The sequence below is a fragment of the Pseudarthrobacter sp. MEB009 genome (assembly GCF_030208875.1).
GTDB lineage: Bacteria > Actinomycetota > Actinomycetes > Actinomycetales > Micrococcaceae > Arthrobacter.
The window spans coordinates 229,630-278,752 of record NZ_JARVTC010000015.1 but is presented as its reverse complement, the minus strand read 5'-3'; the positions used below and the strand labels follow the sequence as shown (position 1 = coordinate 278,752).

The following is a 49,123-nucleotide window of genomic DNA, read 5'->3' as shown; positions in this document are numbered from 1 at the left end:
GAGAAGGAACGCGAAGCCGCGGACCAACTCAAAACAGCCGCCGAACCCCTCACCAACCAACTCACCGACGCCGCCAAGGACATGGCCGAGGACCTCAAGCAACCCGCCCAGGACGCCATGGAAAGCCTCAAATCCACGGCCACCGACGCCGCCGAACACGTCAAAGCCGAAGGCCAAGGCGCCGTCGCAGACGTCAAGGACCGCAGCACCGAAGCCAAAGACAACGTCCAAAACGCCTGACGCACACCATGAAGCGCCGCGACAACGCGCCAGCCCCGACGCTGGCGTCGGTGCGCGCCAAAAACACCTCGACCGCCCCGGAAACGGACCTCCGATGGTCCGTTTTCTATCCGAAGTACAACATGGAGAACAACATGATCAGCAGTGAGAACCTTGCTTCCCTCAGCTCAGCTGGCGGCAACGTCATCGGATCCGACGGCGGCAAAATCGGCTCCATCGGTCAGATCTACGCGGACGATGAAACCAACGAACCCACCTGGGTGACCGTTAAAACCGGTTTCTTCGGAAGCAATGAATCCTTCGTCCCGCTGGACTCCGCCTCCCAGGACGGACACGACCTCGTCGTCCCCTACACCAAGGACAAGGTCAAAGACGCCCCGAACGTAGCACCCGACGGACACCTGACCCCCCAGGAAGAAGACGAGCTCTACAGCTATTACGAGCTCCCCTCCGGCGCAGGGTACACCGGCACCAATACCGATGCCCGCACCAACACCGGCAACAGCATTGACGCCGATGCCGGCACTGCCGACCGCGATGTGGTGGGCCATGACACCTCCGGCCCGACCACCGACGATGCCATGACCCGCTCCGAAGAGCAGCTGCACGTTGGCACCCGCACGGAAGAAACCGGCCGGGCACGACTGCGCAAATATGTTGTCACGGAGAATGTGACCACTACAGTTCCCGTGCAGCGCGAAGAGGTTCGCCTCGAACGCGAGCCCATCACCGATGCCAACGTTGGAGATGCCAAGGCCGGCCCGGCCATCAGCGAGGAAGAACACGAAGTCATACTCCACGAAGAGCGCCCCGTCGTGGAAAAGGAAACCGTGCCCGTCGAACGCGTGCGGCTCGAAAAGGACACCGTGACCGAACAGCACAACGTCACCAAGGAAGTACGCAAAGAAGAAATCGAACTCGACGACGACAGCTCCACCGAACGGCGCAACGACCGCTAACTCTGCGCTCCTTGGCCAGCGCCGGTCAGCCCGGCACCACACCGGAGGTCCGTCTCCCCATGGGGAGGCGGACCTCCGTTCGTACTGAACGGCGCGAAAGCCGGGAGGCCGGGGGGTGGGTGTTGCTATGGGGTGAGCCTGACGTCGTCACCCCGGAGAGTTGCGCGGAAGCCGTCGCTCTGGACAACAACGTCTTGGAGCCCGAGCCCATCCGGCAGGCCCTCGATGTTGTGTTCGATTGTGACGAGCCTTCGCACGACGGCAGCCGTAGCGGCGGAGAGAAAGTCCGGCCCGCCAACGTCGATGGAGCGTGGCTCAACAACGATCCTTCCGGCCTTCACCTCGACAGTGCCCGTTGCAACGACCCGCACTTCCCGGCCGAGGACCTCAACGTCGCGGACCACCGTGGCCTGCCCGTCGTCGGCGGCGCGAACCACTGTGCCATCCCCGAGTTCCCCGGCGACGACCTCGAACGGGACGGTCGCGTCGACATCGAGCCGGTCAGCAACCAGCCCATCCGGGCCGGTAACAACGCCCTGCCCCACGGCTTCGACATCCCTGAGCGTCGAACCGGCGGTCACTACGGTCCCCGCGTCAAGCGCAAGATCGGAGAACCACACGTCATCCTCCCGCAGGCCTGCGGGCGCCTCCCTGCCTGGCTGATGTGCCGAGCCCTTGGACGGCGACGTTTCGGGCCCGGACTGGCTCCCGCCGGCCGGGGAACTCACCACCCACCAGAGGATTACGGCTGCGACGCCGAGCATCAAAACCATACACACAGCACCGATGAACCAGTCTTTCGCGCGTTTCCACTCCATGGAAACATTCTGACGGCTGACCACCTCCACATGCGACGGCTTGTGAGGGCACTCGGCGCTGACTCCCCCGAACATGTACTAAGTTTGCTTAGTATGCGAGGTTTCGGCCTAGACTGGCACGATGGATTCGATATCGGCCATTGGCCTCGTGTTCCTTGCAGCCATCGTGTGGACGGGCATCACGGCAGTGCTCTTATGGGGCGGGGATCATCAAAAGCAACGCCTACAGGGGCTCACAGAAGGAGCCAAAGCCGGAATGCGTGCCACCCCGTGATCAGCGCTTAGCCGCCGTCCGCCGGCGTCGATCTGCTCAATCTCGTTGTTCGGTCCTTGCTGCGCCCACGCGAGTGCCGACGATCTGCGCCAGCAGGGATCGGCGATTGTGCGTGCGTGATTTCGCGAAAATGGTTTTGAGGTGGTCTTGCACGGTCAACTCTGAAAGCGTCATCGCCGCGGCAATCGTTTTCGTGTCGCTTCCCGCTACAAGCATTCCCAGGAGCTCCGCCTCGCGTGGGGTCATACCGTAGGCCAGGGCGTAGACCTCAAGCCGCTCGTCGGGAGCGGCAGCCTCCAGAGTCACAGCTATCTGCGAACCCATTCTTGCGGCGCGAACGGTGATCCACGTGCCCTCCATGAGATGCACACGCGCGCTGGCCTCGTGCGAGTCGACATCCTGTTCAACCGCAAGTAACTGCGCTGCAGCATTGTAGACACTCGCGGGCACCGGCGGCAGGGTGCCGGCAGTTGGCAGGAGTGTTCGAAGCCACTCTCCGGCCGCCCCGGTCTGGCTGACCACTTCGAGGTTCTCGCTGAGAATAAGGACTACGGGCCCTCTTCCGAGGCGCAGCGCCGGCGGAATCGTCGAAAATGTACCCGCCTGCCGCATCCGAAGCGCTCGTGTCAGCGACGGCGCGAGATCACTCAGAAACGCGAGTTCATGGCTGCCGAATGCCTTTGGACTCGTTCGCCATAGGTCAAGAAAACCCCAGCAACCATGGCTGTCTGCCATCACGATCGAGGCCACATCCTTGACCCGGTAATTTTGCAGCATTTCCGTCCAGAGAAGGCTTTCCGCTAGCTCTGCACCCGTCGCCTCGAGCAGCGACGCCGCCGCCACCCGGCGGGTGATCAAATCAGTCCATCGATTGACCTTGGTTAGGTACTTAAACTTGATAAGGGACGGCAGCTGACCGAATGCCGGGACATCCGCGTGCGGGTCAGAACCGACTGTGGTCACCGGATCCGTGAGCAGCCAAACGTGGGCATCGAAGTCGAGAGCACGATGCAATTCGCGAAGCGCGTCAGTTCGGAACGTTCTGGCATCTGAAGGCACTGCGCTGATGGACTCTATTCGCTCCCGAACGTTGGCCAGTGTCAGTTGCGTGACCATATCTCGACAGTACGCCCAAAAAGCCCCGTTCCTCCGCCTTGAGATTGCAGCTGCCCGCTGGAAGAAAGATCCCAGAAAGTTGGGATGGTTACCGAGAGCGACGAACCCTACGCTCAGGGCACACCCCAACGAGAAAGTACGGGACATGCCTATTCTCAGGATTGAACACCGCACTCACGACTTCGCGACATGGAAGGCCGCGTTCGACCGGGACCCGGCCGGGCGAGGCAAAGCAGGCGTGCAGAGGTACTCCATTTACCAGCCCGTCGATAACCCCCGGTATGTTCTGATCGACCTTGAGTTCCCGACGGTCTCCCAAGCCGAACGCCTCCTGGCGTCGATGAGACAGATCTGGAGTTCCGGGGCCGCAGGGCCCGCCTTCGGGGGCGAGCCACGGACGCAGATCCTCGACACCAAGGAAGTCGTTCAACTCGAAGCCTGACGGCGGGTATTTACGTGCGGCAATGCCCGGACAGTCATACAGCGGGCCAGCCGGGATTGGCGCTTACCCGCTGGCGGCCTAACCATCAGCTCAGAGATAATCACTGCCACGTTCACGGGCGATCTCCAGAAGGGTTGAATGGAAAGCTACCTCGGCGGGTGCGTATACCTTGTCTTGGCGTTGGGCCAGAAGAACCCGGCGCAGGGGGGCGTCAGCGCCGAGGCTTAGGACCCTGACATCGGGATGCTGCAAGGCCACTGCTGTTTTGGGGACCATCGCCACACCCATGCCCACGCTGACCATGGCTTGAGCCTCTTGGTAATCGTTGGCCAGGAACCCGATATTCGGCTCAAAGCCGGCGTCGTGGGCGGATCGTTGAAGTACCTCAACCACAGGGTGCGCCTCTGCACGGACTATCCACGACTCCTTTCGGAGGTCTTTCATGGACACTTCATCACGATCCGCCAAGGGGTGCCCCTTGGCCACAAGGACCACCGTGCTCTCCTGGAACACCTCCGTGATCCGAATGGATTCGTCGTTGAAGCGGTTCCAAGGGTAATCCCAGAGCAGGCACAGTCCAGTCACTCCGGACTCCAGGTCCGAAACCAGTTCATCGAAGCGGGCGCTGCGCACAGACAGGCCAATTGCCGGGTAGCGCTTCTTGAATGCGCGGATCACCAGCGGCAAAAATGAACCGGCCAACGTGGGAAACGTACCCACGGTCAACGAGCCCCGGCCCAACCCGGCAATCTGACCCAAGTCGGACCGGGCCGCACGCATCTGTCCTACGATCCTCCGTGCGTGTCCAGCCAGCACCTGACCGGCCTCCGTGGGAACCACCCCGCGGGATCGGCGATTGAGGAGGGGCTGCCCTACTTCCTGCTCCAACTTCCGCAACTGCTGGGAGACGGCAGACGGTGAGTACATCATGATGTCAGCCGCCGCCGTGATGGATCCTTGCTCAACCACCTCCACCAGGAGGGCGAGCCGCCGAATATCAAATAAATCCATGTTCTCATCGTTAAGCATTGCTTCAGCCTTCCCCGTATTTTGTTCATTCTACGCAGGACTGCGATTCCCGGTGCCTGCCGGAGGGTGATAATCCGGGACCAGGCAATTCTTCAGCTCCGCCTCGTCCTGCCGCAGCAATGAGTGAAGCATCCCTACACTCCCCTTCATATATCCAACATTGTCTTCATATGTGATTCGCATCATCCTCGTAACAGGCCGCAAAATTTGCAGGATGCCACGAGAGGCAGGGAAGCACAATGAAGATCGAAGCCGAATGGATGCGCGGAGGCACCAGCAAGTGCTGGGTCTTTGAAACCGAAGACCTGGACAGGGCCAACGCCAATCTGGACGATCTCCTGCCCCGACTCTTCGGAAGCCCGGATTCCCGGCAGATCGACGGCGTAGGCGGGGCCACTTCAACCACCAGCAAGGCAATGCTCCTAAGCCGCCCGGCGGACAAGGAAGTGGATGTCGAATTCACTTTCGCCCAGGTGGGCATCGAAGAAGCATCTGTTGACTGGGGCAGCAACTGCGGAAACTGCTCGGCGGTTGTGGGTCTTTATGCCATCGAGAAAGGGTGGGTAGTTCCTTCCGGCGACTCCACGCGGATCGTCACGCGGAACACCAACACGGGACAGATCATCATTCAGCGGGTTTCAACACCCGCCGGCGCCCTGCCGATCGTCCCGGACGCACAGATGCCCGGCGTTGTGTTTCCCGGCTACAGAGTGGGGCTCGGCTTCCAGAATCCGGCCGGCAAGACCACCGGACAACTGCTGCCCACGGGCTCGGCATCTGACACGATCGTTGCCGGCGGAACCCGCTGGACGGTTTCCATGGTGGACGCCGGCGCACCCGTAGTCATGGTGCGGGCTGAGGAACTTGGCCTGGATACTGCCCGCTACGACACATGGAAAGCCGAAGTTGAACTTCAACTCGACACACTGGACGTAATACGCCGCCAGGCTGCGGTCCGGATGGGAATGGCAGCAACTCCCGCCCAGGCCGCGCGGGCTGTTCCCAAACTTGCAATCGTCGGCCCGCCCGAAGGGCCTGACGCCGCAGGTGACGTAAACGTCATGATGCTCTCCATGGGGAAACCGCATCCCGCACTGGCGATCACCGGCAGCATCGCGCTGACGCTCGCTGCCCGTACGCCGGGCACCGTGCTGAACACCATCACCGGCAACACATCCATAGCAGTTCTGAAGCTCAGGACGCCCGCGGGCGTCATCGAAACCTGGAGCGAGGAACAAGACGGATCCCTGCTGGTCGGCGTCGACCGGACGGCGCGCACCATCGCCTCCAGCATCATCCACCTTCCGGAGACTCTCGGCAACGCCGTCGAAGCCTCACTAGCAACAGCCACTCGATGAGGAGAAAACACCATGGCTAAGACTATTTTCAAACCAGCTCCCGAGGCTGAGAGCGACATCCGGGAAGAACGTTCCCAGCAGCCCAACAACCGCCGCCGTATCCTGCTGGTAACGGTTGCCGCTTCTGCCATTCTGGGCCTGGTCGCCATCCTGTTCGGGGGTGCCCTCTTCAACCCGGCGGCCACCCCGGAATCGGAGCCGACCATGACCGCCACCCAGATCATCCCGCTGGTAATCCTCGTGGTGATGTTCGTTGTCGCCACCAAGTGGCCCTTGAACATCGGCGTCATGGGACTCGTGGCCTCCTTCGGCGTCGGCTACTTCATGCTCGGCATGACCGACAAGGAAATCCTTGCCGACTTCCCCGCCAATATCGTGATCACGATCATCGGAGTCACGTACTTCTTCAGCATGGCCCAGAGGAACGGGACCATCGACATCATCGTCCAGAACTGTGTGCGGCTGGTGCGGGGCAAGACAATGCTTCTGCCGTGGGTATTCTTCCTTCTGGCAGCATCGCTCACCGCGCTTGGAACCTTCTCCCCTGCCGCCGTCGCACTCCTGGCCCCCGCCGCCATCGGACTGGCCTACGAATCGCGCATCCACCCCGTGCTCATGGGCGCTTTCATCATCAACGGAGCTCACGCCGGCGGCTTCTCGCCGCTGTCCGTGGCAGGCGTCCTGGTCCATGACATCGCGGTGAAGAACGGCTTTCCGATCTCCCAAGGCGCGCTTTTCGGAGCGAGCTTTGCCCTGAATCTGATCCTGTCCGTGCTGACGGTAGTGGTGTTCGCCCTCCTGGGTAAGCTTCGCGACGGCGCTGCCGGCCAGCACGCCGACCTTGAGACCCGCACCACCCGGCCACGCGGCCAGCAAATCCTCACGTTGGGACTCATCGTGGCCATGCTCGTCTGCGCTTTGGGCTTCCACATGCCGATCGGCTTTGTCGCCCTCTCAGCAGGACTCCTGCTGGCACTGGTCAACATCAAGGAACACCAGACCTTCATCGGCGGAGTCTCCTGGTCAACTGTGCTGCTCGTCGCAGGGATGATCACCTACGTCTCCCTGCTCCAGCACGTCGGGGTCATCGATACCCTCGCCGAGCAGGCCCTGGCCCTTGGAGCACCGCTCCTCATCGCCCTCGTGCTCTGCTACGTCATCGGTGTCGGCTCAGCCTTCGCATCATCCACCGCACTGCTGACGGCCTTCATCCCCTTGGCTGGTCCCCTCCTGGCAACCAGCTCACTGAGCGCCTCGGGGACAGTGGCTGCCCTCGCCATCGCCGCGACTGTCGTGGATGTATCGCCCTTCTCCACCGACGGTGCCCTGGTGGTCGCCAACGCCCGCGAAGACGACCGCCAGCGCGTTTACAAGCAGCTGATGATGTACGCCGGCGGAGTAGTCCTGGTAGCACCCGCACTTGCCTGGGCCTTGCTGGTACCAACCGGCATCATGTAGGCCGCAAGGCCATGAAGACTGCCGGCATCAACGATCGGCCGGCGTGGGGATTGCGCCTTGCACACCATCGCAACAGGTAGCCCGAGAGACGGGCGCAAAAGCGCAAACCCCGTGCACCTGAGGCAGGGCCGCCACACCGGCGGGCCCTGCCTTAGGTTTTACAGTCCGGCCTTGTGCACTCCAGGCAGGAGCGGGCTACGGTGAGACCGCGATCTCACGGATGGTCAGGTCGCGGAACAAGGCCGCTCCTTCATGGGCGTACAGCCGGATACCGTCATCGCCTTCAAGGGGGAAGACCCGGTGCGAGTGCACCACGCGTCCATCTCCGACGAACATCTCCACGCTGGTGCGATCCACGAGGATACGAAGAGCGAAGCGGCCTGCGGAGGGGTCCACCGCGGTTTGGGTTTCGCCGGCAGTGGGGTTGATCGTGGGGCCGCGGTTGACGTACGTGAACGGGCCACGCAGGTAGGCGCCTGCGGCGACATGCCGGCCGCCACCCGGGGCGCGGCACACCTCAAGACCGAGATTGGCCGGTGGTGCGGCTGGGTCCCACACCACCTCGCACGACAGGTCATATGCCAGCGACCGGACCTTCAGATCCTTTGTACCTGTAACCGCCAGATCGCCCAGACGATGCGTGCGCTTCACGTGGTTACCCAGCGCAGACGTGGGCGCGGAGGTGAGGTAATAGGCACCGGTCCCACGCTTGAGCCGGACATCGCGCACGATCATGTCATCGCCGTTGTAACCGTCAGTTGCCAGGGTTGGCGTGTTGTGAGGGTAGTCCCAGAAGTTCGCCCATCCGATGGCCCGTCGGAGGCCAGGGTCTACAGCTCCCGATGCATCGTGATGTGGGTAGGTCACCGCGCCGTAGAAGTCGAAGCCGTAATCGAGCCATTCCGGTTCGGGATGGTCGGGCGTGAAGGAACTGCCGTCAAAAACCCCCGTCCAGTAGGCATACGTCGCGGGCAGTCCGCGGCCTTTGCCGTTCGCACTGGTGCCCAGGACCCAATGCGGGGTGCCGTCGTCGGCGGTCATCAGAAAGAGGTCAGGGCATTCCAGAAGCCCCAGGTCGCTCCGGACAAATTCGCCAACACGCTGCCAGGACCGCAGGTCAGGTGAGGCGTAGAAACCCAGCTTCTGCCCCTCCGCGTTGGCCATGAACCACCGCTGCCGGTCCTCATCCCAGATCACCTTGGGATCGCGGAAATCGTGCACACCAGGGTTGGGCAGCACCGGCTCCGTGCCGCCCGGCTGAAATGAGCGTCCCCGGTCCGTTGAGTACCAAAGATACTGGGCCTGGCGCCCTTCCGGCGCTTGGGTAACCAAGGCGATGACCGCACCCGCTCCGTATCCGGAGGTGTTTCGCTCATCCACCACCAGACATCCGGACCAGCAGTCGCCGTTGTTGTTGCTGAATTTCGGTATCGAGACACCGCGGTCCCGGAAGGCAACGTGATCGGTGGTGGTGGCACGGCGCCATGACGTGCCGCCGCCGCCAGTGATGTAGTCGGCGTTGTACAAGTAGTAGTAGTGGTACTCGCCATCCAGGTAGATGGGCCGTTGGGGATCGTTCTTCCAGTTGTCGGCCACGCTGAAGTGATAGACGGGGCGCATTCTGGATGGTCCTTTCGACGGGCTGCCTGCCGCGGACGCAGGATTGGACAGCGCGATGGACCCACCCAACGCAACCGCACCGGCGCCCGTCAGAAGTCCGCGGCGAGAGACTGAAGAGTTTTCCATGGGTTTCACTTCCGTTCCGGCAGGAGGCTACGGCTCTCCGTAAACACCTCAGCCATGGTCCAGGCGTCCAGGGAAAGGAGCCGCACCGAGGCTTCACTGGCGGCCAGTCTCACGCGCTCGCCGCCCAGGGTGGGATAGACACGGGCCGTGAGCGGCTTGCCGTTGGCGAAAATTTCGACGGCGGACCGGTCCACCAGGACGCGCAGGCGGACCCGACCGTCGGTCATCGGAATGGCGCCGGACTTTTCCACCAGATCGACGGCGGGGTCGAGGCTGCTGCGGGTACGGTCGAGATGCAGCATGCCGGTGGGGGTGCCGTCAGCGGACCGGCTAAGAACGATCACCGTCTCCTCAGCACCCTCCGCGGTTCCAAGCAGTCCGAGCCGCAGCTCTGCACCGGCAGCAAGCTGCACGTCCAGCTCAAGGTCCAGCTGGTTGCCCGACACACCGGTATCCATTGATGTCCCGGCCACCAGCACCTGGGCAGGCACACCGGCATGTTTCCGGCGCAGCTTCTCGACCTCGGGAACAGGTGTGAACGCGAGGGTTCCGTCGTTCGCCAACGTGGTGACCCGCGGCAGGCTCATGACCCCGGACCAGCCGGCTTCCACCATCGCTGCGTCACTGCGGCCTTCCTGCATCCAGCCAAACATGACACGCCGGCCGGACTCATCCTGGAAGGACTGCGGTGCATAGAAGAAGCGGCCTCCGTAGTCCAAACGGTGCAGCGAATCCGGTTCAAAGGCGTCGCCGGCATACCGTCCGGTCCAATACAGCGGGTGCCGGGTTTCGCCGTCATTCCACGCGGAGAAGACCAGCACATCTGGTGAGTCGTCGGCACGTGCAGACCCCAGCGAGCCCTGCCCTGCACGGAACAGGTCAACGCATTCCCACATGGTTCCGGTCCAGTCAGAGTCCGCGGGATCTCCCTGGGAGGCATCCCCGATGAACAGGGGTCCGAGGTAGTCCCAGGACCGCAGGTCCGAAGATTCATACAGGAAGGCCGTGCCGCCGGCGTGCCGGATTCCTGAACCCACCAGCTGCCGCCATTTGCTTCCCTCTTGCCAGACGCAATGATCCCGAAACGCGGTGGTGTTTACGCCGGCGGGCGGCGCGCCAATGACCGGATTCCCGGGATCTTTGGTCCAGTCCAGCAGGTCAGGGGTTCCTACGGCGACGCAGGGCAACTCCTTGTCCGCGAACCGGCCGGAGTACACCAAGGTGGGAGTGCCGCCGTCGTTAACCAGCACCCCGGACCAACAGCCCTCAGCGTCCGGTCCTGCGGAAGGTTCCAAGGCGACGGGCTGGTCACTCCAGGTGACCAGGTCGGTGCTGGTGGCGTGACCCCATTGGATGCGGTGGTGGAAAGCGCCCTCGGGGTTGTACTGATAGAAGAGGTGGTAGGTGCCGTTCCATTGGCTGACCCCGTTGGGATCGTTGAGCCAACCGGCCGGTGAGACAAAGTGGAAGCGCGGCCGCAGCGGATCGGCTTCCGCGCGGGCCACCAACTCATCCTGCGGAGTGGTGGCGAGCGGGTGGGTCAGTTCAGTCATGCGGAGGCCTCTTCTTGAGCGTTCGACGCCGGGTGGCCGGGTTGGATCGGTTCACTCGCCAGGGCATGGCCGCCGGCAGCAGCCCACGGGCGATAGAGGTGGCAGCGCACCCAGTGGCGGTTTTCGGGGTTGCCCACCCAGTGGCGGACTGGTTCTTCGGCCGAGCAGGCCTGGTTCGGGTCACCGTCGAACGCGCAGTGCGTCGAGGCCATAACAGCCTGCCGCAGTTCAGCCCGGCGGACGGGATCGTACGAGCCTGCCCGGGAGGGATCCGGCACGGCCGAAACAAGGAGCTGCGTGTACGGGTGCGCCGGGGTGGCCAGGAGGTCCAAAGACTCGCCTTCCTCAACCAGTTCACCGGCAAACATCACCGCTGTACGGTCCGCCAGGTACCGTGCGGATGCGAGGTCGTGGGTGATGTAGAGCATGGAGATACCTTGCTCATCGCGGAGCTTGCGCATCAGGTTCAGCACGCCGATCCGAACGGAAACGTCCAGCATGGACGTCGGCTCATCGGCCAGGATGACCTGCGGTTCAACGGCTAGTGCCCGGGCAATCGCAATGCGTTGGCGCTGGCCGCCGGAGAGCTCGTGCGGGTACGAGTTCAGCATGTCGGCATCCAGGCCAACAGTGGTCATAAGCTTTTCGAGCCGCTGCCGAGTCTCCTTCTCCGTACCGCCGGTCTTGCCGTGGATCGCCAAGGAACGCCGGAGGAAGTGCTCGACCCTGTGCGCCGGGTTCAATGAGCCGAAGGGGTCCTGGAAAACCATCTGCAGCTGGGACCGGAAGGCCCGGGATGCTTGGAAACGATCCCGCCTCAGCACATCGACGCCGTCAATGAGGATCTCCCCGGAGCTCGGCTTTTCGAGTCTGGCGACACAGCGGGCCAGGGTGCTTTTGCCGGAACCGGACTCCCCCACGAGGGCTACGATTTCGCCCCGGCCAATGGACAGATCGACGCCGTGCAAGGCGCGGACAGAATCGCGGGAGAAGAGCCCCCCAACGGCGAACGACTTGCCCAGGCCCCGGATTTCCAAGGCCGGACCGCCGGAAGTGGTTCCCGGCTGCCGGGTCGTGACGGCGTGGCTCATGGCGTGGCTCCTTCCAGGTTTGCGGACTCAATAACCGGAGCATCGGCACCGAACGGTGCCACGAAGTGGCCGGGTGACACCTCGCTGAGGTCCGGGATGTTGCGGAATTTCACGCCGTCGGGCAGGCCCGTCAGCGGAACCCGGGGACCGGTGAGGGGCGGAAAAGCGCCCATCAGCGCCTGGGTGTAGGGGTGTCGGGGGGTGGCGTAAACGTCCTGGGCCTTCGCGGTTTCCACGATCCGCCCGCCGTACATCACTGCCATGCGGTGCGAGAGTTCCACCATGAGGGACATGTCGTGCGTGATGAAGAGGACGGAGAAGCCGAGCTCGCGCTGGAGCTCCTTGATTTGCGCCATGATCTCCTGCTGCACCACCACGTCCAGCGCGGTGGTGGGTTCATCCAGGATCAACAGTGAGGGCTTGAGTGCCACTGCCATGGCAATCACGGCACGTTGACGCATACCGCCCGAGAGTTGGTGCGGATACGACCTGAGGCGTGCGGGGTCGATCCTGACGAGTTCCAGCAGTTCACCGGCACGCCGCAGCGATTCCTTGCGGGAGTAGCCGGCGTGGGTGGTGAAGATGTCCACGATCTGCTCGCCGATGGTCAGCACCGGATTGAGCGAGTTCATGGCTGACTGGAAGACCATCGCCACGTCCTGCCAGCGGAAGCGCCGCAACTCCTCAGGGCTCATGGCCAGGACATCCTTGCCGCCGAAGGAAATGCTGCCGCCTGCGATCTTCGCTGGATCCTTCAGGAGCCTCATGATCGAGTTGGCGATAGTGGACTTCCCACAGCCGGACTCTCCCGCGAGCCCGAACACCTCGCCGGTGCCGATGCTGAAGGAAACGCGGTCGACGGCGGTGGTGGAGCGGGTGTCGCCGACGTATTTGACGGTGAGGTCCTTGACGTCCAGGACGGGTTCGTGGGAGCCGAAGGAAACTTGGGAGATTGTCACTTGGCAGCGCTCCTTTCGGTATCTTTCGGAGTTTTGATCTTCCGGAGCCGCGGGTTGGTGACCTCGTCCACGGCGTAGTTGATGAGGGCAAGAGCAAAGGCAACCAGCGCGATGCACAGGCCTGAGGGGACGAAGACCCACCAACTGCCCGTCAGCAGTGCACCTTCGTTGCCGGCCCAGAACAGGTTGTTGCCCCAAGAGACGGTGCTGACATCGCCCAGGCCCAGGAACTCGAGGCCCGCTTGGGCGCCGATACCGTAAATCACACAGGCCAGCAGGGTGCCCATGACGATTGAGGCCATGTTGGGCAGGATCTCGCGGAACATGATCCGGCCGGCCCGTTCGCCGGAGACCACGGCAGCGGCGACAAAGTCCTTGGAGCGGATGGACAAGGCTTGTGAGCGCAGGACGCGTGCTGAGCCGGCCCACCCTGTGACCACCAGGACCAGGATCACGGTGCCCAGGCCAGGCGGAAGGAAGGCAGCCAGGATGACCAGCAGCGGCAATCCGGGCAGTAGCAGGAACACGTTGGTGACCAGGGACAGCGCTTCGTCAATGAACTTGCCGAAGTACGCCGAGGCAAGTCCCACCAGGATTCCGATGAAGGTGGACAGCAAGCCCACGGTCAGCCCCACGAACAACGAACTGCGTGAGCCGTGGACAGTCAGCGCGAGGACGTCCTGTCCTTTGGCCGTGGTGCCAAGCCAGTGCTCAGCCGATGGTTCCAGGGACGCCAATGCGGTGATCCTGGACGGGTCGCCCGGAAACAGCACCGGCGCCAGCAAGGCCAGGGCAATGAAGATGACCATCACGGCCATCCCCGTCAGCGCTTTTTTGTTGCTGGTGAGGCCGTGGATGAAGCTACGGTTTGGTTTGCGGGCAGCTGGTGTTGGCGTGGGCTGCTTCAGGAGTGCGGTTGTCATGATCGGTCCTCTAGTTGCTGCGCACGCGCGGGTCGAGGCGGACGTACAGGATGTCCACCAGGAAGTTGGCCAGCAGAACAGCGGCAGTGATGGTCAGGAACAGGCCCTGCATCAGTGGATAGTCGAGCCCTTGGACGGCGTTAAGGAGCTGGTAACCGACTCCGGGGTAGGCGAACACCACTTCAGTGAGCAGCGCACCACCCACAACGAATCCAAGGCCCATGCCGAAGCTCGTTACGGAGGGAAGCATGGCGTTGCGGGCGGCGTAGCGGAGCATGATGCGGCCCGGGCGGAGGCCCTTGGCTTCAGCCATGGTGATGTAATCCTCGGAGTTGGTGGCGATCATGGTGTTACGCATACCGAGCATCCAGCCGCCGATCGAGACCAAGACAATCGTCAGCGCAGGCAGCACCAGGTGCGCACCGACGTCGCCGATGAATTCCCAGGTGAAGGCAGGCTCCAGACCGTCCGTGAATGCATGCCGGATCGGGAACCAGTCCAACACCACGCCGAACAGGTACAGCGCACCCATCGCAAGCCAGAAGTATGGAAATGAGCCAATAAAAACCAGCAGCGGCGGGAGCGCGGAGTCGATCGTTCCGCCGCGCCGCCAGGCGGCCAGGATTCCCAGCAGGTTACCCACGACGGCGGCAATCACCAGCGCGGTTCCCCCCAGCAGGAGTGTCCAGCCAATTTGGGATGAGATGACCTCGGTGACCGGGGTGGGGAAACGGGAGATGGAAACACCCATCTGCCCGGTGAAAACGTTGTGCAGGTAGTCGATGTATTGCTCCCAGATGGGCCGATCGTCAACACCCAGCAACTTGCGCAGGGCCTCGATCTGTTCGGGCTGCATCCGGTCCTGGGAACGGGCGAACATGCGGGACACGGGGTCCCCCGGCATGAACCGCGGGAGCATAAAATTCAAGGTGATGGATGCCATGAAGGCGATCAGGTAGAAACCCAGGCGGCGCAGGATGAAGCGCACGGTTTCCCTCCATTCGGGAATTGCGTAAAGGTGGGGCACGCCCGGCAGTATGGGCCAGGATCAACGGGTGTTCTGCCGGGCGTGCGGTAAGGGGGCGGCGGTGGTTGGGCCCACGCCGCCCGGGTTCCCTGGCCGAAGCGCAGCGAGGTTAGGGCGGCGGTGGGGACTACTTGCGCGGTTCCAGGGTGGTCAGGACGAGCACCGTTGTAGGTGACCGGACGGAGAGGGTGGCGTACGGGTTGTCCTCGGTGGGCCATCCGGTGAATCGGGTGTCGTTGAAGGCGCCCCATTCCGGGCCTGAGAACAGCGGCACGAGCGGTGCGGCGTCGTTGTACTCTTCCTGGAGCTTGTTGGCGATGTCCTTTTGTTTGGCTTCGTCAGCTTCAGCTGCGAAGTCGGCCAACAGCGCATCGGCTTTCGTGTCGCCGAAGCGGTGGTAGTTATCAAACGTTTTGGTGCCTACCGGCTTGACCGTGGCGCTGCCCATGGAGGTGTTGAAGTACTTGTAGGGGCTGGGATCGTTGGCGCTCCAGACGATGCCGGAGTCGAAGTCGCCGGTCTCGTACCCGGCCACCACTGCAGCCCAGTCAGGGGACTCCACCTTGGCAGTGACGCCCACCTCGGCCAGGTTCTGCGCGATCACGTTGGCCACGGACAGCCAATCAGAGGACGTCGCACCCACTGAGATCTTGAATTCGAAGGGTTTGCCGTCCTTGAGCGTGCGCTTCCCGTCGGCACCCTTGGGGTAGCCTGCCTTGTCCAGCAGGTCGTTGGCTTTTTGCACCTCGTGGTTGGTCCACGTGCAGTTGTCCTTGACCTGGCTGTTCTTCCAGGTTTCATAGTTGCCGGAGAGGCCGGTGCAGTCCGCCGGCTTGGCGTAGCCGCTCATGCCGATTTTGGTGACCTGGTCGCGGTCCACGGCCATGCTCAGTGCCTTGCGGACGTCAAGATCATTGAACGGCGCTTTGGTGGTATTGAGCTGCCAGTTGATCATGGCGCCGGTGGCAGGGAACCAGTACTGGCGGTGCTCCTTGTCCTTGGAAACAAACGTCTTCTCAATGTTGGGGATGTACTGCGGAGCCCAGTCAACGTCCCCGTTTGCTGCGGCAAGGTTGGCGCCGTCGTTCCCTGCGAAAGCGAGCATCTTGATGCCGGCAATCTTCTGCTTCCCAGGCTGCCAGTAGTTGGGGTTCTTCTTCAGGACGAAGGATTGGGCCTGGAACGTATCCACCTCGGTGTAGGGTCCGGTACCCACCGGCTTGGCGTTTGCGTCCTTTTCCGGGTCCGGCAAAGCAGACCAGATGTGCTTTGGCAGAATGATCAGTTGGCCCACGTCATGGAGAGCCGGCGACCAGGGCTTGTTGAAGTTGAACGTGACGTTATTCCCCTCGGCGGTCACGGTGTCCAGGTACTCAAAGCCGCCCTTGATCTTCTTCTGAAGTTCGAAAGTGAACGCAACGTCGTCAGCCACGAGAGGCTGCCCGTCGGACCACTTGACCCCGTCACGAAGCGTGAACGTTACTGATTTGCCGTCCTCTGCTGCCTTCCACTCGGTGGCCAGCCACGGCACTGTTTCTCCCTTTGCCGGGTTGAAGATCAGGAGCGATTCGTAGATGGACTGCTGAACCATCGGGTTGACCGTGGGGGCGAACGGGTTGAAGTTCTGCACGAACGTACCCATGTCCTCGCGTGGAATGGTGAGGAACGCGCTGGCGTTCGCTTCGGCGTCGGAGGTGCCTGTTTTGCCAACGTTGGCGGTGCAGCCGGTGAGAAGCATCGCGCCCATAGCAAGGCTTGCTGCCGTCATCCGGGCAGCCCGGAAGTATCGGGGTTGTGTCATGATGGTTGTCTCTTTCCTATCTTCATCAGCAAAGTGAAGGGGTGGGTAAGGGTTTGCTCTTCGACGTTGATTTCGCGGTCAGACCGAAGAGCGTTCTAGCAGCGGACAGCCGACCAATTGCTGGTTGGCAAGAATCGGCTGTCCGGCTGTAAGGGCAGCGAGCGTTTGGACGCCCAGGGCCCCCATTTTTTCGAAGGGCAACGCAACCGTGGTCAGTTTTGGCCGCAGGTAGGCCGCAATGAGTTCCTGGTTGTCGAAGCCGATCACGGCGATGTCGCCGGGGATGGTCAAGCCCCGTTCCTTGATGGCGTCGTAAGCACCCATCGCCATTCGGTCATTGAGACAGAACAGTGCGGTGGGCCGGTCAGCCGGTGGGTACCGGTCCAGGATCCGGCACGCGGCTTCGTAGCCACCATCGGCCGTTGCGTATCCGGACACCACCAGTTCCGGGTCCAACTCCAGTCCGGCAAGTGCGAGTGCTTCGCGGGCACCCTCCAATCGCCCCACTGCGGCGGGAATGTCCGGGTCGAGGTTGATCACTCCAATCCGGGTGTGGCCGGCCTGGAGCAGGCGTTCGACGGCGACGCGGCCACCGGCACGCTCGTCGGGGACGATCGACGGCAACTTTCCGTCCGCGTCAAAGCAATTGATCAGGACGGTGGGTACTTCCTTGGCGCTTTCCGGGACGTGGACACCCCGGTGAAAGGTGGCTGCGTAGAGAAGTCCCTCCACTCGTTGTTCCAGCAGCTTTTCAGTTGCAGCATCTTCCAGTCCGTCGTTGGGTCCTACGGCATCGGCCTGGTCGGAGGGCGCGATGAGCAGGAACCTGCGGTCAAGCCAGGCCTGGTCCTGGGCGCCTTTAATGATGTCGACGGCGAAGGGTGCCGTGACGATCTCCGTCACGATTCCGTACCAGTCGCTGCGCCGTGCTGCCAGCGCACGGGCGCCGGCATTAGGGCGGTAGCCCAGTTCCTGCACGGCGTCGCTAATGCGGGCGCGGGTTTCTTCGGAAATACTGGCGTTTTCGCGGTTACTCAGGACAAATGAGACTGCAGTCCGGGAAACGCCGGCGTGGTTGGCGACGTCCTTCATGGTGACTCCCCGCTGCCGCACAGGAACGGACTCGTCGGGGGTGGTTTTCGCCATTGAATACTCCGGGTGCTCTTGGTTGATGCAGGGATGTTGCCAGCGCCTCATTGTCTGGCAGCCCGGAGGCAACGCTGTTGGTAACGCGCGTTACCTGCCGGGCATGTGACTTAGGTTACCCGCGTTACTTCCCGTCTGTCAACAGCTCGGAACGGGCCGCCCGCCACCTTGCGGGGACGCGCGGCAGCGGGCTGCCTCGCCGGGCCCCGGGGGACGCAACGGTGCCAGGACTCCCCCGCCGTTGGAAGCCGGCGTTGTGGTTCGAATGACCGTGGACGGTATCGGGAGCATTTGAAATGCCCGGGTCCACGCCACGAGGCTGTAACCCGGGTCCCCGCCCGGAACAGGCCACGCAAGCATTCCGTCCCTAGGGAGATCCAGGCCTCGGGCTGATCCAGGAGCCTGCCGGTAGGTTCTGCAGGCAAACGCTTCCGGCCGGAGCCTGCCAGCACGTAGACTTCACCAATCGCGAGCGTCCCAATCTGTGGAGTGCTGCTGTAGAAAGGCCTGCCATGAAAGAAAACCTGCGGATCACTCCTGCCGACGTTTTTCCTGAGGACCTGGGAAAAATGAAAGACAAAAATTTGCAGGTTCTCGATAGCCAGGTTCAACGGCAACTGGACCATGAAATCGTCACTGATGGCGAAACAAACCCGGAAACCGACTCTCGCCACGAAGAGCTTGACCTGGAATTCGAACAGCGCGGCAACTAAGCCTGGCAGTGCCCAGGGCCTGCACTCACCGTGCAGGCCCTGGGCAGGCGGTTGAACTCCGCGGGCACTAGAGCAAAGGCCCCGCTCAGTCCTTAAACGCTCGGTAGGTGAAGTTCCGGAACCGCACTTCCCCTGTTCCGGCTGCAAACAGTGCCGGGCGCAGGCTGAGGAGTTCGTCAGCCGTATTTGTGTTGTAGCCCGCCACGTTGAAACGCAATCCATGCCTGGTCCAGTCGGTCCCGTTCAGGCTGTAGTACTGGGTGACTATGTGGTTGTCGTTGACAATGCGCAAATGCATTGTCCGGGCCGCAGGCGCAGCTTCACGCCAGTACGGGATGGCCCTGCCGGCGCGGTAGCTGGTCATGCGGTCACCGTCGTGGCCCATGCCGCAGAACAAGCGGTCGCTGTAGTACAGCAGCAGCCCGCCTTGGGCACCGTCGCGGACCTCCATCTCCACGGTGATCTCATATCGCCGGTCGCCAACGATGCACGTCAACGGTGAGCTGTCCGACGGGCCCGATCCCCGGGCCTGCAGGACCAGCCCGGCGTCAAAGGACGCCCGAAGATACTCGTTTCGGGACGGGGCGTGGAACGACCATTGGGTTCCAAAGCGCTCAGTTGAAAAATTGTCTGACAACGGCAAGCCATGGACCTGATTGGCTGCCTGGGACGCAGCGGGCAGGGGTGCCGGCAGCGGCGCCGAAAGGTCCTGCCCGACTGCCCTTGGCCAGCCGTCCCCGTCCCATTCGATGGGTTCCAGGAGCGTTTGCCGGCCCAGCGTGGCGAACCCGTTTTCGTAGCCGTGATAGATGCTCCACCATTGGCCGTTGGGGCCCTCAAACAAGGTGGCATGGCCCTTGCTCCACCATGGTTCGTCCGCGTTCCATGTCCTGATGATGGGATTGCGGGGACAGTCCTCCCACGGTCCGTCAATGGAGCGGGACCGGGCGACAACGACCATGTGCCCGGTGGGCGGACCGGAGGTGCCGCCAACCGCCGTCGTGAGATAAAACCATTCGCCGCGGCGGGTGAGCTTGGGCCCTTCCAGTGCGTAGGCCTCAACCACCCAGTCATCGGGGTAGCGCCAGCCGTCGTAGACGTGCTCCACTGGTCCGTCCGTAGCCAGTCCGTCGTCGGTGAGCCGGACGCGGCTGACTCCGCTGAGGAACAGATAGCGGCTGCCGTCCTCTCCCACCGCGTGCCCTGGATCGATATGCCCTTCGATGCCCAGATTGATGGGCTCACTCCAAGGTCCCGCCATGTTCTCGGCATGGATGACATAGGTCAGCACAGGCGCAGTTGGGTCCGGTGAGATGGCGGTGGGGATGATCGGTATGTAAATATAGTACCGGCCGTCCACTTTGCACATGTCGACGGCAAACACGCAGCCGATGGGCGTGGAGAGGGCGGGCCCGAGCGGTTGCCAGTTCAAAAGATCCCGTGAGTGCCAGATGATGAGTCCGGGCGTGGACTCAAACGACGAGAAGGTCAAGTAGTAATCATCCCCGTCACGCAGGATGGCCGGGTCCGGGTGGTCCCCCGCAAACACCGGGTTCAGGTATGTTCCATCGCCGAGGTCGGACCGTCGCTGGCCCTCCTGGTTCACAGCGGCGGGCGTCAGTTGGGTATTCATACATCCAGTCCTTTCAATGGTGGAGTAGACGGGCGGCGGTGGTGGACCAGGCTCAGTGGCCCCAACAATCCTGCAGGCAGGATTTCGGCTGCGTCGGTGAAGACGCCCGTCATGGGTGGGTAGAGCGAGCCGGTGGTGCTGTGGGCTTCACCAATCAGCCGGTTGCGCCACGGATTGGTGACACTGACTTCGATCCGGTTCCGCCCTGGCCTCAATGCGCTGGTGGACACCCGGTAAGGCGCAGTCCAGAGGATTCCCGCCTCCACACCGTTGACGCTGATCCTTGCGACATCAGCAATATCGGCGAATTGTATTGCGTGAGGCAGCTCGGGGCCGTCGAGCTGGATCTCCGCCACGTAGGTCGCCGTTCCGGAGAAGTGCTCGGCCCCGATTTCCGGGTCGGTCCAATGGGTGGCGTGGGTTAGCTGTAGAGGATCGGCGCCCGGGATGGTGAGTTTCCATTCACCGGCAACTTCGGTTAACCACTCCTTGTCGGGAAGTCGATCCGCCTCGCCCCTGAGAATAAAGAGCGAACCGTAAGGGGGAAGTCGCACGTCCAAGCCGTCGCCACCCTCCGCGGGTACCAGGGCATGCCGTTGCAGTGTCACCGGGTCCCAGGCAACGAATCCGCCGTGCATGGTCGGCAGCGTCACGGTGGTGCGCAGCGTTTCGTTGACAGGGTTGGCGATAAAAAGCAGGGGCTGATCGCCGTCCACCCACCGGGCGATCCGCCGGACCCGTGAGTCCCCCACGATGATTCGTGGTGGGAAATGTTCCCGAAGCACGGCTGCCAGGTCGGAGGTGGCGAAAACGGTGCCCGTTGGTCGATTGCCCCAGATCAAGTCGCAGAGACGTTGATGTTGCTGGTTGTCGTCAGCCTGTGAACGCCGAGCCGTTGGACGTTTGCCGACGACGGTTGCGCCCTGCTCCACCAATCGCAGAATGGCTTCGAGGGCTGCCGTGCTCATCCTCTGGCTGGCACCGCCCAGATAGAGCAGCCTGTATCGGGATGTGCCGGCCTGCAGCTCGCCGGCCTGAACGTTCAAGACGGTACCAAGTGCATCCGGGCCGATGTAGTCGTAGTCGTAGTCAGCGGGAACGTCGTCGTTGCATGCGTTGCCGAAAAGCGCGGTGACCGGCGCTTCCTCGCCGATGAAGTAGGCGATATCCACTGCTGGACGGCCAAGGGAAAGAAGATGCGAGCACCGGGCCAGGTAGTCCACCCATGGCTTGGCAGTGGACGCCCAGGTCTCGTTGCGGCTGAAGGATTGGCCGAGCGAGGGTGCCAGGGCCATTCCGGGCAGCGGAACCTGCGTGGGTTGGTGCGGGGAAGTATGGATGCAGAAACGCGTCACACCGAGTGCCAGCTGGAGGTCCGCGACGTGCTTCAGGGACTTCGGCGAATCAGACCAAGGGTTGCGCCCCGAAGTAAAGGCTTCAGAGCCGGTGTGGCTGCGCCCGTAGGCATGTGCCACGGACGAGGCGCCTTTGAGGTCAGCGACGTATGTGGGTGCGGGCCCGGCCCCAGGGCTGAACGTCCACATGGCCCCCATGGGGACGTCTGCATGCGAGCGCATGGCCAGATCGTCGCCAAGCTGCGGCCTGCGGTCCTCCAAGGCCTCCGCGTAGTAAGTTGCGCCGCGCTTATGTGCTTCTTCGGACAAGGTGCCGTAGTAGGACTCTGCGAAGACTTCAGCGAGTGTGCGCCGGTAATCGGCGAGGAAAAGGTCGCTGGAGGAAGCGTCCTCCACCAGGAAACCGGCTGTGGTGAGCATCCACGGGATCATGTCGTAACCCCGAAGACGGCGGAAGGCGTCGCTGAGGCGATCTGTGATGTTCTGCAGTCCGGCCTCAATGCTGTCGCTGAGCAGGCCGTCGATCGGTGCGTCACCGAACTGGGCCAGGTGGGTTGCAATGTAGCGGCGGACTCTTTCGCTGTCGAGTTTGTCCACCTCGAGTCCTGTTGCTTCGGGGAGGGCCGGGCCGTTGGTCTGTCCGGTAAGTGAGGCCCCAAAGCGGACGACTCTCCATTTGCCGTCAGGAAGGGGACTGATCAGCCTTCCTTTCGACAGCTGACTGCTGATGTCAAGGATGCTGGTCAGCGGCACAGCCGCGAATGCTGCGTGCGGGTCTGTATCAAGCTGGTCGTAGTCGAGTGCGGTGGCGAAGCCGCTCTTGGCCTCCCTGTGCGCGGGCATGCCGGCTTCATAGAGGGCGAATCCACTGACGGCATATTCGCTGAGCGGCCGAAATACCGGCGGGGGAACCACCCCTTTCTCGAACGCCGCCAGGATGGAGGATATCCCGTCGGCCTCCAGCCGCAACCTGAAGTGCGTGCCGCTGACCGGGGCAAAAGACATGCTCCGCGAAGGGCATTGTGTCGCCGGCAGGGAGCAGACGGTGACGTAATCGCCGTCGTCGCCTTGGACCTGCAGCGTAGCCGCAGCTGGCGGCGCCGCGCCGAAACCACGCGGGCCGGGCAGCTCGATGACGCAGGAACGCACGGTCACAGGACTGGCAAAGGACTGTTCAATCCAGGCCACCGAGTGGTTGTCCGGGTCACGGGTCAACCGGAAGTGTTCGACGGCGGCCACACGGTTAACGGCCACCGCTTCAGTGGGCGAGTCGGAGGTGCGGACAAACGCCGGCTCCACAGCATCGTGGGTGTCGTGGAACGGGATGGCAAGGGCGAAGAGGTCTTTGGCATCACCTGAACCTTCACGCGTCCCGGCTCCCCACGTGGGGATGTCCTGATACGGTCCCGCCATGTCGGGAAGCTTGTCGAGTCTTGCCAGCACACCGCCTTCGACCACAGTCTGCGACCACACCAACTTGCGCATGGCATCAGCCTTTTGCACCCAAGGAGCTCCCGATGCGCTCCAACCCGCAGAAGTGGCAACAGTGAAGTCCAAGCCGAGGCCGTGGGCCGTCTCCACGGCAACGGCAATGGCTTCCCGCCACGGCTTGGTGCCGGGGATCACAGCCTCTTCCACAACAAGCGGATTACCCAGCGCACCGTCAAAGGCCTGGACGCCCCGGATGCCCACTGAATGGAGCCAGCGAAGGTCCGCGCGGATGCCTTCGAGGTCCACGTTTCCGTCCATCCAGTGCCACCAGGCACGTGGCCGCGCCGAATCCGGAGGATTTACGAACTCGTTCCAGAGAACTTCGCTCGACTCCTTCATTCCGGCTGCTTCATCCACTTCGGCGCCTGGGGTGTCCATGTGGCTACTCACGTCAGACTGAGCCCCGCACCATAGGGATAGAGAGGATCTTCAGTGTTGTTGGGTACGTCTGGATGGGAGGCTTCGACGGCGGACATGGAGCGAGGGAGCTCGATTGGCAGCCGGCCCCGCGGAGGGATGGCACCAGTCAACGCATCCAACAGGGCAGCGTCAGATGCACCGAAATTCGCGGTGATGGCCGCTGCGATGTCCTCGAACGGAGTAAGGATTGCGGCCCGCTCAAGATAGACGTCCAGGATCACGGGCAGTTCTGCAGCGATTGCCTGCACCCGCGCGATTTCCTCGTCCGGGAAGTCGAGGCTTCCCTGATGTGTCATGGCGTCAAGGAAATACTCGTTGCGCGGCTCGAAAGGCGCCGTGATGCGGATAAGAGCCACGTCGGCGTCCTTTTTGTCATCGACGATGACCACCCTGTCGCCGACGACCGTTGCGTTGACTCCTTCCACGTAGACGCGGGTATCCGCTCGCAGAGGCAGCACTCCGTGGTTCTTAAGGACCGTAACGGATTCCGCCTGGGCGCGGTGTCCAGCCGTCCGGAAGGGCTCAGAGCCCACAATGACCGCAACTTCGTTCTCGTCGACGTACGGATTATCGAACAGGCCAAGTTCGAATTTGACCTGCAACACTCTCAGGGCTGAGGCGTCCAGGCGCTCCTCGGATAGCCGTCCGCTGGTCAGCAGTTCGAGGACCAGGTCTGTACAGGACTCGCCACCAAGCTGATCTGAACCGGCATCAAAGAGCTTCTCCACGCGCTCGATACGACTGAGATGCTCAACACCCCAAGCTTTTGCAGGAAACGGCAAGCCAAAGGCTTCGAGGTCGGTGACTAGCTGCCAGTCCGTGAGTACCACACCATCGAAGCCAAGCTCTTCGCGGAGAAGTGTCGTGATCAGGTACTTGCTGTACGCGAAACCCACCTCGTCCACCGCGACGCCGTCGATGACAAGGTCTTTCGCGAGCGAGTAGTAGGGCATGATGGCGCTTGTGCCGGCGGCGATGGCCGCGCGGAACGGCGCGAGGTGTTCATGAAAATTCCCCCCCGGGTAAATCTGGGCTTTCCCTTGAGGGAAGTGAGGGTCTTCCCCGTTTTCCTGGGCGCCGCCTCCGGGGAAGTGTTTCGCCGTACAGGCGACGCTTGTCGATGACAGCGTCTCCCCCTGCAGCCCGGATATGAGAAGTGAACCGTACAGCGACGTCACGTCGGGGTCGGAGCTGAAGCTCTGAAGCTGACGGGCCCAGCGTGGATCCGAGGCCAGATCGATCTGCGGGTGGATAGCTGCGCGGAGCCCCACAGCGACGTACTCGCTACGGGCCGTCTCGGCGAAGTCACTGACCACGGAAGGATCACCGATAGCCGCAAGACCCAGCGGTTCGGGCCACTGTGAAAACGAACCCGTCGAGAACACCATGCCATCGTTCTGCGCGAAACCGTGCCGTGGATCGGTAGCGAAAGTGATCGGGATCCCGTGGGGAGCTTGCTCGGCCAGTTCCTGCATGGCGTTCTGCCACCGGGCCATGTGTTCCGCCGAAGGAAAGCGCCCGATGTTGAAGTGGTTGATGAATTGCCCAACCACGAAATCCCGGGGGGACTCCGGCCCAAACGGGCCGGCCGTATCGTGGTCACCGGGATCGCTTACATGCATCACAGTGTTGAAGAGCAGCCCGACCTTTTCCTCGATCGACAGGCGTCCGAGAAGGTCTTTAGCGCGCGTTTCAGCGTCTATACGCGGATCCTCATACGGATCGAGTACTCCGTTTCCGTTGAGATCGCGGTACTGCACGCCGTCTTCGGTCGTACTGATTGATCGTCGCATGACGCCTCCTTGTGTGATGAGTTTCATAGAGTTTATCCGATAATCGGTAAAAGTACCTAGACTTCGGTGTGTGAAGTCTTTTTTGACAGATGATGGTTTGTGAAGACCCACCATCCACTGAGGTGGATTCATGCAGATCGGCGTTGTGGCATGATCGCCGCAGAATGGCAGGGAGGAAATATCAATGGCCGCAGAGCGATACACGGGACTGGCATCGGTGCTGGAGACAATCCGCTGGCAGGATGGCATCACGCAGGCCGCCCTTACCGATCAGGTAGGACTGGGTCGAAGTGTCGTCGCGGAACGAGTAGCGGAACTCGAACAGATCGGGCTTGTCCACTCCCCAGGGCGCGCTCCCTCCACAGGGGGGCGGACGGCCCGGCTGCTTTCTCTCAATGCCGGGGCTGGCTTCGTTGTGGGCGTGGACATCGCCTCGAATGAACTGGTAGTTAGTGCTTCCGATCTCGCCGGCACCCTGCTCGGCACGAGGCACAGGGAGCTGTGTGACGTTGGCGAGGGGCCCGAGCGTGTACTCGCCCGCGCCAGCGCGATCATCGCGGAAGTCACCAAGGAGCAAGGCAACAACGCCATGCTGGGTATAGGAGTGGGCCTGCCCGCCCCTGTAAATTTCGACACCGGCGTGCCCGTCGGAGTACCGGTCCTGCCCGGGTGGGGTGACTATCCAGTACGGGAAGAGTTCACTGCGCGCTGGCCGGTTCCGGCCTGGGTGGACAACCGTATTAACCTACTGGCGCTGGCTGAAATTGTAGGGAATCCGCGGGCTGCACAAGCGAAACATCTTCTGTACTTCGGCGCGGGAGCAGGAGTTGGAGCGGCGCTCATTGCCGACGGCAGGCTCTACCGTGGCTCCCATGGCCTGGCCGGCTCAATCGGCCATGTAGCTGTACCCGAGGCCGGAGTGGTTGCCTGCAGGTGCGGGCGCACAGGCTGCCTTGAGGCAGTCACCAGCGGTTGGGCGATTGAGCGGGACGGCTTGATGCTGGCCGAAACGGGACGCAGCCCCTACCTCGCGCAAGTCCTCAAGGAGACCGGACGTGTTCGCGCCTATGACGTGACGCTGGCCGCTGAGCACGAAGATGCGGCCGCGAAGGAGCTACTCAGCCGAACAGCGGCACTCCTCGGAAGCAGCCTCGCAACACTGGTGAGTTTCTTCGCCCCTCACATGCTGGTTGTTGGCGGTGGCATTGCCCGGGCAAAAGACATCGTCCTGAAGCCCATCCAGCAGGCCGTCCTGGACCGGCTGCCATCCGCGGCCGCCCCTGACCTGATCGTCGAACTGTCGGCAATCGATGAGCAAGTGGGCGGAGTCGTTGGTGCCGCCCAGCTGGCGATAGGGGAGCTGCTTTCCAAACAGCATCTTTCTGTCCTCCTTTCGCGCCTCAACTCGCCTCGGATAGCGGCACAGGAAGTTAGGCCCGAATAAACCGGAAACCGGATTAAGTCTTGACTTCGTCCGGTGCCCGGATTATCGTTTTCCCAAGGGGTGTCGGCGCTCACACGCGGACACAGCCTCAACGACGAGGGGAGCACCAGATGAAAACACCCACAGCAGCGGTTATCCCCGTCCTTCTTCCGGGGCCGGTTACACTGCCGGCCCTGAAGCGAGGCGTACCCCGCACCCCGTCCGGCGTTCACCCCGCCACAACGCACCACTGATCCACCTCCGTTGCGTCGTCGCGCGGAGAATCATTCGAACGACTCAAAGCTGAGCGTTCGCCGCCATGTCTAGGAGAAACATGCGCAAAATAATCGGCACCGCCGCCGTTACGGCCGTATTGGCGCTCACCGCCTGTACCGGCGCTTCCCAAAATGATCCTGCCGCTACCGCCGAGCTGGACATCGCAGCCATCGGAACCCCCGAATCTTTTTCACCGGGAAACTTTGGTACCGGGCCAACGACAATGTTCCTCCAGCCGGTGTATGACACTTTGTTCCGCAACGACAATGAGGGCGAGCCCACCGAGAATATCGTGACGAAGTGGAGCTATGACGAAGCCCGGACGGCCTTGTCCCTGACCATTCGGGAGGGGGTCAAATTCACCGACGGCGCTTCCCTGGATGCAGAGGCTGTGAAGGCGAATCTGGACTCCGCTCGCAAGGGAACAGGCGAAGCTGGCGGGCAACTCCGCTTTATTCAAGATGTCGTGGTGAAGGACGCCACTAACCTCGTAGTTACCCTCTCAGCCCCGGATCCCTCGCTCGTACCCAATTTGGGCGGCACCGCAGGTGTACTTGCGAGCCCCAAGGCGCTGGGAACACCCGCGCTGGACAACACCCCTGTCGGTTCTGGTCCGTACGTCCTTGATGCCGCTAAGTCCCAGGCCGGCATCAAATACGCCTACACAAGAAACGCTGACTACTGGAACGCCGGAGATTTCCCCTTCGACACCATCGAAGTCACGGTCTTCAACGACAACAATGCAATCCTTAATGCGCTGCGTGCGGGCGAAACGGACTTCGCTGTGGTCACCGATAAAGACTCGGCCAGCCTCGAGTCTGCAGGCCTGAAGATCCAGTCAAACCCTGCCTACACCACCAGCGGACTTTACTTGTTTGACCGCGACGGAACGCTCGTCCCGGCGCTCAAAGAACCCAAGGTACGCCAGGCCATCAACATGGCACTGGATCGCGAGGCAATTTTTACCCAAGTTTTTGGGGGCAAGGGAAAAGCGACCAGCCAGGTATTCAGCGGTTCCAGCGACGCGTATGTACCTGACCTGGACAAGAAGTACCCCTTCGATGTCGCCGCCGCCAAGCGACTCCTCGCAGAGGCCGGCTACCCCAACGGGTTCGACCTCCCCATGCCTGATGTATCACCTGTCTACCCCGACCAGCAGGCGGCGGTGACCGAGGCATTGACAGCTATCGGAGTTAAGCCCCAGTATCAGCCTGTCAACGGCCAGTCGTTTATCTCGGACCTGCTGGCTGGCAAATACCCTGCAGCGATCTTCGGGCTCAACAGTCCCCGACCGTGGGACTTCGCCCAGCTCGCACTCACGCCCCAGTCACTGTGGAACCCGTTCCACGTTGCTGACCAGACCATTGTTGATCTTGTCAACAAGGCACAGGGCGAAACCGGCGAGGCGCAGGCAGCAACGTTCAAGGAACTCAATACCTACCTCGTCGACCAGGCATGGTTTGCGCCGTATATCCAGGCGGACAACGTCTTTGCAGGCAACGCCGATATCACTGTCACACCGCAGCGCTATGCGACGGTCCCCCCGATCTGGGGCTTCACACCGTCCAAGTGACCTGGTTGGGCTGGCCCATTTGCGGCCAGCCCAACTAGTCCTCGTTCCTTCATCACCGAAGCCAAAGGAGCTGCCGTGTTGATGTTTATCCTTCGCCGCCTGGCCGCAGGACTGGTGCTCATGTTTGTCATCTCGACAGCTACTTTCTTTCTCCTGAACCTCACCGGTCAGGATCCTGTTCGCCAGGTCCTTGGTCCGGTGGCTTCAGCCGAGCAGGTTGAGGCAAAGCGTCAGCAGCTCGGGCTGGATCAGCCGCTTTTCGCCCAGTACTTTGAGTGGCTTGGGTCTGCAGTCCAAGGAGACCTTGGCCGGTCCTGGTTCACTAACCAGCCAGTCGGAGAACTACTCGGCGCGGCGCTCCCCCCGACTCTCTCAATGGTGGTCGGTTCGCTGCTCCTGGCTTGTTTCTTTGGGACTGTCATCGGAATCATTGCGGCTGTGCGACGCGGCGCTCTTGACCGTGGCCTTCAAGCAATCTCGACCTTTGTCCAGGCTGTACCCGGGTTCCTGGTTGCACTCGTTCTGGCACTGGTCTTCGCAGTGCAGCTCCGCATGTTGCCCGCCACGGGGTTCACGTCGTTCAACGACTCCCCTGTCCGCTGGCTCGCCTCCATCACCCTCCCGGTTATCGCTCTGGCGGTAGGATCACTTGCCTCAATTGCGTTGCAGGTGCGCGGTTCGGTGATCGACGTGCTTCAGCAGGATTTTGTCCGCACACTCCGCAGTCGTGGTCTTCCTGACCAGAGCATCGTGGTCAAGCATGTTTTGCGGAACGCAGCGGGACCGACGCTGACAACCGTATCGCTGATGTTCATTGTGGCCATCTCAAGTTCAGTGATCGTTGAGAAAGTTTTTAATATCCCAGGGATCGGGACACAGGCAAACAACGCCGCCAGCCGAGGTGACCTGCCCGTTGTGCTCGGAATCGTCCTGGTCACCGTGGTGCTCGTCGTCGTCGTCAATCTTCTCGTCGATCTGGCACAAGGCTGGATCAATCCGAAAGTTCGTGTCTCATGACCGATAACCTTGTCACCGGTACCCGCAAGTCACTGGAGGTGGTCAGCTCCGCACCCCAGGGCGACAGGCTGATCAAGAAGTTCCTTCGTGAACCGGCCGCAGTGATGTCGCTCGTGTTCCTTGGCTTGCTCGTTGTGGTGGCGGTCCTCGCGCCCTTCATCTCCTCCTACGACCCCACTGCCACCCGCCTCGCTGATGTCCTGGCACCCCCCTTCACAGCTGAGCATCCGCTGGGCGCAGACGGAGTGGGCCGCGACGTGCTGGCAAACCTCGTATACGGCGCCCAAACCAGCCTTTCCAGCGCCGCGATCGTCATCGCAGTGAGCCTGCTTATTGGTGTTCCTACCGGGCTCCTGGCAGGTTACCGCCAGGGCTGGATCGACGGCGTCAGCATGTGGATCAGTGGCGCCCTGCTGTCGCTGCCGGCAATAGTTGTGCTCCTTGTAGTGCTGGCCCGGGTAGGACGCAGTACCTCCCTTGCGCTGGTGGTGTTCGGCATCCTGATCGCCCCGTCGGTTTTTCTTCTCATCCGCGGCTCGGTCCGGGCAGTGCGGGAGGAGCTGTACGTGGACGCAGCCCGGGTCTCCGGCTTGAACGATATCCGCATCATGGCTCGCCATATCCTTCCGGTGGTCATCACCCCCACCATCATCCAGGCGGCACTGCTGGCAGGTGCCGGCATCGGAATCGAAGCAGGCATCGCCTTCCTTGGTCTTGGCTCGTCCGACAAAGCCAGCTGGGGCCTGATGCTCAACGACGCATCGCAAAACATCTTCAACGCACCCGGGCTGCTCATCTGGCCAAGCGCTGCACTGGTCTTGACGGTCATGGCCTGCACCTTGGTTGGTAACGGCGTCCGGGACGCGCTGGCGAACTACGGATCCTCTGCCGGCCCCGCCCGGAAAGTAAAAGCTGCAAAGCACGCCAGTACAACTCCTGAACCTGCACGGCCAATGCAGAAAGTGCTTGTGGATCCCAGCGACGCACTCCTGGTCATCGACGACCTCAGGGTTTCCTACCCCCGCCCCAACGGTGAGAAGTCCGACGTCGTCAAAGGCATTTCCCTGAAAGTGGAACGGGGCCAGATCCTTGGCCTGGTAGGGGAATCCGGTTCGGGAAAATCGCAAACCGCGTTCTCGGTGCTGGGCCTCCTGCCGGGGCAAGCCGAAATGACTGCCGGCACCCTCAGTTTCGCGGGCGTGGATCTGCTCGGCATGAGTCCAAAGGAGCGCAATCGACTGCGTGGCGCCCGGATCGGCTACATCCCCCAGGAGCCCATGAGCAACCTCGATCCCGCGTTCCGCATCGGGTCCCAGCTCACCGAACCCATGCGGCACCATCTGGGAATCCCGGCGAAGGCTGCAAAGGATGAAGCCCTCAAGCTCCTCGCCCGTGTGGGCATCCCTGATCCTGAGAGGGTGTTCAATTCCTACCCGCACCAGGTCTCAGGCGGCATGGCGCAGCGCGTGCTGATTGCCGGGGCAGTCTCCTGCAACCCGGAACTTCTTATCGCCGACGAACCCACCACCGCCCTGGACGTCACCGTTCAGGCCGACGTGCTGGACCTCATCCGCAGCCTCCAGGCCGAACGCGGCATGGGTGTCGTCCTGGTGACCCACAACTTCGGCGTCGTTGCGGATCTTTGCGACCAAGTGGCCGTGATGCGCGACGGAGAAATTGTGGAGGTAGCTGCCGTGAATGACCTGTTCACGAACCCCCGGGACGAATACACACGGCTCCTCCTGGACTCTGCGCTGGATTCAACCGCGAAAACACCGGCCAACCGCGTCGGCTCTGACATGGACACTGAGACAGAAGGTGCACAATGACTTCCGTCAACCAGACCCCCTCGCCCGAATCAGAGCCCCTCCTGCGGATCTCTGACCTGACGGTCGACTACAGGATTGGCGGCGGCTTGGGCCGAAAACGGTCGTTTCGGGCCTTGCAGGGTGTCAGCCTTGAGATCAAGGCTGGCGAAACCCTGGGACTCGTGGGCGAGTCCGGTTCTGGAAAATCAACCATCGGCCGTGCCGTGCTTGGTCTCGCCCCGGTGACCGGCGGCGATATCCGGTTCGATGGCAGGTCAATCACCAAGCTCAGCAAGAAGGAGCGAAGGGCGCTGAGCAGCGACCTTCAGGTGGTTTTTCAGGACCCTTACACCTCCCTGAATCCGTCCATGACCATCAGCGACATTCTGTCTGAGCCGATGCAGGTATCGGGCACATCCCGGTCTGATGCCCAACGCCGGGTCCGGGAGCTCCTCGATGTAGTCAACCTGCCCGCCAACGCCAGCACCCGCTACCCTCGCGAGTTCTCCGGAGGCCAGCGGCAACGCATCGCCATTGCCCGTTCCCTCTGCAGGAATCCCAAGCTCATTGTGTGTGACGAGCCGGTCAGTGCCTTGGACTTGTCCACCCAGGCGCGGGTCCTCCAACTGTTCTCCGACATACAGGAGCAAACCGGCGTTTCGCTCCTGTTCGTCACCCACGATCTGGATGTGGTGCGGCACATCAGCCAGCGCGTGGCAGTCATGCGACGCGGAGAAATCGTGGAAACAGGCATCACGGAACAGGTTATTGCCAAGCCGCACCATGCCTACACCAAGGCGCTTCTCCTGGCCTCCCCTATCGCCAACCCGGCGCTGCAGGCCGAACGGCGCCGAGAACGACGACTTTTTCTTGACGCTCAACCCGCACTGTCCACAGCCGCCAGCTGAGCAAACCACCAGGGCATTCGGCCCTCCCTTCCACAGACTCCCGGAGACCAGCATGACCACCACAGCAGTACCTTCAGCGCGCCCTTATCCGGCCGCCGTTGACGTCGCCATCATCGGCAGCGGCCCCGCCGGCGCCACATATGCACGGATACTTTCCGAACTCAGCCCCCAGGCAAACATTGCCATTTTCGAGGCCGGACCGACCATCAGTGATCCGCCCGGATCCCACGTGAAAAACATCGCTGGTGTGCAGGACCGCGAAGTTGCCCAGCGCCGCTCAGAGGGAAAAGTGAGCGCCCTGCCAACCGGCGGGAACCTCGCAGCGTACGCACGCGACGTCGCCCGCCCGGTCCGGCCCGGCACCTTCCTGCTCGATGACGGTTGGCAGCAGCCCGGCGAGGCTGGACTGCCAGGTCTTGCCTTCTCCAGCAATGTTGGCGGGATGGCGGCCCACTGGACCGGAGCCTGCCCGCGCCCAGGTGGCAGCGAGCGCATCGCGTTCCTTCCGGACATGGATGAGCTTCTGAGCGAGGCCGAACGCCTACTCTCCGTCAGCGCGGAGGCCCTGGCTGACGCTCCCCTGGCCGACCTGGTCCGCTCACGCCTGGCGACGGCGCTCGACGGCGGCCGGGCACCTGACCGCCGTGTCCAGCCCATGCCGCTGGCGGTCCGCCGCACTGGCGACGGCCGCTTCATTTGGTCCGGAGCTGACGTGGTGTTCGGTGACGAGACGCGGAACAACCCCCGGGCCCGCCTGTTCGACGAAAGCGTGGTGGTTCGGGTGCTGACCGACGGAGATCGGGTCAGCGGTGTGCGGGTGCGGGACGACAGGACGGGTGACGAGCACAAAATTGCGGCCCGGTACGTCGTCGTTGCCGCCGACGCCCTCCGCGGTCCGCAGCTGCTCTTCGCGTCCGGTATCCGCCCCGAAGCACTCGGCCGGTACCTGAACGACCAGCCTCAGATCGTCCACGCCGTCCGGTTGACCGGCGTCGCGGATGATGTTCCCGCTGCCTCGTCACACGACACCACCATCACCGCCCAAAGCGGTGTGAGCTGGGTGCCCTTCACCGACGAGCAGCCCTTTCATGGACAGGTCATGCAACTCGATGCGTCGCCGGTACCCATTTCAGGGGACGTCATCCCTGGTTCGATCGTGGGGCTGGGGTGGTTCTGCGCCAAGGACCTCCAAGCGTCGGACCGCGTTGTCTTCTCCGAAGACACCACGGATGCCTATGGGCTGCCGGCAATGAACATCCACTACACCTTCACCGAACGTGACGAGCAGACACTGTCCGCAGCGCGCCAATCAGTGGTTGCCGCTGCCCGGTCCTTGGGCGAGCCACTGGGCGATGAACCGCTCACCTTCCCTGCTGGCGCCTCACTGCACTACCAAGGCACCCTGCGGATGGGGACATCCAACGACGGCACCGCTGTGTGCGATCCCACCGGACAGGTGTGGGACGTCAGCGGGTTGTTCGTTGCCGGAAACGGTGTTATTCCCACCCCTACAGCCTGCAACCCCACGTTGACCGGGGTGGCCCTGGCCGTCGCCGGTGCACGCCACATCGCAGAATCAATCAACTCCACGTCCACAGAGAAGTGAGGAAAAAATGGTCCTCGAACGAGAACTGATCCAAAGCCGGGGCTTTCGCAACGTCCAGGAAGGAGCCGACACTGTCGGTTTCGAGATAGCCCTGCGCATGCCCAACTACCGGGGCGTCTGGGGAAGCCTCATCGATGGGGTGGCTGTCACCGTGGACGGTCAGGAATGGACCCGGGAAGTACCCCGCTGGACACTCCAGGGACGCACTTTCAGCATCCAGGAACTGCGCCAATCCACCAATGTCCGCTGGCAGCTCGATGAAGTGGCCACCGTCATGGTGCCGCTTGCAGGTGGCCTGGCCGTAGGTGTCCATGATGTCCGCGTTGATATTGCGCTGCACGCACCCTACATTCCGGCTGAATTCCAACCGTCCATTTTCACGTCCCAGCGAAAGGTCACGGTCCTCGCATGAGCAACCTCAAGTACGGCGTCTCCCTCTACAGCTACACCGGTGATATCAACACCGTCCTCACCCTCGAAGACGCCATGGCACAAATAGCTGACATCGGCGCCACCGGGATTGAGATCCTGGGTGAAGGTCATGTGCCCAACTATCCGGAACCGTCCACGGCATGGATCGACCAATGGTACGGGCTGCTCGAAAAATACCAGCTGGAGCCCACCAACTACGGGTCGTGGATCGACTCGAGCATGTGGCGTGACCGCGACCTCACCGCCGATGAGGGCACCGGGATGCTGGCCCGTGACCTTCGCCTGGCCCATCGCCTTGGATTCACCTCAATCCGCCCCAAGATCGGTGTGGTGTCCATGGACCTGCGCCCCCACCCGATCTGGGAGGAAGTGATCGAGCGCAACCTCGATCTCGCAGCCGAGCTGGATCTCATCATTTGCCCGGAAATCCATGCGCCCACTCCCATCAAGCACCCGGTGGTGGACGAGTACATCGCTTTCATCGAGCGAACCGGATCAAAGAACTTCCGCCTGCTCATCGACACCGGTATCTTCCAGAGGGCAATCACCACCGCCAAGCACGACGGCCTCAGCGAAGAAGCCCAGGAAGAAGGCTGGCGTAAACCCCTCGCCGTTCCCATGTCGGACCTGGTGGATGTCCTCCCCTACGTGTCCTTCATTCAGGCCAAGTTCTTCGACATCGACGATGACCTTGTTGACGGCCAGATACCCTGGCGCGAGATCCTTCAAACCCTGAAGAAGAACGAATGGTCGGGTTACCTTTCCAGCGAATACGAGGGCGATCGACTGCCTTACCGATCCATCGAACAGGTGCGCCGGCAGCATGCTCTCCTGCATCGCCTGGAGGCCGAGATCGCCGGGACGCTGTGACCCAAGCCCTCCACAGCGGAACGGTCCCGGTTTCTCCCGCCCGCCTCCGGCTCCTCATGGCAGCACTCCTGGCGGTCTCGTTCCTTGGCGCCCTCGACCACACCATCGTTTCGACATCACTGGCAACTGTCGCCGGCGAACTGGGAGCCCTCCAGCACATGAGCTGGGTGGTGGTGGGTTACACACTCGCCAGTACCGTCCTGCTCCCGGTCCTTGGAGGGCTGGGCGATCGGGTCGGTCCGCGGATGGTCTTTCTTATTGCGCTCGTCGGATTTGTTGCAGCCTCGTTCGGGTGTGGCCTCGCGCAGGACATGACCCAGCTCGTTGGTGCGCGGGTCGTCCAAGGGATGAGCGCGGCGGGTCTTCAGCTGATGTCGCAGACGATCGTTGCCGAGGTCACCACGCCGCGGCAGCGTCCGCAGTACCTGTCACTCATCGGGGCCGCCTTTCCGGTCGCGATTCTGATCGGGCCGCTCCTGGGGGGCCTGATCACAGACCACTGGGGGTGGCCCTGGGTCTTTTGGATCAACGTCCCGGTGGGGCTGGCCGCGCTTCTCCTGGCGGTCGTCGCCGTTCCGCACATCGAACCAGCGGGCCGAAAACGTTTCGACGTCGTTGGAGCACTGCTGCTCACCGCTGTCCTTGTGGCGGTGGTGCTGGCAGTTGCGTGGTTCAGTTCAGCAAGCTCAACAGCGTGGATCGCCGTTGGGGCCGGCGCAGCGGCGCTGGGCGGACTTGTCGCCGTCGAGCGGGGGCAACAGAACCCCATCATCCCGGTTCAGCTGTTCCGCAACCGGACCTTCAGTGCAGGCGTGGGACTTTCAGCAGTCATGGGTGCAGGGCTCATCTCAGCTACGGCGTACCTGCCAACGTATTTCCAAATGGCATTTGGCGTCAGTGCCACCATCTCAGGACTGGTACCCATCGCAACCGTGCTGGGAATGTTGGTGGGCAACCTCGTGACGGGCTGGCTCGCTTCGCGGACAGGCCGCTACCGTGTGTTTCCGATCGTCGGCACGGTGATAGGAGCACTCGGGCTCGGAGCCATGTCTTTGCTCCCGGAGGGTGTGCCGCTGTGGCTCCCGGCGCTGATCATGGCGGTCGTCGGCCTCGGCACGGGAGCGTTCATGAGCCTCGCCATTGCCATCGTGCAAAGCGCTGCACCCCGCAGTGAACTCGGCACCGCCACCGCAACCGCCGGGCTGAGCGGCCAGGTCGGATCCACCATCGGCTCAGCAGTAGTGGGCGGCGTGGTGGGGTTCGGCGTCGCGTCCCTGTTGCCAGCCGGACTCGATTCCCGCACCCTCACACCTGCTGTGGTCCACGCCGCCGGCCCGGCCTTGCAGGCAGAAATCGCCGCGATCTACCACAACGTGTTTTCCCCCGTTTTCCTGGCACTGGCCGGGGTCTACCTTCTGGGATTCATTGCGGCGTTAATGCTGCCCGACGGACGCCTTTCGGATGAAGCCAGCGCCCCCGCAGAGGACACTGCCGATCCCGATACCCAGGCCAACCCTGCCAATCTTGTACTGCAAGCAGAGGATTAATTATGCCCAACGAAATTACCGCCGATTTCCTCCCAGCGTTCCTTCCACCGGAGGCACTGGTGGACCCGCCGCGCAACGCGGTCGCCCACAGAGGGCTGATCTATGCCTCAATCGACGGCTACCGGGCCCTGGAACTCGACCTCTACGTGCCAGCGGACGCCTCCGCCCCTGCGCCGCTGGTCGTCTGGATCCACGGCGGCGCATGGATTTTCGGTGCGCGGAGCCAACCCCCCGGCGACTGGGACCCCAACCTCGTCTTCCAATCGGCAATCGACGCTGGCATGGCCGTAGCAACCATCGACTACCGGCATTCGCGCGAAGCGCCCTTCCCAGCGCAACTGCACGACTCGAAAGCCGCCGTCCGCTACCTGCGGACGTTCGCACCCCAACTCGGCATCGATCCCGACCGCATCGCGGTCTGGGGCGAATCGGCCGGCGGGCACCTCGCGGCGCTCGTGGCCCTCGTCAACGACCCTGAACTTGAGGGGAATGTCGGAGCCACCGATGTGCCGAGCCATGTCAGCGCCGCTGTGTGCTTCTATCCCATAACGGATGCTGTCGCGATGCCGTCGTTCTCTGAGTCCCTGGCCGAAGGTGTCCGGCTTCCATCACCGATCGAAATGATTCTCGAAGGATCACCCTGGCCGTATGAGGAAGGGCTCCGGCAGATGTCCCCGGTGTCCTACGTCCGTTTCGACGCACCACCGATGCTCCTCATCCACGGGGAGGCGGACCGGCTGGTACCAGTCAGCCAAAGTCAGCAGCTGGCTCGGGCCCTCGAACAAGTGAACGCAGACGTACACCTGATTACTGTTCCTGGACTTCACCATGTCTTCTACGCGGGCGATCCTGAAGTCCACGTTGGCACGGCAATCGAGTTCCTGGCCCGGATACTCAAGGCGCCGTCTCCGGCTTTGGGGACGAAGTGACTGCACCAGCCGTCAGGTGGGGGCTTGCAGGCACGGGAACAATTGCCAGGGAATTCGTACGGGCAATAGGTGAAGTACCCGGTGCCTCGATCGCCGCTGCCGCGTCCCGTACCGTCGCAGCCTCGGGCAAGTTCTGTTCCGACTTCGACATACCCAAACAACTCCTGTCGTTCCAGGACCTTGCCAGTGACGACGGGATAGACGCCGTCTACCTTTCCACGCCGGCAGGACTGCATCACGAGCACGCAAAGCTCTTCCTGGAGGCGGGCAAACACGTCCTGGTCGAAAAACCCTTTACTTCCAACCATGCCGAGGCCCTCGACCTGGCTCGAACCGCCCAAAGCAGGGGCGCGGTCCTGATGGAGGCCATGTGGTCCAGGTTCCTTCCCGCCTACGTTGAGCTGAAGCGTCTGGTGGATGACGGTGCCATCGGCGAGGTGCGGAAAGTCGAAGCGTCCTTCGGTTTCCCGATACCGGAGTCGGGTCCGGGCGCACGGCCAGCACTCTATGACCCCGCGCTGGGCGGAGGAAGCGTCCTGGAGCTCGGCGTGTATCCCGTTCAGCTCTCGCACTGGCTCCTCGGCAGCGAGCCAACCGTCGCCGCGTTCGGCAGCATCAGTTCCAGCGGTGTGGACCTGGACACAACGGCACTCCTGCTTTTCGGTGACGGGGGCACCGGAACCATGAGCTCCTCCATACGAACAGTTCTGCCCAACGACGCACGGATACTGGGAACGGAAGGCTACATCCAGTTGCCGGCCCCGCACCATTGTCCAAACGGGCTGGCCGTTTCACGCTACAACCCGTCGGGGCCCGGAACGGTGGAGCCCCACATCATCCGGGCGCCCATAATCGGCGGCGGGCTCAAATACGAAATTCTCGAGTTTCACCGCCTTATTGAAACCGGCAGGTTGCAGAGCTCCGTGATGCCACTGAGCGACACCCTCGCCATCATGCGAACGCTTGACCTGATACGAGGCGAAGTCCGCGTCAACCAGGCCCGGACAGCAACCCTGGAAGGAACACTCAGTTGAAACCACTGTCAACTCCGGAGCAGATCCTGGCAGCCATGACCTATGCAGAGAAGCTGGCTCAGCTCCAGATCGTCTGGCGGCCGGACTCCACCGAAGCGGGCGCCCTTGCCCGTAACGGTGCCGGTGCCCTTTTCTGGCCTGCAACGGCGAAGGCCACCAATGCACTTCAGCGGACCGCAGTTGAGGAAAGCCCACACGGCATCCCCCTCCTGATCGGCCTCGACGTAGTCCACGGCCAATTCACCATCTTCCCCACTCCCCTGGCACAAGCCGCCAGCTTCGACACGGAGGTGGCGGCGGCCGATGCCCGCCTCTCAGCCAGGGAAGCCCGGTCCACCGGAGTCAACTGGACCTTCTCGCCCATGATCGATGTGTCCCGGGACCCGCGCTGGGGACGCGTGGTGGAAGGGTTCGGTGAGGACCCATACCTCAACGCCGTCTTCGGGGAGGCCAAGATCCGCGGCTACCAAGGCGATGACCTCTCCTCGCGCACGTCTATCGCCGCCTGCGCCAAGCACTTTGTTGGTTACAGTGCCGCTGAGGGAGGCCGCGATTACAACAGCACAGACATTTCCATCCAACGGCTTCGCAACATCTACCTGGAGCCCTTCAAGGTGGCGGTCACAGCAGGGGTCGCCAGCGTGATGGCAAGCTTCAACGCAGTCTCCGGCGTACCCATGCACGCCAACCGGGAGATGCTCACCGATGTCCTCAAGAATGAGTGGGGACATAACGGCATCGTCGTCGCAGATGCCGGTGGTGTGGGAGAACTTGTGGAGCATGGCGTCGCCGCCAGCGCGTCCGACGCCGGGCGGTTGGCTCTGTCAGCAGGGCTCGACGTCGAAATGGGCGGCTCTTTGCTCAGCGGAAATGAACCCATCATCCGTGAGGGCGTGCTGGACCCTGCACGCCTGGACGACGCCGTACTTCGTGTGCTCCGTCTTAAGCAGGCACTGGGCCTGTTCGAAAACCCTTATGTGGACGAGTCGGCAGCCGCTACCGGCCCTGATGAAGCCTCGCTGTCAGCGGCAAGGGCCACTGCCGCACGCTGCGCTGTCCTGCTGAAGAACGACGCAGCCGTCCTGCCGCTGAAGCCACGGGGACAACGCGTTCTGGTGGTGGGTCCCTATGCTGAAAGCAAGGACCACCTCGGCGCCTGGGTACAGTATTTCGCCTCGCCCACCACCACCTCAATTGTCGAATCCCTCACCGCGGCCCTGCCTGGCTCTGTGGTGACGGCACTTCCCGGCGCCACCTTTTTTGACTCCGATCCTGGCCTCCAGGCTGAAGCCGCTGCCGCCGCGGCGGAAGCGGATCTTGTGATTGTGGCCGTAGGGGAACCCAGTACCCTCTCCGGGGAGGCAAGCTCACGAAGTTCATTGAACCTCCCCGGAGACCAGGAAGAACTGATCAGGGCCATTGCTGGTTCGGGCACCCCTTTTGCCGTAGTGCTCATGACAGGCCGGCCGCTGGTGGTCAGCGAATGGATTGATCAGTGTCCTGCCCTCCTGGTGGCATGGCACCTGGGCACTGAGGCGGGAAAAGCGATCTCTGACGTCCTCACCGGCACTGTCAACCCCGGCGGCAAGCTGCCCATGTCCTTTCCGCGTTCGGTGGGTCAGGTACCCATCTACTACAACCACGAGTCAACCGGGAGGCCCGCCCGCACAGGAGGATCCCTTTCCCACCAGCGGCCGGACGTTGGACTGACCGGCCCCAACAACACCGATGATTACTTCAAGTCGAAGTATCTGGACTTGGAGCTGGGGCCGCAGTTCGGTTTCGGATACGGGCTCAGCTACACCTCGTTTGAGCTGTCATCATCGCCGGACCAGGCACTGTCGGTCGCCTTGGAGGGGCTCAGAGCTGGAACAAGGCTTTCTTTCACCACGATCGTTCGCAACACCGGAACGAGGGACGGGGATGAAGTTGTCCAGTTGTATGTCTCCGACCTTCTGGCAAGTGTGACCCGGCCTGTCAGGCAGTTGCGGGGCTTCCACCGCGTGTTCGTGCCGGCTGGCGAAGAGCGGCGGGTAACACTGACCGTCGGCTTCGATGACCTGGGATTCTGGACCAACGATGCCGAGGCCGGTTACATCGTGGAGCCAGGCGAATTCCGGATCCGGGTCGGCGACGGTCTGTCCTTCCAGGAATTCAGGCTGACGGTCACTCCACCTTCCTCCTAAGACACCGAAACCACGCCCAACAAGCAATGAGGACCATGACCATGCCCCACCAGAACTTCCCGCGGCTCGAGCGGACAGGCAACCACACCCGGCTCATCGTTGAAGACAGGCCATTCCTCTGCGTTGGAGGCGAGCTGCACAATTCGAGTGCTTCGAACCGGAATTACATGTCGCCCATCTGGGACAAGCTGGTAAAGGCGGGGATCAATACTGTGATCGCTCCTGTGTCATGGGAACAAGTGGAACCGGTCGAGGGGCACCTCGACTTTTCGATCGTGGACGGATTGTTGGAAGACGCCCGGTCCGCGGGAGTCCGCCTGGTGATGATCTGGTTTGGCGCATTCAAGAACGCTTCCTCCACCTATGCCCCCAGCTGGGTCCGCGCCGATCGCCAACGGTTTCCACGCGCGGACAGGGGCACCAAACCTCTGAAGACCCCCTTCTCCTATCCCGGATCCATGCCGCGGCCAAGCCTGTCCGTCTTCTCGGACAATCTTTTCGAAGCGGACCGGACTGCCTACGCTGCCTTGTTGAAGCACGTCGCCCTGATCGATCCGGACCATACCGTCATCATGATCCAGGTAGAGAATGAAGTGGGACTGCTGGGCGCAGGAAGGGACCACAGCGCAGTGGCGGAAGCCACCTGGAATGCACCCCTCCCACAGGAGTTGATTACTGCGGTTTCCGAGGACCCGGATTCCTTCGCCCGCGGGTTTGTGCAGGCTCTCGGCACGAATCCGGACCGCACCATGAGCTGGGGGGACCACTTCGGCGATGACAACCCCCTTGCTGAGGAAACTTTTATGGCGTGGGGGTTCGCATCCTTTGTGGGCGGTTTGGCGGCTGCGGGAAAAGAGGTACTGCCGCTCCCCGCTTACGCCAACGCCTGGATCGGGCCACAACGTGGGCAGGAACTCGCCGGCCAATACCCAAGTGGCGGGCCGACGGCCGGCATGCTCCCGGTATGGAGGACCGCGGCGCCGGCCATCGACTTCCTGGCGCCGGATATCTATGTTCCCAACACGGCAGAAGTCATGCGCCAGTACGCCTCGGATTCGAACCCCTTGTTCATACCTGAAGCGCGTTTCCGCGCCGGGGATGCGTTTTTGGCAATTGGCGGCTTTGGAGGTTTCGGCTACAGCGTCTTCGGGGTGGAGGAGGGCAGGGAAGGCAACCAATTCAGCACAGTGTGCAACATCATTACCTGCCTTACTCCCGAGATAGTGGACGCGCAGCGAGACGGTCGGATTTTTGGGTTCGCCCTTGAACAGGACGAGGAATCCTTCAGCAACGGCCTGGTGGGTACGACAATTACTGTTCGGAATTCCAGGAAGCTCCTCGAGGGTATGCTCCTGGACGCAGGCGTGCGGGTTCCGCCGGCCCCGGAACTCGCGGAAGAAACGGTTGCCGCCACCCACGGCCCTACACCAGGAGACGTCCGTCCTTTCGGGATGGTGCTGGCGATCAACCCCGCGGAGTTCATCGTTGTGGGCCAGGGGGCGCAAGTGGACTTCCACAAGCCCGGCTGTGACGTTGAGCTGGATTCGGTGAGGGAGTTGGTGGTGACCGATGCGGGGTTGCGGGAGGGACGATTCATCAATGGGGACGAGCGACTTGAGATCCTTTCCGATAAGCACATCACTGCCGTGAGGGTCCGGCTCCTCATCACCGCCAGCTGAAGGCCGTTAACCTCGAAAGGAACCCTATGCCGTTTCACCCCGACATCGCCGTCCGGCTGCCCTTGCTGGCGGGCATTCCGTCCCTGGAAGCAGGCCTTAGCGAGCCGCTCATGAGGGCACAGATGGAAGCATTTGATGCCTACCCGGACGCTCCTCCCCCGCCGGCTGCCGCCACCCGTATGGTGTCAGTGCCCGGCCCGCATGGCCCGGTACCGCTGCGCATTTACACCCCTGTAGAACCGAACAAGGAAGCCGATTCCCCACACGCTTTAGTGTGGATGCACGGCGGAGCCTTCCAGTTCGGAGATCTGGACACGAAAGAGGCCGACTGGACTGCCCGGCAGTTGGTTCAGCGGGCGTCGGCAACAATCGTGAGTGTGGACTACCGGCTGGCCGTCAACGGTGTGCAGTACCCGGTACCCCTTGACGACGTCGTTGCCGCTATCCGGTGGGTGCAGGCAAACATGCTGGAGTTGGGCATCACATCGGTTTCTGCGGGTGGCGCCAGCGCTGGTGCGAATCTGGCCGCTGCCGCCGCGCTGCGGCTCCGGGACGAGGACGGATGGGTGCCGGACCAGCTGGTGCTGGTCTATCCGATGATGCACGCCGAACCTCCTCATCCTTCGGAGTCACTCCGGCGCGCATTGACGGAACTGCCAGATGCCATGAGGCTGACACCGCAGATGATCCGGTCGGCAACAGAGAACTACGTTGGATCTTCAAGCGGCGTTCCCATTCCTGGATACGCGATGCCCGCCAACGCCGAACTGGCCGGGCTCGGGCCAACACTGGTACTGAATGCCGAATATGACGAGTTGCGGGCCTCAGGCGAAGCATTCAGTGCCTTGCTCGCAGCCCGCGGTGTTGATGTCAAGCAGGTCACTGTTCCGGGAATGCTTCACGGTTTCCTGAACCTGCCCGCAACGATGGCTCCCGTCGACAACGCACTGGAACGAATCGCAGCGAGGCTACGGCCCAAGAGTTCCTGACCACCAAAGGCTGCGCTAATGATGCCCGTCAGGGCCGGCACCGGGGGTACTTCTGCCGGCACCCCGCACCAGTCTCCCCCGGCTGATACTCTGTAATTGATAAGTAGCCTTCCTTCTTGGCGGGTGCTGCCGGAATTGAGATGATCTCCCAAGCAGGCGCCCGTACCAACTGCCGCCACCGCCCAGAGCCAGTCCTCGTGCAACTCCGGTATCCAAACCCTGGAACACCACAACGCCCGGGCCTGCGCACGCCGGCATTGTTATACGGAGATCCCTTGACAGGTGTGATGCCACCAACCGACAGCAGGCAGTTGCTGGGTGGCCGGTTCCGGTTGCGCGAGTTGGTGGGCCGGGGGGCTGCCGCCGCGGTGTACAGGGGCGTGGACGAGTCGCTGGGGCGGGAGGTGGCCCTGAAAGTCTTCACCCGCGACGGCGGGGATCCTGAACTGCTCGCCCGTCAGGACGCTGAGATACGGATCCTCGCTTCCCTGGCCCACCCAGGGCTGGTGACGTTGTTCGACGCCGGCAGCGACGCCGTCGCGAACCGCAGCTACGTGGTGATGGAGTATGTCTCCGGTCCCGACCTTCGCCGGCAGCTGCGCGAGGGCGTCCTGGAACCGGAGGATATTGCCCGCGTGGGAGCAGACCTGGCCTCGGCGTTGTCATATGTCCACCACCGCGGCGTGATCCATCGGGACATCAAACCCGGCAACATCCTGCTTTACCAGCCCGGCAATGGAGCGGTGGGCAAGTGCTGGCGGGCCAAGCTCGCGGATTTCGGCATCGCCCGCGTGATGGAGGAAAACCGGCTGACCGGCACCGGCCGGACCGTCGGGACCGCAGCGTATCTCAGCCCCGAGCAGGCCCTCGGCGGAGAACTGACGGGCGCGAGCGACGTCTACTCATTGGGCCTGGTCCTTCTTGAGTGCCTCACCGGCTATGTGGAGTTTCCCGGCACCCCGATCGAGTCCGGTGTTGCCCGCCTCAACCGCGACCCGGCCATCCCCACGGGCATCAGTCCGGATTGGGCGGCACTGCTGGCTGCGATGACCTCCCGGCATCCCCGGGACCGGCCGGACGCCGCCCAGGCCACCATTTCCCTGCGGCGCCTGGCTCTGGCGGGCGGAACCCCTACAGCTCCTCAAACCCCGCTACTGCCACCACGACCGGATCGTGCCCCCACGGGCTCACCGGAACCATTACCGGCACCGCGGACGAGGCGCCGCAGGGCCATCGCTGCCGTATGCCTGGCAGCAGTTCTTGTTGCCGGAGCCACCGCAGCCACGCCGCAGGGCGGCAGCGGTACCGAGCAACAAACCACATCAGCAACACCCGCAATGCAACCACAAAACAATCCCCTGGACTTCCATCTCGACCAACTCCAATCCGCCATCGAATCATCCGATAGGCTCCTGACAATCCTCGGGCACGTCCGGCAAGCGGTAACCGCCAATGATCAGCAGGCGGCCCTGGCCTACGTGGAAGAACTCGAAAAGACCGCAGTTGACGAAGCACTTCGCAGCGGGATGACGCTTGAAAACTACCGGGCAATCACCGAAGCCGTCCGACTGGTCCGGACCGACCTGCAATCCCTGACACCCGCTGCGGCTGATTCAACGGCCGAAGCGCTCCCGGAAGGCAGCCCCGACCCGGCGCCGTTGCCCGCCGTTGAACCTCTAGCTCCCGCGCCGGTTACCGTACCTGCAGCCGCGGAACTCGATTCCAGCGGCGCTGCACCGCAGCAACGGGACCGCATCCCGGCCACGCCGGGGCGTGGCGTCGGTGAGAATGCGGCCGGTAACAACGGCAAATCAGGTAGTGCGCCGGGGCATAACAAGCCCTGAAAGCACGACGGCGGCACTTGAGTCAGCCATGTCCCCGGGTGTTCACGGGCTTGGCATTCAGCGGCGGTTCGCCAACCTCTTCGATGGTGTGGCCGGTGCATGCGGTGGTGGTGACGCTGGCCCGCTCGATGCGCGAAACGGCGAACCACCGTATCGCGTCGCGAAGCCGGCACCACCCGACGAGGTACCACTGGCCGTTGGTGGAGGCGAACAATACCGGTTCCACGTCGCGGGTGGTTGTGCTGTGATCCGCCGACGTGTAGCGGATGCGGATCACCCGCTGCTCGGCCATCCCTTGCTCCAGAGCCGACCTGGTTGCCCGCGAGGATGAGGGGACCGCGTTGACCCAGATGCGCCGGGCCAGCCTGTCCGCCCGCATCCGGGTGGCGGGATCAAGAACGTCCAGGATTTTTTGGGTACCTGCTGCTGCCAGATCTGCGTACGGGGCATCGCGTGCGGCGGAAACGGCCGCCATGAGCGCCACGGCCTGGGCCGGGGAAAGAGTGACGGGCGGCAGGGTGACGGCTGCCGCCAATCCGTAGCCACCGCCCGGACCGGGGCGCGCCCAAATCGGCACACCGCTGGTTTCCAGCGAGTCGAGGTCCCTTTTAATGGTGCGCACGGACACCTCGAGCTCCCTCGCCAGCCGTTCGCCCGAAATGCCGCGCTTGCCGCTGCGGCGCAGCATCTCGGACAAAGCAAGAAGGCGCTCCACACGCTTCACGGTTCAAACCTGGTCCAATTCATGACACAAATAGTGACATACCCTTGTCCGTACCGCCTGCGAGGGTTGTGCCATGACACCGACCGCAAACAGCACGAACATTGTCCTTATCGCCGGGCACTGGCTTGGTGCATGGGCGTGGGATGAAGTCCTGAGTGAGCTCGAGGCTGACCAGTCCCGCGCGACGGCCGTGACGCTGCCTGGCCTTGACTGCAACGATCCTGAACGCAAAACGAAGACTCTCGAGGATCAGGCGACGGCGATCCTGCAAGCCATCACCAATCTCGGCGCCGCCGCGGCTCAACCGGTTACGCTCGTTGCGCACAGCGGAGCGAATGCCCCCGTCAGCATGGTCCTTGACCGGCGCCCGGAGGTAATCCACGCAGTGGTGTGGGTTGACTCCGGCCCCGTGGCGGCGGGAAGTGCCTTTGCCTCGGATTTCCCGGAGAGCGTGGAGGAGTTTCCGCTGCCGCCCTTCGATGTGCTCGCGCAGCAGGCGAGCCTCGAAGGTCTGAGCTCGGAAGTCCTGGCGCGATTCCGGTCACGGGCGGTCCCTGAACCCGGGCCAGTGCTCCGCCAGCCAGTCGAGCTCACGAACGAGGCCCGCCGCAAGGTCCGCACCACCCTGGTGTGCTGCTCGATTCCGGGTGCGAAGGTGCTCGATCTGGCACGGACCGGCCACCCCATGTTTGTAGAAGTCACGAACATCGAACACTTGGACGTCATCGACCTTCCAACGGGGCATTGGCCCATGTGGAGCCGCCCGAAAGAGCTTGCCCGCATTATCCGCTCAGCGGCTTCCCGAACCAGGGCGCCGGAATTCCCACCGGCGATTCCGCCACTCGGATCCCGGCAGGTGGATCCACCTGCTGATCAGGCAGCGCCTGCTGAATGACCCATTCTTTGCTTGGCTGTGTGCTTTCCCTTACCGATCGGGACCTGTGCGGTGGCTTTCGCCAGCCCGAAGAGCGGCATTCCGCTGTAGATCGTCTCAATCCCGCTCGCCGGGACCTGGTACGTTTCGTGCCAGATTCCGATGTCCCCGCTTCCGGACAGTTCCTTCATAAAGTGCCGCCAGGGCTCCAGGTGCGGGGCGTCCCGGTCTGCGGCGAACTTCCGCAGGTGGTCGGGGCTCCGCCAATAGGTGACCATCATCGTGGTCCGGCCAAACCATTGTTCAACCCCGAGCATGCCGGCGTCAGGATTCCGGGCAAGGTGGCGCAGCATGCGTGGCATTGCCGCGGCAACGTGGGCAACCTTGCCGATTTTCCACCAGCGGTTGGCGCGCATCCCAATCAGGAAAACCGTCACCGAGTCTTGCCCGGGGTCAGCCGTGTACCGGCCGGGATAGATGTGTTGCCCCATGATGCGCCTTCCAAAGTGACCACTTCTTGTTTTGTAACGACGTTACGAAACAAGGTTATGGCAGAGTGGTGGGCATGGCAAGACCTGTGGTGCATACCAGTTCCCTTCGTGATGAGCTGCTGCTGGCCACTGCCGAGTTGGTGGACCGGAGTGGCCCGGCAAAAGTCACGTTGCGGGATGTGGCAGCGGCGGCAGGAACGTCAACGACGGCCGTCTACTCGTTGTTTGGCGGGAAATCCGAGTTGCTCACCGCAGTTGTGGATGAGGCGTTCCGCTCGTTCGGCAGTTCCCAGGCGGCGGCGCTTGAGGGCGGGCTGCGTGGGCTGGGTACCGCATACAGGCACTGGGCACTGAGTCATCCGGCAATGTACCGGCTGATGTTCGGCGGCGCATTGGCCTCCTTCGCCGAGTGCCTGCCCAGCCCGGACACCACCACCGATGCCATGGGACCCCTCAAGGAAGCTGTGACTGCCGCGCAACAGGCTGGCGGATGGCGCCAGGAACCTGCCGACATCGTTGCCGCGGCAATATGGGGCCAGGTTCATGGCCTGGTCAGTCTGGAACTTGCCCAGGTTGGACCGCCCGGCATGGACTGGGCCGCAGCCTACAACGCTGCCCTCGAAGCGATTGCCCGCAGTTGGGCAGTGCCGGCGACGTCCGGACCGGCGTCAAGCTGACCGGAAATCCTGGTACAGGCGCGTGGACGCCATTCAGAACGTTCCCCACCGGCAAGCCCGCGTTCGGCAGTCGTCCGCCCTGTCAGCTGGCCAGACGCTACCAAAACGGCCTGAAACTATAAATCTCTCGCAAATGAGAAATAGTTCTTGACTCTGAATCAGCCCCGCCGTAGGCTCGATGGGTGCGCTGAAGCACCACAAGATCCGCAGTGAACGTCGAGAAGAGGCACTTCCATGGACCATCCGTCACCCTTTGACCTGACCGGGCGAACCGCCCTGATTACGGGATCAAGCCGGGGTATCGGGAGGGCCTTGGCGAACGGCCTGGCCCGGGCAGGAGCGGCCGTGGTGCTCCACGGCCTGGACCCGGCCCGGCTGGAAGCCACCAGGAAAGAGCTGGCTGGAAACTTCGGTGCGGACAGGGTGGGTGCGGTCTCCTTCGACATCACCGACGAGGCTGCCGTGGCCGCGGGAGTAGCCGATGCCGAAGCCACCTACGGTCCGTTGGACATCCTGGTGAACAACGCCGGTATCCAGCACCGCGTAGCCTTGCTGGAACTTGACGCCGCCGACTGGAACAGGGTGCTCGCCACCGACCTGACCAGCGCTTTCCTGGTGGGCCGCGAAGCCGCCCGCCGGATGCTGGAGCGCCGGAGCGGCAAGATCATCAACATCGGCTCCGTCCAGTCAGACCTCGCCCGGCCCACGATCGGCGCGTACACCGCGGCGAAGGGCGGACTGCGCAACCTCACCCGGGCCATGACCGCGGAGTGGGCGGGCCAGGGCCTGCAGATCAACGGCATCGCCCCCGGCTACATCCACACCGAAATGACCCAGCCACTCGTCGACGACCCCGCTTTCAACTCGTGGATCCTGGGCCGGACCCCGGCG

Annotated in this window: 39 protein-coding genes and 1 pseudogene (1 of these 40 cut by a window edge); 24 read left to right on the top strand and 16 right to left on the bottom strand. The window is 62.7% G+C overall.

Annotated features, from left to right (window positions below):
* Together QRN07_RS16635 and QRN07_RS16630 are read left to right on the top strand one after the other, a co-directional pair.
* A pseudogene (locus QRN07_RS16635) lies at positions 1-240 on the top strand (DUF3618 domain-containing protein); the annotation flags it as partial.
* Positions 241-374: 134 nt separating this feature from the next.
* A complete protein-coding gene (locus QRN07_RS16630) occupies positions 375-1,199 on the top strand; it encodes a DUF2382 domain-containing protein (protein WP_056601163.1) in 825 nt (274 codons plus the stop codon).
* Between the two features lie 125 nt (positions 1,200-1,324).
* Here the strand turns inward: QRN07_RS16630 and QRN07_RS16625 are convergent, their stop codons facing one another.
* Entirely contained in the window at positions 1,325-2,017 is a 693-nt protein-coding gene (locus tag QRN07_RS16625; RefSeq protein WP_056601164.1) for an LmeA family phospholipid-binding protein, read from the bottom strand.
* Between the two features lie 310 nt (positions 2,018-2,327).
* On the bottom strand, positions 2,328-3,407 hold the full coding sequence (locus tag QRN07_RS16620; RefSeq protein WP_056601094.1) for a helix-turn-helix transcriptional regulator: 1,080 nt from the start codon (positions 3,405-3,407) through the stop codon (positions 2,328-2,330).
* 145 nt (positions 3,408-3,552) lie between these two features.
* Between QRN07_RS16620 and QRN07_RS16615 the strand changes: the two genes are divergently transcribed.
* Positions 3,553-3,849, top strand: a complete 297-nt coding sequence (locus tag QRN07_RS16615; protein ID WP_050684325.1) for a hypothetical protein — start codon at positions 3,553-3,555, stop codon at positions 3,847-3,849.
* A 90-nt stretch (positions 3,850-3,939) separates the two neighbouring features.
* On the opposite strand, the gene QRN07_RS16610 is transcribed toward QRN07_RS16615, so the two are convergent.
* A complete protein-coding gene (locus tag QRN07_RS16610; RefSeq protein ID WP_050684324.1) occupies positions 3,940-4,878 on the bottom strand; it encodes a LysR family transcriptional regulator in 939 nt (312 codons plus the stop codon).
* A 239-nt stretch (positions 4,879-5,117) separates the two neighbouring features.
* Between QRN07_RS16610 and QRN07_RS16605 the strand changes: the two genes are divergently transcribed.
* Entirely contained in the window at positions 5,118-6,236 is a 1,119-nt protein-coding gene (locus QRN07_RS16605) for a PrpF domain-containing protein (protein WP_050684323.1), read from the top strand.
* Between the two features lie 12 nt (positions 6,237-6,248).
* A complete protein-coding gene (locus QRN07_RS16600; RefSeq protein WP_056601095.1) occupies positions 6,249-7,694 on the top strand; it encodes an SLC13 family permease in 1,446 nt (481 codons plus the stop codon).
* Positions 7,695-7,889: 195 nt separating this feature from the next.
* On the opposite strand, the gene QRN07_RS16595 is transcribed toward QRN07_RS16600, so the two are convergent.
* The 8 genes from QRN07_RS16595 to QRN07_RS16560 form a co-directional block, all read right to left on the bottom strand.
* A complete protein-coding gene (locus QRN07_RS16595) occupies positions 7,890-9,314 on the bottom strand; it encodes a glycoside hydrolase family 32 protein (protein WP_285241650.1) in 1,425 nt (474 codons plus the stop codon).
* Positions 9,315-9,445: 131 nt separating this feature from the next.
* A complete protein-coding gene (locus tag QRN07_RS16590; protein WP_285241649.1) occupies positions 9,446-10,993 on the bottom strand; it encodes a glycoside hydrolase family 32 protein in 1,548 nt (515 codons plus the stop codon).
* On the bottom strand, positions 10,990-12,084 hold the full coding sequence (locus QRN07_RS16585; RefSeq protein ID WP_285241648.1) for an ATP-binding cassette domain-containing protein: 1,095 nt from the start codon (positions 12,082-12,084) through the stop codon (positions 10,990-10,992). The genes QRN07_RS16590 and QRN07_RS16585 overlap by 4 nt, the downstream gene beginning before the upstream one ends.
* Positions 12,081-13,043, bottom strand: a complete 963-nt coding sequence (locus tag QRN07_RS16580) for an ABC transporter ATP-binding protein (protein ID WP_285241647.1) — start codon at positions 13,041-13,043, stop codon at positions 12,081-12,083. Before QRN07_RS16580 ends, QRN07_RS16585 begins: the two co-directional genes overlap by 4 nt.
* Positions 13,040-13,966, bottom strand: coding sequence for an ABC transporter permease (locus tag QRN07_RS16575; RefSeq protein WP_050684317.1), 927 nt, complete (start codon positions 13,964-13,966; stop codon positions 13,040-13,042). The genes QRN07_RS16580 and QRN07_RS16575 overlap by 4 nt, the downstream gene beginning before the upstream one ends.
* Before the next feature lie 10 nt (positions 13,967-13,976).
* On the bottom strand, positions 13,977-14,954 hold the full coding sequence (locus QRN07_RS16570) for an ABC transporter permease (protein WP_050684316.1): 978 nt from the start codon (positions 14,952-14,954) through the stop codon (positions 13,977-13,979).
* A 166-nt stretch (positions 14,955-15,120) separates the two neighbouring features.
* A complete protein-coding gene (locus tag QRN07_RS16565; RefSeq protein ID WP_285241646.1) occupies positions 15,121-16,794 on the bottom strand; it encodes an ABC transporter substrate-binding protein in 1,674 nt (557 codons plus the stop codon).
* A 78-nt stretch (positions 16,795-16,872) separates the two neighbouring features.
* Positions 16,873-17,940 (bottom strand): LacI family DNA-binding transcriptional regulator, encoded by a 1,068-nt coding sequence (locus tag QRN07_RS16560; protein ID WP_056601106.1) that lies wholly within the window; start codon positions 17,938-17,940, stop codon positions 16,873-16,875.
* A gap of 512 nt (positions 17,941-18,452) precedes the next feature.
* Between QRN07_RS16560 and QRN07_RS16555 the strand changes: the two genes are divergently transcribed.
* Positions 18,453-18,653, top strand: coding sequence for a hypothetical protein (locus tag QRN07_RS16555; RefSeq protein WP_050684313.1), 201 nt, complete (start codon positions 18,453-18,455; stop codon positions 18,651-18,653).
* Positions 18,654-18,738: 85 nt separating this feature from the next.
* Here the strand turns inward: QRN07_RS16555 and QRN07_RS16550 are convergent, their stop codons facing one another.
* Genes QRN07_RS16550 through QRN07_RS16540 form a run of 3 tightly spaced genes read right to left on the bottom strand, consistent with a single transcriptional unit; the run spans position 18,739 to position 25,345 of the window.
* Complete coding sequence (locus tag QRN07_RS16550; RefSeq protein WP_285241645.1) at positions 18,739-20,286, bottom strand: family 43 glycosylhydrolase; 1,548 nt, start codon at positions 20,284-20,286, stop codon at positions 18,739-18,741.
* Positions 20,283-23,510 (bottom strand): glycosyl hydrolase, encoded by a 3,228-nt coding sequence (locus QRN07_RS16545; RefSeq protein WP_285241644.1) that lies wholly within the window; start codon positions 23,508-23,510, stop codon positions 20,283-20,285. The genes QRN07_RS16550 and QRN07_RS16545 overlap by 4 nt, the downstream gene beginning before the upstream one ends.
* Before the next feature lie 8 nt (positions 23,511-23,518).
* On the bottom strand, positions 23,519-25,345 hold the full coding sequence (locus QRN07_RS16540; protein WP_285241643.1) for a glycoside hydrolase family 3 protein: 1,827 nt from the start codon (positions 25,343-25,345) through the stop codon (positions 23,519-23,521).
* A 184-nt stretch (positions 25,346-25,529) separates the two neighbouring features.
* Here QRN07_RS16540 and QRN07_RS16535 point away from each other — a divergent pair, with 184 nt between their 5' ends.
* The 15 genes from QRN07_RS16535 (at position 25,530) to QRN07_RS16465 (ending at position 45,466) form a co-directional block, all read left to right on the top strand.
* Positions 25,530-26,789 (top strand): ROK family transcriptional regulator, encoded by a 1,260-nt coding sequence (locus QRN07_RS16535; RefSeq protein WP_056601109.1) that lies wholly within the window; start codon positions 25,530-25,532, stop codon positions 26,787-26,789.
* Positions 26,790-27,102: 313 nt separating this feature from the next.
* On the top strand, positions 27,103-28,617 hold the full coding sequence (locus QRN07_RS16530) for an ABC transporter substrate-binding protein (protein ID WP_285241642.1): 1,515 nt from the start codon (positions 27,103-27,105) through the stop codon (positions 28,615-28,617).
* Between the two features lie 81 nt (positions 28,618-28,698).
* A complete protein-coding gene (locus QRN07_RS16525) occupies positions 28,699-29,634 on the top strand; it encodes an ABC transporter permease (protein WP_235504785.1) in 936 nt (311 codons plus the stop codon).
* Positions 29,631-31,463: an ATP-binding cassette domain-containing protein gene (locus QRN07_RS16520; protein ID WP_285241641.1), complete on the top strand. Its 1,833-nt coding sequence runs from the start codon at positions 29,631-29,633 to the stop codon at positions 31,461-31,463. The genes QRN07_RS16525 and QRN07_RS16520 overlap by 4 nt, the downstream gene beginning before the upstream one ends.
* The gene (locus QRN07_RS16515; protein WP_056601117.1) at positions 31,460-32,350 is read left to right on the top strand and encodes an ATP-binding cassette domain-containing protein; all 891 of its coding nucleotides are present in this window, start codon (positions 31,460-31,462) and stop codon (positions 32,348-32,350) included. The genes QRN07_RS16520 and QRN07_RS16515 overlap by 4 nt, the downstream gene beginning before the upstream one ends.
* Positions 32,351-32,402: 52 nt before the next feature.
* Complete coding sequence (locus QRN07_RS16510; protein ID WP_285241640.1) at positions 32,403-33,956, top strand: GMC oxidoreductase; 1,554 nt, start codon at positions 32,403-32,405, stop codon at positions 33,954-33,956.
* Positions 33,957-33,963: 7 nt separating this feature from the next.
* Entirely contained in the window at positions 33,964-34,368 is a 405-nt protein-coding gene (locus QRN07_RS16505) for a C-glycoside deglycosidase beta subunit domain-containing protein (protein WP_056601119.1), read from the top strand.
* Positions 34,365-35,258 carry a sugar phosphate isomerase/epimerase family protein gene (locus QRN07_RS16500; protein WP_285241639.1) on the top strand — a complete coding sequence of 298 codons (894 nt, stop codon included), beginning with the start codon at positions 34,365-34,367 and terminating at the stop codon, positions 35,256-35,258. The genes QRN07_RS16505 and QRN07_RS16500 overlap by 4 nt, the downstream gene beginning before the upstream one ends.
* The gene (locus QRN07_RS16495; protein WP_285241638.1) at positions 35,255-36,805 is read left to right on the top strand and encodes an MDR family MFS transporter; all 1,551 of its coding nucleotides are present in this window, start codon (positions 35,255-35,257) and stop codon (positions 36,803-36,805) included. The genes QRN07_RS16500 and QRN07_RS16495 overlap by 4 nt, the downstream gene beginning before the upstream one ends.
* A gap of 2 nt (positions 36,806-36,807) precedes the next feature.
* A complete protein-coding gene (locus tag QRN07_RS16490) occupies positions 36,808-37,734 on the top strand; it encodes an alpha/beta hydrolase (RefSeq protein WP_285241637.1) in 927 nt (308 codons plus the stop codon).
* Positions 37,731-38,768 (top strand): Gfo/Idh/MocA family protein, encoded by a 1,038-nt coding sequence (locus QRN07_RS16485; protein ID WP_285241636.1) that lies wholly within the window; start codon positions 37,731-37,733, stop codon positions 38,766-38,768. Before QRN07_RS16490 ends, QRN07_RS16485 begins: the two co-directional genes overlap by 4 nt.
* A complete protein-coding gene (locus QRN07_RS16480; protein ID WP_285241635.1) occupies positions 38,765-40,954 on the top strand; it encodes a glycoside hydrolase family 3 N-terminal domain-containing protein in 2,190 nt (729 codons plus the stop codon). Before QRN07_RS16485 ends, QRN07_RS16480 begins: the two co-directional genes overlap by 4 nt.
* 35 nt (positions 40,955-40,989) lie before the next feature.
* On the top strand, positions 40,990-42,633 hold the full coding sequence (locus QRN07_RS16475; RefSeq protein WP_285241634.1) for a DUF5597 domain-containing protein: 1,644 nt from the start codon (positions 40,990-40,992) through the stop codon (positions 42,631-42,633).
* 26 nt (positions 42,634-42,659) lie between these two features.
* Positions 42,660-43,622 (top strand): alpha/beta hydrolase, encoded by a 963-nt coding sequence (locus QRN07_RS16470; protein WP_285241633.1) that lies wholly within the window; start codon positions 42,660-42,662, stop codon positions 43,620-43,622.
* Positions 43,623-43,909: 287 nt separating this feature from the next.
* Positions 43,910-45,466, top strand: coding sequence for a serine/threonine-protein kinase (locus tag QRN07_RS16465; RefSeq protein WP_285241632.1), 1,557 nt, complete (start codon positions 43,910-43,912; stop codon positions 45,464-45,466).
* A gap of 22 nt (positions 45,467-45,488) precedes the next feature.
* Here QRN07_RS16465 and QRN07_RS16460 read toward each other — a convergent pair whose 3' ends face one another.
* The gene (locus QRN07_RS16460; RefSeq protein WP_285241631.1) at positions 45,489-46,190 is read right to left on the bottom strand and encodes a helix-turn-helix transcriptional regulator; all 702 of its coding nucleotides are present in this window, start codon (positions 46,188-46,190) and stop codon (positions 45,489-45,491) included.
* 73 nt (positions 46,191-46,263) lie between these two features.
* Here QRN07_RS16460 and QRN07_RS16455 point away from each other — a divergent pair, with 73 nt between their 5' ends.
* Positions 46,264-47,085: an alpha/beta fold hydrolase gene (locus QRN07_RS16455; protein WP_285241630.1), complete on the top strand. Its 822-nt coding sequence runs from the start codon at positions 46,264-46,266 to the stop codon at positions 47,083-47,085.
* Here QRN07_RS16455 and QRN07_RS16450 read toward each other — a convergent pair.
* Positions 47,064-47,555, bottom strand: a complete 492-nt coding sequence (locus QRN07_RS16450; RefSeq protein ID WP_285241629.1) for a DUF4188 domain-containing protein — start codon at positions 47,553-47,555, stop codon at positions 47,064-47,066. The two genes, QRN07_RS16455 and QRN07_RS16450, sit on opposite strands and share 22 nt — an antisense overlap.
* A gap of 74 nt (positions 47,556-47,629) precedes the next feature.
* Here QRN07_RS16450 and QRN07_RS16445 point away from each other — a divergent pair, with 74 nt between their 5' ends.
* Together QRN07_RS16445 and QRN07_RS16440 are read left to right on the top strand one after the other, a co-directional pair.
* Positions 47,630-48,232: a TetR-like C-terminal domain-containing protein gene (locus tag QRN07_RS16445; protein WP_285241628.1), complete on the top strand. Its 603-nt coding sequence runs from the start codon at positions 47,630-47,632 to the stop codon at positions 48,230-48,232.
* 234 nt (positions 48,233-48,466) lie between these two features.
* Positions 48,467-49,123, top strand: the 5' portion of a protein-coding gene (locus QRN07_RS16440) for an SDR family oxidoreductase (RefSeq protein WP_285241627.1). It continues 120 nt past the right edge of the window; only the first 657 of its 777 coding nucleotides appear in the window; the start codon lies at positions 48,467-48,469; its stop codon lies off the right edge, out of view.

Coding starts and splice junctions, on each gene's coding strand:
- QRN07_RS16630 (WP_056601163.1), top strand. CDS start 375: ATGATCAGCAGTGAGAACCTTGCTTCCCTCAGCTCAGCTGGCGGCAAC.
- QRN07_RS16625 (WP_056601164.1), bottom strand. CDS start 2,017: ATGGAGTGGAAACGCGCGAAAGACTGGTTCATCGGTGCTGTGTGTATG.
- QRN07_RS16620 (WP_056601094.1), bottom strand. CDS start 3,407: ATGGTCACGCAACTGACACTGGCCAACGTTCGGGAGCGAATAGAGTCC.
- QRN07_RS16615 (WP_050684325.1), top strand. CDS start 3,553: ATGCCTATTCTCAGGATTGAACACCGCACTCACGACTTCGCGACATGG.
- QRN07_RS16610 (WP_050684324.1), bottom strand. CDS start 4,878: ATGCTTAACGATGAGAACATGGATTTATTTGATATTCGGCGGCTCGCC.
- QRN07_RS16605 (WP_050684323.1), top strand. CDS start 5,118: ATGAAGATCGAAGCCGAATGGATGCGCGGAGGCACCAGCAAGTGCTGG.
- QRN07_RS16600 (WP_056601095.1), top strand. CDS start 6,249: ATGGCTAAGACTATTTTCAAACCAGCTCCCGAGGCTGAGAGCGACATC.
- QRN07_RS16595 (WP_285241650.1), bottom strand. CDS start 9,314: ATGCGCCCCGTCTATCACTTCAGCGTGGCCGACAACTGGAAGAACGAT.
- QRN07_RS16590 (WP_285241649.1), bottom strand. CDS start 10,993: ATGACTGAACTGACCCACCCGCTCGCCACCACTCCGCAGGATGAGTTG.
- QRN07_RS16585 (WP_285241648.1), bottom strand. CDS start 12,084: ATGAGCCACGCCGTCACGACCCGGCAGCCGGGAACCACTTCCGGCGGT.
- QRN07_RS16575 (WP_050684317.1), bottom strand. CDS start 13,966: ATGACAACCGCACTCCTGAAGCAGCCCACGCCAACACCAGCTGCCCGC.
- QRN07_RS16565 (WP_285241646.1), bottom strand. CDS start 16,794: ATGACACAACCCCGATACTTCCGGGCTGCCCGGATGACGGCAGCAAGC.
- QRN07_RS16560 (WP_056601106.1), bottom strand. CDS start 17,940: ATGGCGAAAACCACCCCCGACGAGTCCGTTCCTGTGCGGCAGCGGGGA.
- QRN07_RS16555 (WP_050684313.1), top strand. CDS start 18,453: ATGAAAGAAAACCTGCGGATCACTCCTGCCGACGTTTTTCCTGAGGAC.
- QRN07_RS16550 (WP_285241645.1), bottom strand. CDS start 20,286: ATGAATACCCAACTGACGCCCGCCGCTGTGAACCAGGAGGGCCAGCGA.
- QRN07_RS16545 (WP_285241644.1), bottom strand. CDS start 23,510: ATGGACACCCCAGGCGCCGAAGTGGATGAAGCAGCCGGAATGAAGGAG.
- QRN07_RS16540 (WP_285241643.1), bottom strand. CDS start 25,345: ATGCGACGATCAATCAGTACGACCGAAGACGGCGTGCAGTACCGCGAT.
- QRN07_RS16535 (WP_056601109.1), top strand. CDS start 25,530: ATGGCCGCAGAGCGATACACGGGACTGGCATCGGTGCTGGAGACAATC.
- QRN07_RS16530 (WP_285241642.1), top strand. CDS start 27,103: ATGCGCAAAATAATCGGCACCGCCGCCGTTACGGCCGTATTGGCGCTC.
- QRN07_RS16525 (WP_235504785.1), top strand. CDS start 28,699: ATGTTTATCCTTCGCCGCCTGGCCGCAGGACTGGTGCTCATGTTTGTC.
- QRN07_RS16520 (WP_285241641.1), top strand. CDS start 29,631: ATGACCGATAACCTTGTCACCGGTACCCGCAAGTCACTGGAGGTGGTC.
- QRN07_RS16515 (WP_056601117.1), top strand. CDS start 31,460: ATGACTTCCGTCAACCAGACCCCCTCGCCCGAATCAGAGCCCCTCCTG.
- QRN07_RS16510 (WP_285241640.1), top strand. CDS start 32,403: ATGACCACCACAGCAGTACCTTCAGCGCGCCCTTATCCGGCCGCCGTT.
- QRN07_RS16505 (WP_056601119.1), top strand. CDS start 33,964: ATGGTCCTCGAACGAGAACTGATCCAAAGCCGGGGCTTTCGCAACGTC.
- QRN07_RS16500 (WP_285241639.1), top strand. CDS start 34,365: ATGAGCAACCTCAAGTACGGCGTCTCCCTCTACAGCTACACCGGTGAT.
- QRN07_RS16490 (WP_285241637.1), top strand. CDS start 36,808: ATGCCCAACGAAATTACCGCCGATTTCCTCCCAGCGTTCCTTCCACCG.
- QRN07_RS16475 (WP_285241634.1), top strand. CDS start 40,990: ATGACCATGCCCCACCAGAACTTCCCGCGGCTCGAGCGGACAGGCAAC.
- QRN07_RS16470 (WP_285241633.1), top strand. CDS start 42,660: ATGCCGTTTCACCCCGACATCGCCGTCCGGCTGCCCTTGCTGGCGGGC.
- QRN07_RS16465 (WP_285241632.1), top strand. CDS start 43,910: ATGCCACCAACCGACAGCAGGCAGTTGCTGGGTGGCCGGTTCCGGTTG.
- QRN07_RS16455 (WP_285241630.1), top strand. CDS start 46,264: ATGACACCGACCGCAAACAGCACGAACATTGTCCTTATCGCCGGGCAC.
- QRN07_RS16450 (WP_285241629.1), bottom strand. CDS start 47,555: ATGGGGCAACACATCTATCCCGGCCGGTACACGGCTGACCCCGGGCAA.
- QRN07_RS16445 (WP_285241628.1), top strand. CDS start 47,630: ATGGCAAGACCTGTGGTGCATACCAGTTCCCTTCGTGATGAGCTGCTG.